Source organism: Vibrio sp. 1641 (assembly GCF_033339995.1).
GTDB lineage: Bacteria > Pseudomonadota > Gammaproteobacteria > Enterobacterales > Vibrionaceae > Vibrio > Vibrio alginolyticus.
The window spans coordinates 228,071-285,741 of sequence record NZ_JAWOVP010000001.1 but is presented as its reverse complement, the minus strand read 5'-3'; the positions used below and the strand labels follow the sequence as shown (position 1 = coordinate 285,741).

The following is a 57,671-nucleotide window of genomic DNA, read 5'->3' as shown; positions in this document are numbered from 1 at the left end:
CGTTCGAGCAATCAAAAACAGAGTACTTGGTCGCAAGAAGTCACCAGTAAACTGGCTGGCGAATCACGTCCGCACATCCTGCCTTACTTAAACAGAAAAGGGCTCACTAAAAGGTGATGACTACAATATACGATAGGATCAAAAAAGGCCTCTGAAGAGGCCTTTAGAATTTATCAGCAAAAACTTGCTTAGTTACCGCCTGTCGCGCCAGTGCCTGGACCCGGTGGATCTTCAGGTTCAATTGGCTCACCGACTTCCGCATCTGGAATTTGTGGTACGTCAGGTTCGATATCTTCTAATGGAATGTCGTTATCGATAGCCTCTTGTACATCAGCAACAACTTTCTGAGTATCTTCAGCTGGAATCGTTACGTAGATAACGTCACCTGAATCATTCTCAGGATAATTTGGGTTCGCCGCGATTACATCTTCTGTGATTGCTTTTGCAGCAACAGCTACAGCTTCAGGCGAAGCTGTTGGGTTCGCTTTGATGATATCTGATACAACGTTTGCTGTTGCAACTAGCTGAGTAGCAAGTGCGCTGTTACCACCCTCACTGCCAAGTCCTGCTACTACAGATTCTGTATCACGAAGGATTTCGTCAACTGTTTTACCACTTGCATTGATATCGATACCCAAATTCTCGAATACTTTTTCAGCGATATCAGAAGAGTATACTTCACCATCTTTTAAAGAGTTAGCAACCAAAGTCGTAAATGGAGAGCCTGTTACCAATGAATCCGCCTGGGCTAGGCCTTGAGGGATTTTGTAGTCAGATGTAATAGGTTTGCCATTTGACGCGTCTTTACTATCTTCTGTGTGCGTTAATACGAAAGCACAATCACCTGGCGCATTTACAACGTTGATATTTTCAAAACGCGCTTTACCAACCATACCTTCATAGTTTGTTGTATTTTCAATCGCGTCGTATGTCTCACCACCACATACTGCTTGAACTTTCATGCCGATAACAGCTGGGTCATAAGCCTGAACTGAGTATCTTTTTACCTCAGGGTCGCTGTCACTACCACAACCTGCTAGTAGGACTGCTGCCACACTTGCCGTTAAAAGTTTGATTTTCAAAATTAGCTCCAATATTTGTTGTTATATCCGACCGCAACAGGAAGCATAACGGCAGTTGCATATAGTGTAAATAGGATGCATACAACTTTGGCATGAGTTTTTTCACATTCTTGCCTGTTTGCTTGTGCAAAATCATGCATTCATCTCAATAACGTTAAATAGACACAATTTTGTCATGTATTCGTCAGTATTTTTTCAAGTAACTTGTTGCCTTTATTGCAACCAGATGGATAATAGTTGACTATTTTTTGTGGGTCGGATTTTCACACCTTCATTAATGAAACTAAGAGCTCTAAGTCGCTAGCAGCCATTTGGAGTGTTTATTACACAAATAATTCTGAATGGACTCGCTTTCTAAAGGCTTAAAACTGCAGTAAATCATCAATATTGATGAAATGCAGTTCAATTAGAATGAATCAATTTCAGTCGGCAAACTTTCTTTCGGTAGTTATAAACCAATGAACACATTTAATAAATTTTTGGGGATATCAGTACTTCCTATCCTTCTTACAGGGTGTACTTTGCCTGGTAGCCACCTTTCGGTCAGTGACAAAACAGTCATGAGCACTGAATCGAGTGATATAGAGTCTCAGGTTACCGTTTATCCCTTAACTTTGGAGCGCGTAACGTCTTTAAATTCAGTGGACCCTTTTTCAAAACCAAACCCAGAGTTAGATATTGAAATCGCAAAATATGAATACGAAGTAGGACCTGGCGATATCCTAAATATCACTATTTGGGATCACCCAGAGCTAACGATCCCAGCGGGCTCATACCGAAGCTCAGCCGAAGCGGGTAACTGGGTGCATTCGGATGGCACGATCTTCTACCCTTACATAGGTGTCGTACATGTTGAAGGCAAAAACGTACGTCAGATTCGTGCAGACATTGCAAGCCGCCTTGCAAAATACATTGAGAGCCCACAGGTCGATGTAAGCGTTGCGGCATTTCGCTCTAAAAAGACTTATGTAACTGGCGAAGTTAACAAGCCAGGACAACAACCAATTACAAACATCCCCCTTACACTTCTAGATGCTGTGAATAGAGCTGGCGGACTGGCTGCCGAGGCTGACTGGCGTAATGCGACACTGACACGCAATGGCGTTGTTGAAAACGTCTCTTTGTATGCTCTGATGCAACAAGGCGATTTAACTCAAAACCGCCTTCTAAAGCCTGGCGATATTGTTCATATTCCTCGAAACGATGCGCAAAAAGTATTTGTTATGGGCGAGGTTAACGATCCGAAATTACTCAAAATTGATCGTAGCGGCATGAGCCTTACTGAGGCTCTTAGCAGCGTTGGTGGTATCAGTGAAATCTCCGCAGATGCTACCGGTGTGTTTGTCATCAGACGTTCAAAAGAAGAAGCTAAAATGGCGGACATTTATCAGCTAGATGTTTCTGACGCTTCTGCTTTGGTGATTGGTACTGAGTTTGATCTCAACCCTTACGACATAGTCTATGTGACGGCTGCACCTGTTAGTCGTTGGAATCGTGTGATTGCTCAGCTCGTTCCAACCATTTCCGGCTTTAATGAACTAACCGAAGGTGTACTACGAGTACGCACTTGGCCGTAAAACAACGTGCCGCAAGAAAATTATCTCTTGCGGCACGTAATCGATAGCTACTCAGCTCAATTGCGCAATATAAAGAAGCCAGCAATTCAGTTGAGATCATAAGCATACAACTTAAAGTAGGGTAAGCATTTGTTTTCTAATATTCTTGTCGTCTGTGTCGGTAATATTTGCCGCTCTCCAACAGGAGAGCGGCTTTTGCAGTCTTTACTACCAAACAAACATGTCGCATCAGCAGGAATCGCAGTAGATAAGAGCCATCTAACGGGAAAAGCTGCTGACGAGATGGCAACCACTATCGCGAACGAACATAGCGTAAGCTTAGATGGACACGAAGCACGACAATTAACACCTGAGCTTTGCGCTCAATACGATCTGATATTGGTTATGGAAAAAGGTCATTTAGAAGCCTTAACCAAAATCGCTCCTGAGGCACGAGGTAAAACGATGCTGTTTGGACAGTGGATAAATGAACAAAACATCCCTGATCCATACAGACAAAGTAGAGAAGCTTTCGAACATGCATATACGCTTATAGAAAAAGCAGCAAAAGCGTGGTCTCAAAAACTATAAGCCGCAAGGCTAAATAAACGCCAATGGCAAGGTATTTAAGAAGTTAAAGTAATGACAACACAAACTATTAAGCAATCACGTCAAGCCGACGATGAGATCGATTTGGGAAAGTTATTTGGGATCATTCTCGATGCCAAATGGCTCATTCTATGTACCGTAGTCCTATTTTCGATTATAGGCGTCGGCGTTGCCATTCTATCAACACCTATCTATAAAGCTGACGCTCTTATCCAAATCGAAAGTAAGAGTTCAGGTGGTATTTCAGCGATGGTTGGTGATATGGGAGAGCTGTTTTCAGCAGAATCATCAGCGACAACAGAAATAGAGATCATCAAATCTCGTATGATCTTGGGCGGTACTGTTGATAAGTTCAACTTAACGACTGTCGTTTCTCCAAACTACATGCCAATTATTGGTAAAGGCCTAGGTCGACTACAAGGTGAGCAAATCAGTCTGAGCGTTTCACGATTTAATGCTCCTTCTTACGCAGTTGGCGTTCCTTTAACTCTTGAAGTTATTGATTCTGAAAAACAGACGTTCAGGCTCTTAGAAGATGACAATAACGTCATTCTAGAAGGTAAAGTTGGTGAACTGCTTGAGAAGAATGGATACCAGTTTTTGGCGACTGAACTTGTGGCTCAAACTGGTGACTCATTCACGGTCAGCAAAATCAGTAAATTAGATGCAATTAATAAACTTCAAGAAAACTTATCGATTAGCGAACGTGGTAAGCAAACCGGGATTATATCTTTAAGCTTCTCTGGTGAAGACCGCGCTAAGATTCAAGATATCTTGAACGACATTAGCCAAAACTACTTCTTACAAAACGTTCAAAGAAATTCTGCAGAGGCAGAGCAAAGCCTCGAGTTCTTGAAAGGTCACCTCCCAGACATCAAAACAAAACTGACCGCTTCTGAAGACGTTTTAAATCGGTTCCGTCAAGAAAATGAATCTATCGACTTAGGCCTTGAAGCTCAGTCAACGCTGAAAGTAATGGTTGAGTTAGAAGCACAGCTAAATGAGCTTACATTCAAAGAAAGTGAGATCAGCCAACGCTTCACACAGGATCACCCAGCTTATAAGTCGCTACTTGATAAACGTGAAACACTATTAAAAGAGAAAGAACGTCTTAATAAACAAGTTCAAAAGTTACCGAAAACACAGCGTGAAGTTCTACGTATGACACGCGATGTAGAAGTAAACCAACAAATCTACATCCAACTATTGAACAAGGTTCAAGAGCTCAACATTATTAAAGCCGGAACAGTTGGCAACGTTCGAATCTTAGATAACGCTCAATCTTTCTCTAAGCCAATTAAGCCGAAAAAAGCGCTTATCGTTGTGCTAGCAACACTGCTTGGCGGTATGGCAGGCGTTGCTTTCGTATTAATTCGTGCAGCATTCCACCGTGGTGTGGAAACACCAGATCAAATTGAACAGATTGGCATGCCAGTTTACGCAAGCGTTCCAAAATCTATTCAACAACTGGAATTTGCAAACAAGCTTAAGCGCAACAAAGGCAGCAACAATGAGCTAGTCCTTCTAGCGGAAGCTAACCCAGCCGATCTTTCCATTGAGGCTCTACGTAGTCTTCGCACTAGCTTGCACTTTGCAATGATGGAAGCGAAGAATAACGTTCTTATGATTTCAGGTCCTGCACCATCTATCGGCAAAACATTTGTATCGACCAACTTTGCGGCCGTCGCTGCGAAAACCGGTCAGAAAGTGCTGCTTATTGATGCGGATATGCGTAAAGGTTATTTGCAGCAATGCTTCGGTCTACGTTGGGACAACGGTCTTTCTGATTACTTGAGCGGTAAGACATCCCTTAGCAACATCATTAAATCTACATCCATTGATAATTTAGATGTTGTGACTCGCGGCCAAGTACCACCAAATCCGTCAGAACTTCTTATGCACCCTCGCTTCAAGAGCTTTGTTGACGAGATGTCTGCACAATACGATCTAGTCATCATCGATACACCGCCTGTACTCGCAGTTACCGACCCAAGCATTGTTGGCGCGCTTGCAGGAACAACTCTGATGGTCGCTCGTTTTGATCAAACGACTTTGAAGGAGATTGAAGTCGCGCAAGGTCGCTTCGAGCAATCAGGCGTTGAAGTTAAAGGTGTGATTCTCAATGCAGTTGAGAAAAAGGCATCTAACTCATACGGCTATGGATACGGCTACTATAACTACGCGTACAAAAGCGAATCATAAGTTGAATTTAGATCGCTAATTAAACCAAATATGACAAAGCCCTGCTAGAAACAGCAGGGCTTTTTCTATTGCACTCTTAATTGCTTGTACGTAATCAAACTAAGCAAGACAAAGAATATTGGGTCACTCCAACCAAAACCGACAAATACTCCGATAATGCCGGCATAGGTAGTAATCACTGCCCCTAAGCCATTAGTAATCAATAATGCTTTAAACAGCTGTTTCGCAGTATGCCCTGATTCCACATTACGTAACATCAAACTCACCGCTGCGATTCCACCTAAAAAGATCGAAGTATGCTGCGATAAAAACAGCGCGTACTGGTCGTTAATTTGTACTCCATACATCGGCCACATTATGGTTGGTACAAAAAACAACGCAAAAGCGAATACCGTATATACGACACCATGAACGGTTAGAAAAGTGCGGTTGGTCATCATCTCCTTATCCTCTAATAGGCCCTTGATTGAGCGTCGTTAACGGCACATTGATATCGAAAATTTGACCTCGTACTTCGACTACGCCCATTTTTCGTAAGCGTGCGGCATGCATTTCGAGATAAGCTTGCGCCGTGGCTTCATCTTCAAAAAGATAGATACCACCACCGAGTTTGTCTTTTTCGCTTTCAGTCCAGATTTTCCAAATCATGCCCGGCTCTTGGTTAATCGACTTAGCTAAGTCGACCAGAGCATTCGACATCTCGTCACCAAACGGACCATGAAATTCAAAATCAACTTGCAATAATTTCGCCATCTTGAGTCTCCTCTTCTTATTGACTCGTTTTCGATGACAAGATTATTACCTTTATAAAACTGACAGAAAAGTTCATAATTTCGCCATTAACTGTCTAAAAAATTGACTCATGAGACTAAAAACGACCTTAGAACAATGGCAAACGCTACAAGCGATTAATCAAGAAGGCAGCATTCAATCCGCAGCTTTACTGCTCAACAAGAGCCATACCACATTGATCTACTCGGTGAGGAAGTTAGAAGACCAACTTGGTATTCAACTTATCGAAGTACGAGGGCGCAAAGCAGGTTTGACTGAGCACGGTAAAACCATACTGCGTCGTGCACAATCCATGCTTGAACAAGCGCGGGAACTGGAAGTCATCAGCGAGCAGTTAAAAAGTGGGGTGGAATCTCAAATCACGGTCGCAATAGATCATCTTTGTGACCCTTGTTGGCTTTATGCACCACTCAGTCAATTTTTGGAGGACAACAACACGACCTCCGTTCAAGTGGTTGAAACGTCACTGAGCAAAACAACCGAAATGGTCGTAAATGAGCTCGCTGACATCGCAATCATCAACTTACCGATAACCAACTACCCTGCCGAAGCATTTGGCGTAACAACCATGCTGCCTGTAATCGCAGCACACCATCCACTCGCTAAAAAGCCGCATGTTTCCATCGACGATTTTGCAACCACCAGCCAAATTGTCATCCGTGACTTAGGCAATTCAGACAAAACGAAAAGAGATGTGGGTTGGTTACGCGCACGTCAGCGTATTACCGTCGATAACTTCGACCACGCTTTTCACGCCGTAGAGCAAGGCGCTGGATTTTGTCGGCTACCAGCGCACTTAGTCGCAGCCCGCAAGAGCGATAAAATTAAAGTATTGGAGATCGAACACTCCCATCAATATCAAGTTGCGCTGCACCTCACTTTGCCCAAAGGAGCCAAAAGTGGTCCTGCGACTCAAGCGCTTTATCGTACTTTACTCAAAAGTGTAGAAACTCGAGCCTAGCGACAGTGGTATTGAGTTGAATCGCTAGTGTTATCGCCTATTGATTCTCCCTAAATATAGAGAAACGGCCATTTTGTGACGCTACACTCTCACAAAAGGTTGCACGAAGGATAGCGACCACCTACTATCACTCTGCTCATGCCTAAAGCACCCAACACTCGCGGAAAGAACTCGGTTCATGGCAATATCCTCACCTGCTTGGTTTAGCAGGCACAATCTGTTTTTACCTTCTTTTTTGCTTCTATATAGGCGAGTGTGGAAGAAATAAGAAAGGTGAAATATGAACTCTACAAATAGCTTCTCGATCAATATCAATCAGCAAAAATCCATTGCTAAAAAAAGGCTCAAAGCTATCCGCCTATACGATGACGCCATGTTGGAGTTAGTTAAGCGATTTCACTCCAAACCAGAATCTTTGGCTCCCAATACAATTCAATTGGCTGACGTTCAACATGCACTCGCAAGAGAACTGGGCTTTTCCAGTTGGAGTAAACTAAAAGCTCATGTCGAAGAGCTAGAAGCGCACAAACTAGCCATCAAACAACAAAAACCGCCCCTAGATGCGAAAGTAAAAACGCTACACGTTCGTTGCGGTCACGATATACAACAACAGCTTAAAACCAGTGGATTTGAAGGGACATTTTTAGCCCTGATCGATCCGCTTTGTATTGGCCCCATACCAGCAACACCGCAGAACTTCTTTGCCATTCGTGCCCAATATGTCGTAGAGACTCTGCTGCCTGTGATGAAGCGTGAAGACTCGGTTCAAGATATAGTCACATTGGAACAATCAAACCTCGATCTGTTGCAAAGTGATGTATTTGAACGAATCGTCTTTTGGGTCGAACATGACAGTTATGATCAATTGATGCTAATTCGTGCTCTAACACAGTTAGAGAATGTAGAGAATAAAGTGATAGAGATCATTGAGTTGAACCAGTTCCCGGGCACTGAACGATTCATCGGCTTTGGGCAGTTGCCTGAAGAAGCTATTCGTTCTTGTTGGCGATACCGTAAACCTGTGACAGCAAAATTATTCAGTCAGGCTAAACGGTGTTGGCACGCTATTACATCACCGACACCTATTTCCATAGTTAATTTGATTCAGCAGCATAACCTGGATTGCTTGCCCAATATATTCAACGTGCTTAAACGCCATTTGCAAGAGTTACCTAATTCACAAACTGGATTGAGCTTGACACAACACCTCGCACTAAAGGTCTTGAGCTCACAAAATCGTTCAATTCCCATCAAAGATTGGTTTGAGCAATATCAACAACTAGAACCTCTTCCTTACCTAGGAGACGTGATGTTTTACGCGTTACTCCTCCCTCTAGCACAGTGTCAAACACCGTTGATCACGATTGAATCACGTGAAAGGCACTGGTGGGAACAAAGCGTCCGTATCACTGAGGCTGGCAAGCAGTGTTTGGAAGGCTTAATACGAGCGAAACAATGCTATTGGGTTGGAGGGATTAAGAATACCCGTCAAAGTTATTGGAGCTGGGATCACCTCCAACTAACTACACTTGCCAACCATCATTGAGTTGACAAATATGAAAGCATAAAGGGTTCGTTGGCTCTGATGAACACTCAATACTAGAGTATCGCTAAAGAAGCGACCGCTAGCCTGAATATAACTTAAATAGTTATGCAGAAATGCATCCACTCAAAGAGAGTATGCACTCTATCTCTTATTAGAATTTATTGTAAATCCTCTTTGTTATCGGTTGTATATTCGATAAAAGTGTTAAAATACAAACTTTTTATCCAGGCAATTCGTTAATATTTGGTTAAAATCCCATTTTTATTAGTGATAAAGTTCACATCTATTAACCATTTAGAGGATTATTCTTTCGTATTTTCTCACTCCGCTGCTAATCTGCTCGCCGCTTTGAAGTGAACTCAAGGTGCATAACTATAAGGAGTGTTCTCATGAATACCAAGAAACCGATGTCGCTTACCAGCCGCGTAATTTTAGGTATGGTTGCGGGTATCTTGACAGGATTTGCAATTCGCACACTTTTTGCCGACAACGGATTTGTCGACGCATACATTGTTAATGGATTATTCGAAGTTGGTGGACAGATCTTCGTTGCCAGCTTAAAAATGCTTGTTGTACCGCTAGTATTTGTTTCGTTAGTTTGTGGTACTAGCTCTCTCAAAGACCTCTCTACACTGGGTCGCATGGGCGGTAAAACCCTCGCTTTCTACGTTACGACAACGGCTATCGCGATTACGCTTGCTCTAACTATGGGTACTCTATTCCAGCCAGGAGCAGGGGCAGATCTAACGGCAGCAAGTTCATTCAAATCAGCCGAAGCGCCATCTTTAGGTCAAGTGATCATCGATATGTTCCCGACCAACCCAATCAGCGCAATGGCAGAAGGTAAAACTCTGCAAGTTATCGTGTTCGCCGTGCTATTCGGTATCGCGATCAGTGCAGCGGGTAAACCAGGCGAACGCATCGCAGCATTCTTCTCTGATCTGAATGAAGTGATCATGAAACTGGTCGCGATTTTGATGAACTTGGCGCCTTATGGGGTGTTCTTCTTAATGGCGAAGCTATTTACTGGTCTTGGTCTGGGCGCGATCGTCAATCTGGCAGAGTACTTCTTAGTACTGGCTGGTACGCTTGTCCTACACGGTCTAGTTACTTACAGCTTAATGTTAAAAGGTTTCACAGGTCTAAACCCAATTACGTTCCTACGTAAGATGGAAGACGCGATCATGTTTGCTTTTTCTACAGCATCATCGAACGCGACGATTCCAGTTACAATGGAAACAGCAAAGCACCGCATGGGTGTTGAGAACCGTGTATCATCGTTCACAGTACCACTTGGTGCAACCGTGAACATGGACGGTACGGCGATCATGCAAGGCGTAGCAACTGCGTTTATTGCTCAAGCTTTCAATATTGATTTAACTATGGGCGATTACCTAATGGTTATCATGACGGCAACTCTGGCGTCTATCGGCACCGCAGGTGTTCCTGGTGTGGGTCTTGTAATGCTTGCTATGGTATTGAACCAAGTTGGTCTGCCGCTTGAAGGTATCGCGCTCATCATGGGTGTTGACCGTCTTCTTGATATGATTCGTACCGCGGTAAATATCACTGGTGACAGTGCTGTAACCGTCATCGTTGCAAAATCAGAGGGTGCATTGGATGAAGCTCGCTTCAACGACCCAATGGCAGGCGTAGCCGAAGAAGAAGTGCATCTTAAACGCGCTGACGCCTAAATCGTTCTACGATTACCATCCTGAAATTATATAGTCCTGTCTAAAAGAAAGCCCCGATGGAAATATCGGGGCTTTTGTTTTCTCCGCGTCTAGAAATGCTCTTTCTAATCCACCATCGAACTCAGCTTTTCTCTCGCTCGTTCTTCATGCTCGTCGGTGATGGCATTGCCGACCGAGTTCGCCGCTAGCGTCAGTGCTGCCATATCATCGGTAAAACCGACGCCAGCTAGTAAGTCTGGCACCATATCGGTTGGTAATACGAAGTAAGCCAATGCTCCACCTAAAATCGCCTTATGGCGAACAGAGGTGTTAGAATCTGTCATCGCGAGCCATGATTTTATGCCCATTACGGCAATTTCTTCACCCGCTTTCTTAACCGACCCTTTCATTTTTCGCCAGAATGTTTTCTCATCTGGCGCTTGCATCGTTTGATCTTTGGCGTCTTTCGGCGCCGATTTTACAGACATTGTTGTGGTCATCGTTGCCTCCGAAATTTATGACTATGTCCAACATATTAATAAATCGAACCTGAACGCAAGATTAATAACAAGAAATGATAGTAAAGTGAAACACAGATAGAAAAATCCCCAAACCGAAGTCCGGGGATTATTGCCTTGGAAACAAAAAGTCTTGCAAACCAAAAGGTTGAAGCCAAAAGCTTTGGGAACCAAGCTTTAAAAGCAGAATGCCCTATTGAGCAATCTTCTCCAATACACGCATCAGCATTTTGATACGTGGTTCGATAGACTCAAGCAACAAGTACTCTTGGTCACTGTGGAAACCTGCACCGATAGGTCCTAGACCATCCAAAGTTGGAACGCCAAGAATTGCCGTATTGTTTGCATCAGAGCCGCCACCCACTTCTTTCCAGTTGATGTCAATAGACAGTTCACTTGCTGCTTCTTCAACTAATGCCATCAAGCTTTCAGTTTGCGTGCTTGGCACCATAGAGGGTTTGTAAGCTTCACGAACCAACTCGATGCTAACGCCATCAACGAACGGTGTTTCCAGCATGCCGTTTAGCTTGCTATCGACATCATCGTATTCTTCATTACTCCAGAAACGCACATCCACGATCGCTTCAGCGTGCTCAGGGACGATGTTTGCGCCGTTACCGCCAGACACAATACCCACGTTTAATGTGGTGCCAGATTCGAAGTTCGTCATGGCATTGATTGCGAGAATCCAGTTCGCCATCTCGGTAATTGCACTGCGGCCATTTTCTGGCTCGTTGCCAGCGTGGGCTGCAATGCCATTAAACGTGATTTTGTAACGCGCCATGCCTTTGCGCGCTTTGACTAAACCTCCGTCTGCGCGTGCTGCTTCTGCCACCAATACGTTTTTCGCGTTTTTTGCAACAGATTGAATCCAGTCGACCGAATCTAACGATCCAGTTTCTTCGTCTGGGTTCATGCAGATACAAATCGACAGTTTATCCAACACCGCTTGGTCGAGGTTACGCATCGCGTACACAATATTCAGCAAGCCAGATTTCATATCCGAGACACCCGGACCGTACGCTTTGTCAGCGTCTTGAGACATAGGACGTAATCCAGCGGTGCCGACAGGGAACACCGTATCCATATGACCAATTAGCATCACGTCGATTTGCTCAGCTTCCGGCTTGTTTCGAACTTCAAGACCAACACCCGCTCTGCCACAGTCGATGCGTTTTACGCTCCAACCTGACATCGCTTGGTACTTATCTTCAAATTGAGAAGCGATGAACTCGATACCATCAGTCGTGTAAGTGCCACAATCCACATTGATTAGCGGACGTAGCTCTTCTAGATATTCATTTAGAGAGAATTGCATGACTCACTCCTAGACAAACAGATTCATCACCAGCATTGCGCCAAACGCGTTCAATACTGAGATTGCAATCATAACTGGGATGTAACGACCTTCAGTACCAATTGGGCCCATGATACGACCCATGTACTGAACTTGAGAGCCCATAAGGTAGATGGCAGGCGCTAGAATCGCAATGTGCGTGCCGTTAAGGATACCTTGGTCAAACAGCGTGATAACCACACCCACTGCGCCACCCATCGACATCCAAGCACCGATCAATACCGCTGCAGCTTCACCCGGAAGACCAAACACCGCCATGATTGGAGAAAACACAGTGCCCATCAGATCCAACGCGCCAGTGATTTGCAGCGCTTTGATGATTACGAACGCCATCAATACGTTAGGCACCGTAGAGGTAGTCGCAATCACCCAACCTTTCTTAGCACCTTCGACGAAGATATCCGTCACCATTGGTTTTTTCGCTTTAACGTCACCCATTATGCCGTCTCCTCTTTTAAGTTCTCTGATTTGTTTTGGTCTTGCTTGTCTTCTTTACCTTCCGTCATGTTCAGGTAGATACGGAACAGGTTCGCGCCGATGATCTTAAATGCGAACATCACCACAACTGCTAAACCAATAGAAGACGTTACTGCTAGAGAGCCGTCAGCCATCGTCAGTGTGAACAGCACAGCACCCGATGAGAAGAAGTTCACGATGGTTGCACCTGCAGTGAACTGGAACATGGTAAATACGTCCGTTTCACGCTTAGTTAGGTGACCTTCATCTTTTAGCTGACGCGTCATTGCCGCACCTGCATCGGTACTTTGTAGAGAAGCAATTAAAGCCAGACCAGAGTTACCAGGGATGCCCATTAGAGGACGTAGAAGAGGAGTAAGAAGCTTACGAGCTGCTTCAAGTGCACCGTAGTGCTCAAGTACGTTGATCATACCTAAGGCGAACATAACAGTTGGAATCAAAGTAAGTGCGAAAATGAAACCGTCGCGAGCACCGCTACCACCAGTACCGCGAAGCGACGTTGTTGCAACTTGCACACCGTCAGCCGTTTCGGTGACACCATACGCCACCTTGCCGAAAGAGCCATTGAGCGTTGTAAAATCGAATACACCGTACCATTCGCTAGATTGCATCAGGCCAGAAAAGAACACAACCGCAAACGCCAGAGCAACGTAGCACCCCAGTGTAACTTTACGCTCAGTTTGAACAGGAATTTTCATAACATTACCTACACATGTGGAACTTAACACATATGTTCACCTGAATAATGTGCTAGAGAGATGATCAAAATCAATCCGCCTGCCGAACATTATCGCGACTCAGTTATGAAGTTTTGTTTTATGATTCCAATCACAATTGAAAGATAATAAAAATTTGTGCTAACAATTAGGTATATTAATCTATGTCGATAGCTCACGACTTCTTCATCAACTCAACAAATGATTCTGACGAATATTGCTTTCTACAACATTCATGACGTACTTCATACTTTGGCATTGAGGCAATATCGATTAACTCGAAAGTAACATTCAGCCACGAAATTTAGGTTAGGATGGCCCGGTCATATGTAAACGGTATAAACCAGAATTAACAGGACTATACGACCCATTGTTACGCTCACAATATAAAATAGCCAAATGGACACTCGCCCTCGTGCTTTGGGTGGTGATGATATGCTTAAGCCAAAATTCTGGTTTCTCGAAAAGCTGCCCGAAGGCTCACCAAATACAGAGTCAGCAAGATGAGAGTGTGAATTTATCACCATCTTGCGACCTTTCAGAAAAGCTGGTTCAAGCGTACCAACATCAGTTTGATCATATTCTTATTCCATTTTTTCTGTTTGCTTTGATTGTGGCGCTGCCGATGACAACCACAGCAATTCGTTATCTGGAATACACAGAACCGATACCGGAAAAGTATCGGGTTCACCTAAAACTTTGCGTGTTTAGAGAATAAAGCCAGCAAGGCGAGAGACCTTTCTGCCTGACTTTTGTACATATTTTATTCACTTCACATAACAAACAACGAAATTTAAAAGTTTTAGGAAATATTATGACATTCACTCGTACACTTTTGGCGTTAACGATGGCTATCGTATCTGCCGTATCTTTCGCATCAGAAAAGACCGCAGAACAAAAGCTAGAGGAAGTTAATCAGATACTAAAAGATAACCCTCAAATTCTTGATTCATTGCACCAAAACCTTCAAGAGTACATTGCGTATCAACAGTCATTTGGCGACACCTTGAAGGAGGTTCGTCAATATCTAAGTGATGGCAAACATTCCTCTTTTGGTGCTGAAAACCCTGAGTTAACCATTATTAACGTAACAGACTACAGCTGCCCTTTTTGTAAACGTTTAGAAGGAGAGCTGGTCAAAGTTGGTAAGGAATATCCGCAGGTAAAAGTGCTTAACCTCAATGTCTCTTTTAAAGAACAATACGAGAAAAACGGCTACAACTCGGCAAGTTACGCATTAAATGTTTGGCAAAACCAGCGAGATAAGTACGAACAAGTGCATGAGTTATTGGTGAAAAAACCGGGCGCACATGACGCACGTTCCTTAAATCAAATCGCGAAAAAAACGGGGACAGAAGCACAGCTTGTCGACGACAAAGAGACCAAGGCGTTGCTTGATAAAAACTATCAGTATTTCACGCAACTTGGTTTACGCGGCACGCCCGCGTTGATCATTAATGATCAAGTCATTCCTGGCTATGTGCCGTTTGACGAGCTAGAAAAAGTCATCGACCAAGAACTGGCGAACTAATACAACAAAGCCCTTCCCTGATAACTCAAGGAAGGGCTTTTTCTATCTAGGCTTAAAACGAAGTTCTAACTACTTGTCGCGACCCACAAACGCCACAACGACTTTGTCATTGCCAAGCGAGCGAGAGAACACGTACGCGCCTTCTTGTTCAATTACTTGATGCTGACCCGCACCAATCGCTGGGTGCGCTTTACGGAACTGACCAAGAGTTTGCCAGTGTTTGAGCAGCGCTTGCTTCTCATCAGATAGCTTCCATACCATGTCAGAACGAGTGCCTTGGTGGAAATCGTCCGCGTAAGGACCAATGTTACGACCAACTTCATCACCATAATAAACCTGAACAGCACCAGGACTCAGAAGCAGTGCATTCGCGGCGTTACGCTGCATGCCGTAATCTTTAAAACGTGAGAAGAACAACTCCGTATCGTGAGAAGACATGTAACTGACTGGGTTGAAGTCTTTCTCGTTCGCGATAGTGTCCGCATAGCTTTGGTAAGTGTCTGCCATTTGGCTAAAGCAAGCCGCGCCTTTGTCTAGCTTCTTCTGCATATCGAAGTTGATCAACGCGTCAAAACCATCATCGAAATAAGGGCTGCGATACGCGGTGTGTCCCCAGACTTCGCCCATCATCCAGAACGGCTGGCCTGATTTGCCATTTTCTTTACGCCACTGTTCTAGGCTGTTCGATGCTTCCTCTTTTAGACGCTGCCAAACTTCACCTTCGACGTGCTTAACCGTGTCGACGCGATAACCATCAATGCCAAAGCGTTTCACCCAATCAGTTTGCCACTCAATTAGGTAGTCCGATACGGTGTAATTGTCACGCGCCTCAACGCGAGTACCAGGGTTATTCAACAACCATTGCGGCGGCGTGACGGTTTTATTGGATTCAGTGATGAAATCTGGCAAGCCAGCAAGAGTCATCGTAATGTCGCTACTGCCAGGAGCTGGGTAACCCGGCAAACCGGTTCTTACCCAATCGCCGCCCCACCACTTCGCCCAGTTCGGACTCTGATAATCAATATTCTGGTGGTAGCTATGCCAATTTTCGCCTGCTTTTGGTTGCCAGTCGCCCCATTTCTTGGGCAGTTCGGCATTAGGCTTTAACACATCGATACCGTCGAACTGTAGATCTGCCAATGTTGAGTAACCAGAATGGTTGATAACCGCATCCATCAAGACTTTGAGGCCACGCTTGTGCGCCTCTTCCACCAGCGTTTTTAAATCTTCTTCGTTACCGAAGTTCTCATCAATCTTGGTGAAATCGCGCGTCCAGTAGCCGTGGTAAGCATAAAACGGGAATGAGCCACTATCGCCACCACCGACAAAGCCGTGCACTTGTTCAACGATTGGCGACAACCAAATCGCGTCTGTACCTAGGCTCTTGATGTAATCCAATTTCTCAATTACGCCTTTAAGGTCACCGCCGTGGAACGTGCCAACTTCATCTTTGCCGTCTTTTTTGCGACCATAACTGTTGTCGTTACTTGCGTCTGCGTTGTTGAAACGGTCAACCATCACGAAGTAAATGTTTGCATTTCGGTAATCAAATGGCACCGCTTCTTTGGTTTTCTGCACAGGCTCTAGCAGCACTAGGCCGCCAGAGTCTTTACTTGGCGTCAGTGATACTTTCTGCTCTTTCACTTCAACCATTTGACCTGAATAAGCATCGCGTAGCTTGGTGCCTTCAGGAAAGCTATCCCCCAGAGCGATCGTCACTTCACCGCCTTGGTAGACTTCACATTGCACTTGCGGGATCGGGCGTTTAAATTCGGTTTTTGCTGCTTTTTTCGGCTCTCGCTTAAACAGCAACGTCTTAGCCGCGTCGTCATAAGCGAAGGAATAGTCGCCAGTAAAGCGAACTTTGAGTGGCAGTTCGGTCGGCTTGCCACAATTTAGCGCGATAGGTTTATTGAACTTCACTTTCTGACCATCGGGTGCAACGCAGTCGCCTTCAACGCCCGTGATTTTAAGCGTGTATCCGTCTTTGGTTAGAGGCACAACCAAAGGCTGCTCTGCACTTAGCGGGAAGCCACGGCTGTTGGTCGTGGTCGAAATGGTGATGTTTGGCTCGGCGATGGCACTTGCCGATGCAAGCAATAAGGTAGTCGTAATCAGATTCAGTTTCATCGTTCAGTCCATTGGTTGCGCATAGGCGCAATATTCGTGTTGTATTTTTATTCACACTAATAGTAAATGGATGAAAAACTGAGCACATCATTCTGAAAGGCTACGCCCTAAAGCTTGTGACGCTTCACATTTTATTGATATAGGGGCGTAGTTCTATTTAAGTGCAATAGATTGAGGGAGTTAAAGTTGCACGCTGCCAAGATTGCTCATTTGATTCATCGCCCATCTTGTGCGGCGAGCAGTGTACTCACTTTGTGGGTAGACTTTGATTCGATATGGGTTTGGCAACACAACGGCTAAACGCGCTGCTTGCCACTTCGAGAGTTGCTTTGCACTGACACCAAAATAATTCTGCGCCGCCGCTTCAGCGCCGTAAATACCGGGACCAAATTCAACCACATTTAGATACACTTCGAGAATGCGCTCTTTACTCCACATCAGCTCCATCAGCAAGGCAAAGTAAAGCTCATAAGCCTTGCGAACGTAGGAGTGAGAAGGAAACAAAAACACATTTTTCGCGGCTTGTTGGGTAATAGTGCTCGCGCCTCTCGACGGACCATTATCACCAGCCTCGGAAATCACGTCGAATAGCGACTCGAAATCGACACCATAATGATGAGGGAATTTTTGGTCTTCGGTCGCAATCACCGCTAACTGCATATTTTTTGAGATACGCGACAAGGATACCCATTCGTGTTGGCTGCTGTCTGGATAGTTCTTTGGTGGCGCAACAATGCGGCTTAACTTCCATCCCCATATTGGTGGATCGACATATTTCACCACACCAACCAAAAGAACTGGGGCGATCAGTAATATCAACACCATTTTAAACAGAAATGACTTAAGCCTTTTCAACATGTGTGGTTCCCCAATGCATTAGCGATTGATGATAAACAAACCAGCGAGCTTGCCTGATTCAATCAGGAACAACAAGTTTTCGAGGTAAAAAATAGGTCAAAAAAAGCCCGATTTACATTGTAAAACGGGCTTAGAATTTGATTAGACTGAATTATTTATTCAGCTTGTAGAACACGGTTGAAAGTGGTGGTAAACGAAGCTCAAGTGATTGAGGCAGTGATTCACTTTCGACTTTTTCCGTTTTCACACTGGTTAGCACTTTAAAATCGCTGCCGCCGTATTTGCTGTCGTCCGTGTTCAGCAGTAGTTCGTATTGACCTGCATTTGGAACGCCTAAACGGAAACGCTCGTGTGGTACGGGCGTAAAGTTGGTGATGATGAGAATACGCTCACTTTCTTTACTGATACGCTCGTGCGCTAGGATACTCGCATCCGCTTCGTCTTGTAGACGCCACTCAAAACCAGCAGGAACACAATCTTGATCGTGCATCGCCGCTTCATTTCGGTACAAGTGGTTCAAATCTCGCATCAGCTTTTGGACACCTTGATGACGCTCATATTCCAGTAAGAACCATTGCAACTGATCATCGTGGTTCCACTCCGCCGTTTGGCCAATTTCCGCGCCCATAAAGTTCAGCTTTTTGCCCGGTTGACCATACATATAACCGTAGTATGCTCGTAGGTTTGCGGTTTGCTGCCATTCATCACCTGGCATCTTGTTATGGATAGAGCCTTTTCCGTACACCACCTCATCGTGAGAGAGAGACAAGACGTAGTTTTCGCTGTGCGCATAAACCAGCGGGAAGGTGATGGTATTGTGGTGGTATTTGCGGTGAACAGGATCTTCTTTGATGTATGAAAGACTGTCGTGCATCCACCCCATATTCCACTTGAAGCCAAAACCTAAACCACCCATAAAGGTTGGCGCAGACACCCCCGGAAACGCCGTTGACTCTTCCGCAATCGTCATCGCATTCGGGAAGTGCTTGTACACTTCTTCGTTCATCCATTTTAAGGTTGCGATTGCGTCGTAGTTTTCGTTGCCACCATCAACGTTCGGGACCCACTGATCGTGGCTACGTGAATAATCGAGATAGAGCATCGACGCGACGGCGTCCACGCGAATGCCATCAATATGGAATTGTTCAAACCAGTACAGCGCATTCGAGACAAGGAAGCGACGTACATGTTCACGGCCTAAATCGTAAATGTAGGAGTTCCAATCTTGGTGCCAACCGCGACGAGGATCTGGATCATGGAACAGAGGCGTACCATCAAAGTTCGCTAAACCATGATCATCCGATGGGAAGTGCGCAGGAACCCAATCCAGCACTACACCGATACCAGCTTGGTGACACGTATCCACGAAGAATTTGAAATCATCAGGTGAGCCAAAACGGCTAGTTGGTGCAAACAAGCCAACAGGTTGATAGCCCCATGAACCATAGAATGGATGCTCAGACACAGGCATCAGCTCAACGTGGGTGTAGCCCATATCCACAAGGTATGGCACCAACTGCTCCGCGAGTTCACGGTAGTTCAGGAAATCACCTTTCTCGTCGCGCTTCCATGATCCAGCATGCAGCTCGTAAAACGATAACGCTTCATCACGCTTTTGTGTCACTGCGCGATTTTGCCATTTCGCATCTTGCCATTGGTAACGCTTGTGATCGTAAGTAATGGATGCGAACGATGGGTATTGCTCAGAGTAGAAACCCCAAGGGTCTTGTTTGTGTGGCAGCCCTTCCCCATTTGGCCCTTTGAGCTCAAATTTGTACTGAACGCCTTCTTCTAAGCCAGGAATGAATAGGCCCCAGATACCGTAGTCTAGGCGTTGCATTGGATGACGACGGCCATCCCATTGGTTGAAGCAACCCACAAGGCTAACAGCAGATGCATGTGGTGCATAAACAAGGAAACGCACACCAGAGATGTTTTCACCGCCACGTTCTAGCGTGACAAAGTGCGCGCCCATGTAGTGATACATATCTTTTGGCGTATGCAGATGCTCGTATTCTTGGTAAATATTGTGGTACTGATACGGATCATCAATAATTTGTTCAACACCATTCCAATCAACTGCCAAACGGTAGTGAGTCAGGTGTAAATCGCGTTGCTCTTTTAAGATGAAACCGCTGTCGCCATCACGCTCAAGCGCCACGCGAGGTTCACCATTAACAAGCAGTTCAACCTTGTTTGCGCCCGGCATCCAAACTCTCAGCGAAGCTTCGTCGTCAATGAAAGGACCCAGCGCCGCAAATGGATCTGAGTAAGCCGCCTCAGCAAGCAGTTCGTATGCGCGTTCGTGTTGTTTCTTTATTTTCTTGGTTTTGGTGGTTTTCAAATCTTTCTCCCTAGAGCCAACATCCTTTTCAAGACCAGAGATCTGAATCAAACATCGGTTTCTCCACAGCCAACGTTGTGAACTCACAAAAAGACTCCGCTTCTCACATTCGTTGCGTAAACGGCGTCAAAATACAAAAATGCCCGCTATTGTCGCGGGCATAATAACGGTACTTCATCCTAACGGATTGTGTTTTAGGAATGAGTGACCTAGACGGAACTTTCGTACCTCTGAGCTAACAAAATTGGTAATCAGCTCGTCCATCTACGCCACTCTAGGCATCTTACTTACTCGCCTGTGCACGAACTTCAGTAAGGCGTTTAGAAATACGATTCACATCTTCACGGCTGAAGATTTCATCTAGGTTCATCGACAATTTACGACGCCAGTTTGGATACTCATCCACCGTACCAGGAATATTGACCGGTTGATCCATTTCTAGCCAGTCTTCAAGCTGAACGCTAAGCAGTGCAGAGTCACCCGCGGCTACGTGCAGTTGCAGCGCTTCGCTTAGGTATGAATCCATTGGCACGTACTGAGCATCATGACCAATGCCTTCTGGCAAATAGCCATGCCAGCGAACGCTGTCTAGAATGCCTTGTTTGCACTTCAAGCGGTCAGCGAATAGGCCTTCCAATTGCTGTTCATCAGGGTACAGACCAATCTCACGCCCCATCTTCAAGTCATCACAGTGCCAGAAACCGCGTAGTGTTGGCATATCGTGCGTACACAGCGCAGCCATAGATTGCTCAGCGTAGTGCTTCGGAGAAATAAAGCCACCATCGTCTTTTGATGTTTCGAAGAAGAATACTTTGTACGAGTGAACACCGGCGTCACGAAGGATATCAACGATTTCATCAGGTACAGTACCCAAGTCTTCACCGATTACAGAACACTGATGGCGGTGAGATTCCAACGCTAGGATTGCTAGCATGTCTTCAACTGGGTAGTACAGGTATGCGCCTTCTGTCGCTTTCTCGCCTTTTGGAATCCACCAAAGGCGAAGCAGGCCAAGTACGTGGTCGATACGCAATGCACCACAATGCTTCATGTTAGCACGTAGCAATTTGATGTAAGCGTCGTAGCCAGTCGCTTCTAAAACCTGAGGGTTAAGCGGAGGCAGACCCCAGTTTTGGCCTAGTGGACCAAGTACATCTGGTGGCGCACCGATGCTTGCATCCAATACTAGCGCGCCTTCGTCAGCCCATGTTTCGCTGCCTGAATCTGCAACACCAACCGCAAGGTCACGGTACAAACCCACAGCCATGCCTTTTTCTTCGGCTAGCGCTTGCGCTTCTTTGATTTGATCGTCTGCGATCCATTGCAGGTACATGTACAAGTGAACACGATCTTGGTTGTCCTTAATGTACTTCTGAGTACCAGCTGCGTCGAATGTGCGGTATTTCTCAGGGAATACTGGCCAGCCCCACATGTTTGCATCTTCTGCATGTAAATCAGCATGAAGTGCATCGAATGCAGCTTGGTGTAGCAAGCTGTCGCCGCCTTTTTCAACAAAGTCCAAGAAGGCACGAGCGCGATCGGTGTTCTTGTCTAAATGGCGAGCTTTAAACTCACTGAATAGCAGCGGAAGAACGCTCATTTTTAGTTGCGAAACTTCGGTGTAATTCACCCAATGAGAGTCTCGCGCTTTTTGTAGACGTTGTTGGAACTCTGCACTACCCACTCGCTGTTGTGCTTCTGCACTTAGCGCGAATTCAGGTACAGAGCTTACGTCGATGTACATGATGTTCAACCAACGACGAGAAGACGGGCTGTATGGGCTTGCCCCTTCTGGATTCGCAGGGAACAGCGAGTGAATAGGGTTCAAGCCAATGAAGTCACCGCCACGAGAGGCAATATCACTCACCAGTTGTTTTAGGTCGCCAAAATCACCGATGCCCCAGTTATGCTGAGTACGCAGTGTGTAAAGCTGGATACTAGGACCCCATAGCTTTTTGTGTTGGTTTAGATCGTCTTGTTTGAAACACGCTTTCGGCGTAATGATCAATGACATCTCGTAAGGTGTTTTACGACGCTTACGACTGATGATCAGTTTGTGATAACCCCAAGCCAAGTTCTTTGGCAATGCAAACACTAGAGGGCCACCCTCAGCACGCTCATCACGAACAATTTGGGACTGAAGATAGCCTTCAAGTACCTCTCCTTGTTCTGTTTCTAAACGCCAGCTGAATTCACTCTCACGAGCACTCGTACCTAGGTTTAGTTCCACTTCGACTGGTTCGCCGTCGCGTAAAACAAGAACAGGGGCTAGTACGTCTTTTTTATGTTTCTTTTCAGCAGAAGCCAGTAGTTTTTCATCACTGCTAGTATCGTAGCCAAGCGAAGCGAGCAAGCGGCGTAGCGTCTCCTCAGACACTTTAGCCTCATCTCCCCAAGCACTGACATAGCTATCAGCCAATCTCGCCATTTCCGCGACTTTCTTTAATGCTGTTTGTTCTTTCATCGCTTTCTCCGAAGGTAATACCAACACCTTCCATGTAGGGTTTTATTGTTATCAATAACTTCTTTTGGAAAATGACCAAAGGTAGCGCTTGGCTACCTTGGTCTTAACTAGGTTCTATTAGCGTTTCACCGCTTCAAGTTTCCAGATATTGTTCACGTAGTCGCGGATTGAGCGGTCTGACGTGAACTTGCCAACAAGGGCGGTATTAAGAATGGCCTTCTTCGCCCAGCCAGCTTGATCTTTATATTGTTCGCTCATGTCTTCGTGCGCTTTCACGTAAGATGCAAAGTCCGCAAGACATAAGTACGGGTCACCGCCGTCTAGTAGGCTGTCATACGTTGCACGCAGTAAGCCTGGTTGACCTGGTGTGAACTCTTCACCCAATAGCAAGTCCATTGACGCTTTGAGTAAGTGATCCGCATTGTAGTAATCAAATGGGTTGTAACCTTGAGCTTTCAGCGCTTTCACACCTTCAACATCTAGACCGAAGATATAGATGTTCTCATCGCCTACTTCCTCACGAATCTCAACGTTTGCACCATCCATTGTACCGATAGTTAGCGCACCGTTTAGCGCCATCTTCATGTTACCTGTACCTGATGCTTCTTTACCCGCTAGCGAGATTTGTTGAGAAACGTCAGCCGCAGGGATAATGATTTCAGCCATGCTCACGCGGTAGTCAGGGATGAATACCACTTTCAGCTTGTTACCGATGCGAGGATCGTTGTTCACCTTGTCTGCAATCTTGTTGATTGCGAAGATGATTTCTTTCGCTAGGTGGTAACCCGGTGCTGCTTTTGCTGCGAAGAACACAACGCGTGGCGTACACTCAAAACCTGGTTCATTAAGAATACGGTGGTACAGAGACAGTACGTGTAGCAAGTCTAGATGCTGACGTTTGTACTCGTGCAGACGCTTGATTTGAACATCGAAGATTGCATTAGTATCGAGCTCGATACCCATGTTCTCTTTCACCCAAGTTGCTAGGCGTTCTTTGTTCTCTTTCTTCACTGCCATGAATTCTTTTTGGAATGTCGCGTCAGTAGCGTACTTCGCAATACCTTCAAGTTGCTCTAGTTTCGCTGGCCATTCTGGGCCGACTTTCTCAGTGATAAGCTGAGACAGACCTGGGTTACAGAACTTCAACCAGCGACGTGGCGTAATACCGTTCGTTACGTTGTGTAGACGTGTCGGGTACATTTCGTGGAACTCTGGGAATAGGTCTTTCTTAACCAATTCAGAGTGAAGTGCTGCTACACCGTTTACTGCGTAAGAGCCGATTACACATAGGTTTGCCATGCGAACCATGCGGTGGAAACCTTCTTCGATGATAGAAAGCTTCTGTTGCTTCGCGACATCACCCGGCCACATTGCACGTACGTCTTGTAGAAAGCGGTGGTTGATCTCGTAAATGATCTCCATATGACGTGGTAGCAGGTGCTGGATTAGCGACTCTGGCCATGTCTCTAGTGCTTCTGGAAGTAGCGTGTGGTTGGTGTACGCAAATGTCTTAGAGCTGATTTCCCAAGCCGCTTCCCAAGCTAAACCTTTTTCATCCATCAGGATGCGCATTAGTTCAGGAATCGCAATCGTTGGGTGCGTATCGTTAAGCTGGATAGTCTCTTGCTTAGGTAGATCCGCTAGCGAGTAGCCCGCAGCTTCGTGGCGACGTAGGATGTCACGTACAGACGCAGCTGAGTGGAAGTACTGCTGCATTAGACGCAGTGTTTTACCTTTCTCGTGGTTGTCGTTCGGGTAAAGCACTTTAGTGATGTTACCTGCGTCGATCAGTGCGTGCTGAGCTTCGAAGTAATCACCATTGTTAAAGCTTGCTAGTGAGAATGGTGCAATCGCCTGACATTCCCAAAGACGTAGCGGGTAAACCGTGTCTGATTCGTAACCCACAATTGGAAGATCCCAAGGCATTGCTCTTACTGTCATGCCTGGTACCCATTTGCGAACTTCTTTACCGTTCTCGTTAATCACTTCAACGTGACCGTAGAAACCGATCTCTTGCGCAAGTTCTGGACGCGCAATTTCCCAAGGGTAGCCTTCTACACCGCGCCAAGCGTCAGGTGCTTCTTGCTGGCGACCATCTTTGAATGACTGTTTAAATAGACCGTATTCGTAATGTAAACCATAGCCGACAGTTGGGAATTCTTGTGCCGCACATGAATCCATGAAACACGCAGCCAGACGACCAAGGCCACCATTACCCAATGATGGGTCGCGCTCTTCTTCTAGCAGATCAGTTAGGTTGTAACCCAGTTCAGCCATTGCTTCTGTTACTTGTTCATACAGACCCATGCTGATTAGGTTGTTACCAGTCAAACGACCGATAAGGAATTCTAGCGAAAGGTAGTTAACGCTCTTCGCACTTTTAATGCGTGGATCTTCTTCTGTCGCAAGCAAATCTAGAGTAGTAAATTCAGCCAGAGCATGCCCCATTGCTAGGTACCATGCGCGGCTGTCTGCGTTTTCAATCGTATGAGCGTAAGTTACAGATAGGTGTTTCTTTACGCTTTCTTGGAACGACTTCTTGTCAAATTGTTTTTGTTGAGTAGGTTTCATTACGAAATTCTCACGTCTTTTGGTAATTCATCTGCCATACATCGTGCATTTACCTCTGTGAATAAACATCCTCCTAATTCTCATCCTTTGAAGGAGGAGGGCTGAGGGCGTAGAGGGGGTACCATTGCTAGGTTAGTGATCCAAATCTCAACAAAGTGAACTTTGCACCAGTTCTTAGTGATTTTGATCACAATGGAATGTGAGAAAGGTTAAAACCCGTTCATGACGCTTTTTATAGTCCACTCATCTGATGATGTGAAAATTGTAATATCGGTCACATTAACTCGGTCAGCGTAGAAGAACTTTTCGTAATCTATGTGCAACGCGATCTTAACGCTAACGAAACAAATGATATTTAAGTGACGACAATCACAAATAAAGGGCGTAGTTGATGGTAAATCCATCAACCCTTGAGAATTAGGAAGTGGATCAAAGTAACGAACATTTCTGATGTCGTAACATCCCACTCAGCTCACAGGATTGTACGCTTTTTATACAAACTAGAATTAGGCGATGTGAGTTATTTCTAGTTTTCGCTAGCTTTTATATCTAAGTGACCGTATGGAATGGTTTTTCAGACGGACGCAAGCCCCAACAGTAGCGACATTATCCGGCATTCAAACAGTGTTTTTGATGCTGATGACATCATTCAGTAAGACGGCTTTCAAGGGGGCTTTACTAGAATGATCACGTTGCAGTCATTTGGGTATACATAAATAAGGACATAACTACTAATGTGGATTCCATCTAAGCTTACTCGACCAGGACGCCTGCACAATGCCATCGTGCGCCCACGAGTGTTGGACTTACTACAGCAAGCGCCTTACTACAAATTGGTTTTATTCCGATCCCCAGCAGGTTACGGAAAAACGACAATGGCAGCGCAGTGGCTATCCGATAAGCCAAACGTCGGTTGGTACAGCATTGATGACAGCGATAACGACGGCTTTCGCTTTGTAAACTATCTGCTTCAAGCATTAAACAAAGCCACCAACGTCAGTTGCGCTAACGCACAAAAACTGGCGGAAAAACGTCAGATCTCGTCTTTACGCTCCCTATTTAGCGAAGTATTCGCTGAAATGGCTGACTTTCATCAAGAGTGCTACGTGGTACTTGATGACTACCATTTAATCACGAATGATGAAATCCATGAATCCATGCGTTTCTTCTTAAAGCACATGCCAGACAACCTCACCGTTGTGGTAACCAGTCGTGCAGCGCCGCCTCTGGGCACTGCAAACTTACGTGTTCGTGATTTAATGATCGAAATCGGCAACGAGATGTTGGCGTTTGATACCGAAGAAACCACTCGCTTCTTTAACCAGCGTATCGCCGATGGTATTGATGAAGACATGGCGAACAGCCTAAGAACCTATGTTGAAGGTTGGCCATCGGCGATGCAGTTGATCGCATTACAAGCCCAACATCAAAACCGCACATTGGCACAAACTGTAGAGTCGGTATCGCAGTTCAATCACGCGCACTTGTGGGATTACTTGGTCGAAGAAGTGTTTGACTTACTCGATCACGAAACTCGTCACTTTTTAATGCAAGTATCCGTGCTTGACCACTTCAATGATGAGTTAGTGTTTGCCCTTACCCAACGCGAAGATGCACTGGGAATGATTGAATCGCTTAACCGTTACGGCTTATTCATTTACCCGCTCGAAGGGGAACAGAACTGGTTCCGGTTCCATAACTTATTTGGCGAGTTTTTATCTCATGAGCGCCAAGCTCGCATTCCTCAGCAAGAAAAAGATCTCCACCGCAATGCTGCTATCGCTTGGTTACAACAAAAAGCACCACACCAAGCGATTCATCATGCACAAAAATCGAATGATAAGGACTTAGTGGTAGAGATCCTAAACGAATTCGGCTGGAAGATGTTTAACCAAGGCGAACTCAGCACACTGGAAAGCTCAATTAACAAGTTGGACGATGATCTGTTGTTCAGCCACCCAAAACTTACGATGCTCCGAGCATGGTTGGCTCAAAGTCAGCATCGTTATAACCAAGTGGGCCACCTGCTTGAAGAAGCGGAAGAGGAACACAAAAAGCGTAACATTGCGTTAGATATTCATTATCAAGGTCAAGCAAACGCGTTGCTTGCTCAAGTGGCTATCAACAGTAACCAACCAGAAAAAGCTCTCGAATTAGCGGAGTTAGCGCTTAGCCAACTTGATAACACAATTTACCGTAGCCGAATTGTGGCGACTTCGGTTGTTGGTGAAGTTAACCACGTGCTAGGTAAACTAGACCGTGCTTTGCCGATGATGCAACAAACTGAAAAGCTAGCTCGTCAGTATCAGGTATATCACCAAGCGTTATGGGCAATATTGCAGCAAAGCGAGATTTTAATTGCACAAGGTTACGTGCAAGCTGCCTTTGAACTACAAGATTCCGCATTCCGTCTGATTGAAGATCAGCAGCTTCAGCATGTTCCTCTTCATGAATTTTTGCTGCGTATTCGCGCGCAAGTACTTTGGTGCTGGAACCGACTTGATGAAGCGGAAGAATGCGCGTACAAAGGTCTGCAAATTCTCGAAAACCATTCACCAAGCAAGCATTTACATAGCTATTCGATGTTGGCGCGTATTGCGATTGGACGCGGTGAATTAGACAAAGCAGGTAAATTCATTGAGCATATACAGCACTTGATGAAACAGTCGACTTATCACGTAGATTGGACTGCAAACGCTTCACTATCGTTGATTCTATTTTGGCAAGCGCGCGGGAATACCGATGCAATGCAAGAATGGCTCAACACTGCGGTTCGTCCTGAATCGGCATGCAACCACTTTTCTCAATTGCAATGGCGTAACATTGCTCGCGCCCACATTAACTTAGGCCAATATACCGACGCTCGTACTGCGTTAGATTTTCTCCAAGGTGAAGCTCGTCGCACTAACCTAATCACAGATACTAATCGCAACTTAGTGGTTGAAGCGGTCCTTTCTGCTCGCCAAAAAGATGAGGAGCAAGCCAAGGCTCTGTTAAAAGAAGCATTAGTAATGACGAACCAAACTGGCATGGTCGGAAACTTCCTGATTGATGGTGCAACCATTGGCGGTCTGCTGGAGAAGTTGAGCCTCCGCCATGAACTGGGCGATCTTGAGCGTCACCGTGCTCAACAGTTAATGAAGGACATTTCATCGAATCAACGTAGCCGGTCGATTCACTTTGATGAAGACTTTATTGAAAAGTTGGTGAATCACCCTAATGTGCCAGAGCTAGTACGTACTAGCCCATTAACACAACGCGAATGGCAGGTTCTGGGGCTGATTTATTCAGGCTTTAGTAACGAGCAAATCGCACAAGAGCTGGATGTGGCAGGTACGACAATTAAAACCCACATTCGCAACCTGTACCAAAAGCTTAATATTGCTAATCGTAAAGAAGCCATTGTGACAGCTGAAAATTTGCTACAGTTAATGGGATACTGAACTGCTAGATAAACGGGTTAAAACGTAAAGTAAAACACAAGGGTTGACGTAACACGTCAGCCCTTTTTTATGACTGACAGAAAGAGAAGTGCAATTTGCAAAGCACGTAAGTAACGTTGTTCATATAAAAAAATAGCCAACCGCAATAATCGCGATTGGCTTATATTTAGTGTGAACAAATTGTATTCACTAACAACGTCAGTTGGCTAGGTGACCCTCGGCTTAAGAAGGGTCGAGCAGTATTATGCATTAATCATGCCAAAATGCAAAGACTTATTTTTGGGCACAAGATCTCATATAAGCTGGATTTATTCATGCGCAAATTATCAAAATGCAATTTTATAATGCAAATTGCAATTGCATAATGCAACCAAGATTGATAATTGATAGTAGAGTTAATCATCTCAAAAATGTAAACCAAGCATTAAAAGCTCGTTACGGCGGCATTGTCTCTTGGCGGGTAATAAAGATAGGCAATAGATTGGATATAAAACCAAGTAGTTACAGCACTATTTCATACTTTTTTCATCGCAATGTTTGTATACTCTCTGCCATCGAAACGACTTAGCATTAGAGCAATGAACTACTTAATTACTTTCTTCAAGGGAATCGCCATGGGTGCAGCAGATGTTGTACCTGGTGTATCTGGCGGCACCATCGCGTTTATCACTGGTATTTACGATACGCTGCTTGAAAGCATTCGACGCATTAACCCCTCACTTTTCTCTATCTGGCGAAAAGAAGGGTTTAAAGCCGCGTTTAATCACATCAACGGATTCTTCCTAATCGCTCTGTTTGCCGGCATTTTCACCAGTATTGCAACGCTAGCAAAGTTGATTACTTGGCTTCTTGACACACACCCGATCCCACTTTGGTCATTTTTCTTTGGTCTAATTTTGGTCTCTGTGTATCACATTATTCGTCAGGTTGAGCAACGCGATCTTGTCCGCTTTGTCATTCTGCTCGTTGGTGTCGGGTTTGCTTATAGTATTACTGTGCTCAAACCTTTACACATGGAACCAACGGCCATTAACACCTTATTCGCTGGAGCTATCGCGATTTGTGCGATGATCTTGCCGGGTATCTCTGGCAGTTTTATTTTGCTGCTGATTGGCATGTATGCTCCTGTATTAGCCGCAGTGAAAGGTTTTCAAGTCGATACATTAGCGCTATTTTTGTCTGGCTGCGTGATCGGTTTACTGTCCTTCTCTCACTTATTGTCGTGGTTACTACGCAAGTTCCGTGATTTCACCCTGATGTTTTTGACTGGATTAATGATTGGTACGTTGCCAAAGATTTGGCCATGGAAAGAAACCATCACTTGGCGCACCAATTCGAAGGGCGAACAAGTGCCATTGCTACAGCACAACCTATCACCATTTGAATTTGAACACGTGACATCACAACCTTCTCAGTTAGTACTTGCTGTCGTAATGATGCTTGCAGCCATTGCTCTGGTTTTGGGTCTAGAGAAATTCGCAGATTCAGATAAATAACTTTGGTATCAAACACATACTGAACCAAATAAAAACGGAGCCAATTGGCTCCGTTTTTATCTATTGGCTAAGGGCAAAAACATCTCAATTGAAAACTCTGCTGTATTTGATGCAATAAAGTCCGTCGCATTACTAAGAAGCTGGTCACCGAGGTATAACGCACAATTTACCGAGGTCACGAGTTGGCGAGCGGCGCATCTGTGCTACGATGCTCGTAATGTTAAGTGATAAATGCTGAACCTTAATGAAACTGTTACAAATCGCCGCTGTTTCAGCCGCATTAGTTGCGGGATTTTATGCCCCGACTCTAATAAAAAGCTTTTCTTCTTCCACTCAAAGCAAGTCAATAGATGAATACTGCTTTCTCTCTACAACCTCTTGCGTCCAAGAAAATGTTACGATGACGCTAAACTCAGAAACTGCTCAACCCTTGGTTCCTACCACTCTAAATGTTGAGTGGCATACAAGCGATGCTAAGCAACTCATCCTAAGTCTTTCAGGAAGAGAAATGGAGATGGGTGAGCCTAAGTTTTTGCTGAAGCAAATCGCTCCTGGCCAATATCAAGGTGACATCATTCTCCCGGTTTGCACGGAGGATGCAATGACTTGGGTTGGTGAACTCAGTGATGGAGAGAATACCGTTTACCCTGCTATAAAAATGCAAAGATAAGGAATCGTTATGAGCCGCAATTGGTCCCTATTTCTCGTAGCTGCTTTCGCACTCGGGTTTGGCGTAAAGAGCTATTTAGATAATCAGAACACGAAGCCAGAGCTAGTGGACAGTTCCACCTCTCAACAAACGGTATTGTTTGGGGAAAATAGCCAAGCCGTCAATATCTTCGATGTGAATGACCCTCGCATCCGAGTCGTCTATTTTGGCTTTACTCGCTGCCCAGACGTTTGCCCAACTTCTCTTGCAATGTTGGCAGGAGCACTGAATCAAATTGATGACGCGCAAAAAGCACAACTACGCCCGATGTTCATTTCTTTAGACCCAGAGCGTGATGAGGCCGATGCATCAGCAAAATATGCCCATTACTTCCATCCAATGATTGAAGGCCTATCGGCACCACTTGATGTAACGACACCTTTGGCACACAACTATGGTGTCATTTTCCGCAAGACAGAATTGGAAGGCTCGGAACTAAAGTACACGCTGGATCATAGCTCTTACTTTTACTTCTTGAAGCCGGATGGCACGTTAATCACTAAAGTACCGCATACGCTCTCGCCGGCACCGATTGTTGAAGCCATTTCAAAACTAACGACCGAAGGCTCTTCAAATGACGGTTAAGTCAGTGCTGAAGCAATTTTTCAATTTCCTAACTCATACCAACCCCAATGTCGAACAAGACGTCGATACGATCATTGACGCCATTGGGGGCATAGAGAACCTGCTAGAAACTGGTGCATGTGCGACTCGGCTGCGTCTTACCCTCAGAGCGACGTCCGTCATCGATAAGAACGCACTCAAAAATCATGGCGCGCATGGCGTCGTGATATTGGATGATCGTCATGTCCAAATCATATACGGCTTAAAAGCCAACACGTATTCGCAGATTATGGAAGAGCGCATCACAAAACAAAGTTAATATTTTTGCAGTATAGCTACCCTCTTTAAAAAAGGGCAGCTATACTCTTTTGGCTTAATTAACTCACTTATTTATTAACCAACGAAGAGGACACAAGATGATTGTATTGAATAACACTAACTGGGCATCGCAAGGGTAATCCTAACAGCACCAACTCTGTGGCATAACCACAACTCCCCTTCTCTGCCCGGTCTTCACCGGGGTCAACTCTATCCGAATTAGACCCTAATGCGATTTGTATTAAGGCGCTTTGTTGCGTCTGGGATAATTCAATAATGAATCAAACACATACTTTTTGTGACACATTAGTTTCAACTTCAAACCCTCTAAAACAATTGGGTTGGAAACCATTTTTTCAGCAACAACTGACATTAGACGATTACGACAACACTATCTTTGCTCGTGTAATTGCGCATCACCGAAGTGGTTATTTATTGGCAACAGAAACTGGGCAAGTTCATCTTAATGCCCACCATTCTTTACCCAACATGACCGTCGGAGACTGGGTAATCTTAAATGAAGATCAGCAATTTGTTCGCTTACTGGATCGCTTGAGCCTCTTTAGCCGCAAAGCCGCTGGCAGCAAAGTGGCAGAGCAACTCATCGCAGCCAATGTGGATACAGTGTTTATCGTCTGTTCCCTTAACGACGACTTCAATTTAAGTCGTATTGAACGCTATCTTGCCTTGGCTCATGAAGCCGAAGTCGAACCCGTCATCGTGCTTTCCAAAGCCGATTTGTGTGACAATACTGATGAACTAAAAAGCCAAGTACAGAAGCTCGACCCTCTATTAGCTATAGAGACAGTCAACGGCTTAGAAATAGAGAGTGCTTCTAAACTCATGACCTGGTGCAAAGAAGGACAAACCCTCGCTTTTATCGGTTCTTCAGGCGTTGGCAAATCAACTCTTGTTAATGCATTACTCGGGCAACAAGAACAGGCAACTGGGCATATTCGTGAAGACGATAGCAAAGGTCGACATACAACTACATCGCGCTCTATCCATCTATTACCTGATGGCGGCATCTTGATTGATACTCCGGGAATGCGCGAGCTTCAACTAGCAGATTGTGAATCGGGGGTCAGCGAGGCGTTTTCTGACATTGAGGCTCTCGCTCAGCGTTGTCGCTTTGGTGATTGCCAACATCAAACTGAGCCGGGTTGCGCAATTCAAACTGCGATTGAAAATGGCAAACTGGAAGTTCGTCGTTTCAATAACTATCAAAAACTAACGCGAGAACAAGCCTTTAACGGTGCGACTTTGGCAGAGCAACGAGCTCAAAGTCGACAGTTCGGGAAACTCACTCGAAATGCCATGAGTGATAAGCGCAGGCGCCAACAAAGTTATTAATTTGTTGCGTTTGAGTTGTCAATAAAATCAAAGGAGACGAAAGTCTCCTTTTTAACAACTTTATTAAAAACCATTACTCATAACTAATGATAATTTTCAACATAAAAATCTTATTTAAATAACATTGAGCAAACATTTAATCCAAAAACAAACTAAAACTAGACACAAAATATTACCAAGCTAAGATATGTGATATTCAGCAAGAAAATGGCTGAATTTATAAAAACAGGATAATTGATAATCATGTGTCTTAGTGACCAGAAGCAATGCCCACCCCTTGCAATACAAGGGCATTATCGCCGTGTAATGATGGACTATTGCCCTGCCACTCTGGCATAAAATTGCAGGAATGATGTATGCAACACAACAGCCTCGTTGCCCGATATGCTCGTGGTAACCTCGTCGTCCAGATCCTTGTCGGTATCGTCTTTGGTATTTTGCTCGCGACAATTTCTCCAAGCCATGCCGAAAGCGCGGGATTAATTGGTAGCCTTTTTGTCGGTGCGCTTAAAGCGATCGCGCCAATTCTTGTGTTTATTTTGGTTGCCGCTTCAATTGCAAACCAAAAGAAAAACCAACACACTTACATGCGCCCAATCGTTGTACTGTACCTGATGGGTACATTCTTCGCGGCGCTATCAGCAGTGGTTCTAAGCTTCCTTTTCCCGACCAATTTAACGCTTGTCACCGGCGCTGAAGGTGCAACGCCTCCTCAAGGTATTGCTGAAATTCTACGCACATTGTTGTTTAAACTGGTCGACAACCCAGTAAATGCACTAGTAGAAGCAAACTACATCGGCATTCTTGCTTGGGGTGTGGGTCTGGGTCTTGCACTACACCACGCATCGGCAACAACGAAGGCCGTATTTGAAGATCTAAGCCACAGCGTGTCTCACATTGTGCGCTTTATCATTCGTCTTGCACCATTTGGTATCTTTGGCTTGGTTGCTTCAACGTTTGCGACAACGGGCTTTAGCGCACTAGCAAGCTACGCACACCTTCTGGCGGTTCTTCTTGGCGCAATGATGATCATCGCACTCGTTGTAAACCCGGCGATCGTGTTCGTTAAAACCAAACAAAACCCTTACCCACTTGTATTCCGTTGTCTACGTGAAAGTGGTGTAACTGCGTTCTTCACTCGTTCAAGTGCGGCGAATATTCCAGTAAACATGGCACTATGTGAGAAGCTAAAACTGGACGAGGATACATACTCAGTATCTATCCCTCTAGGTGCGACCATCAACATGGCTGGTGCTGCAATCACTATCACAACGCTAACGCTTGCAGCTGTGCACACTATGGGTATCGAAGTTGATCTACTGACTGCGCTACTGCTCAGTATTGTAGCTGCGGTTTCTGCATGCGGCGCATCAGGTGTTGCAGGTGGCTCTCTACTACTTATCCCACTTGCGTGTGGCCTGTTTGGTATCTCAAACGACGTAGCAATGCAGGTTGTAGCGGTTGGCTTCATTATCGGTGTGATTCAAGACTCTGCAGAAACTGCGCTAAACAGCTCAACAGACGTTGTCTTTACGGCAGCAGTTTGTAAATCAGAGCAGCAAAAAGCTCAGTAAGACTGACAGAACAAATAGAAAGGGGAGCCGATGATGGCTCCCCTTTTTTGTTTAATTGCGCTCGATTACGCGGTGACCAAAGCCACCTCTTCAATTGAGAAATGCTTACTTGGCTCAACAAACTCTTGCTGCGCAGCAATAGTTTGCAGCTCCCATTCGCCTGCATGGTACGTTGCACTTAACACCCCGTAGCATGCGTCATGACAATGTTGGAAAGCTTGCTTGGGAGACCAGCCTTTTAAGAGTCCCGCGGTAAAGATAGCTGAAATAAGATCGCCCACGCCAACAGGTTGTTTAGCAAACTCAAATTGAGGACGCTTCGCAAGGTAAATGCCTTCTTGCGTAGCCAATAGCATGTTGAAGCTGCCATTTTCTAGGCAGTAAAGGTGCTTAACTAGCACCACTTTTGGACCTTTTTCTAGCGCACGTTGGCATGCGGTGATCGCATCGTCTAGTGAGTGGATTTCCATCTCAGCAAATTGACTTAGCTCGAATTGGTTCGGAACGATCACGTCCGCCATTGGCATCAAACGCGTTAGAAGATTTTCAGCAATGCCCGGAGCCACAATGCAGCCTTTGTCTGGCGCGCCCATCACAGGGTCGCAAACATAAAGTGCGTTCGGGTTCGCTTGCTTCACTTTCGTCACGGTATCTTCAACAGCAAGGCACTGCTCTGCGCTACCTTGGTAGCCGGTCAACACCGCTTGGCATTTTTCCAATGCACCGATGTTACCAAGGCCACGAACTAACTCGCTGATGTCTTCAGCCGCAAACGCTCGCCCAGTCCAGCCTTCTTGATACTGCGTGTGGTTAGAAAATTGAACGGTATGAATCGGCCATACTTCGAAACCCATGCGTTGCATTGGGAAAACGGCACTGCTGTTACCAGCATGACCAAAAGAAACATGAGATTGTATAGAGAGGATACCTTGCATAGTACCTTACCTCTTATTGTAGTTATCGATAGTTCAAAGACAGCGGCAAGCGCCAGTTTTGCGAAACCAGTAGTGTATCCGACAAACCAAGATTCTCTAACTCAATTCTCCTCAATATCTTCAGAGTAAGTTGGAGCGTTGGTTTTCAACACCATCTTCTTAATTTCCATTTTGTCTTTATTCAGTGCGATTTCTAGGGTATCTCCTTCCCTTATCCCGAGCTGAGCCAGGATTACGCTTGGAATGACTACGGCGGTGTCGTCACCGATTTTAACAGGTTGACTTATCATCTTTCGTCCTCCAAATGTCGAAAATGAGTTTTCACGTCATTGGATGTCTAGCCTCAAATACATCGAGCTGACTTGGATTTGGCGTAAATGCCTAAAAACAAAGAGCCTTCCACACCGCGTTTGGGAAGGCTCTTTCTGTATTATTTTTTAATTTGCTAAAGGCTCATGCTTCGCAGCAATCAGACCGTAAGCACTCCAGCCTAGGAAGGTTACGATAGAGCCCCACATCATCGCTTCGTAGCCGGAGCCGTAAAGCGCATAGAAGCTGTACAGAGAGCCAATCAGAGCGATAACGTTGGTGGTTTTCATCTCGCGCTCTGGCACGTGCGCCACTTGCTGCATAATAAAGATTGCGCCCATACATAAGATGTAAGGAATAACGTTTGTTACTACCGCTAGGTTAACCAGTGCTTCGAACTGCTCGTTCAGCGTTGGAGAAATCGTCATTAGAGACAATACTGATTGGATGATAGTAATCGCGATCATACCTTTGATCGGTGTGCCGCGTTTGTCCACTTGAGAGAACAATTTAGGGAAGAAGCCCGCATCAGCAGACGATTTGAACACTGACGCGATAGTGAATTGCCAACCCAATAGAGAGCCCGCACAAGCCAATACCGCCATACCCGCAACCACTTTACCAGCGGCAGAACCTAGCATCACTGTCCATACGGTTGAGAATGGCGCTGTAGAAGCGGCAAGCTCAGAGTTTGCAACGATACCAGAACAGATGTTTGTCGATACAATGTAAACCACAGCCGCGATTAGCGTACCACCTAGCACTGCGATTGGTACGTTCTTCTCTGGGTTTTCTACCGCTTCAGAGTTCGCACAAGCTGATTCAAGACCAAGGAATGCCCATAGAGTCATCGCAATAGAAGCACTCACCGCTTCACCAAATGGCAAGCTGTGTGGGTTCCAAGCTTCAATGTACATGGTTGGGTTAAACCAGAACCAACCAACAATACCCAATGAACACACTGGTAGGATTACGCCCCACACGGTGAATGTACCAATTTGACCTGTGATTTTCGCACCACCGAAGTTAGCGAAAGTACAAATCCAAAGAATGGCGATGGTGTATAAACAGGTTTCGACCGGAGATAGGGTCACTTCAAAGAATGCGGAGCCGTAACCCACACAAGTAATCGCGATCGCAATATTCGCAATAAGGAGCGACAAACCGTAAGTCCAGCCCGCCATAAATGCACCCGATTTACCGAATGCATAAGACGCGTAACCGTTCATACCACCGTCACGTTTACTAAAGCGACCACATTTTGCGAACACGTAAGCCAACGCCAAAGAGCCCGCCGCCGTGATCAGCCAAGACAACACAGAAATGGTGCCCACTTGCGCCAGTTTACTTGGCAGCATGATGATACCGGAGCCAGCCATGTTGATGAATGTCAGAATGGTTAACTGCACCACCGACATTTTTTTAGTTTCAGTACTCATAAATTATTCTCCACGAATAAGCGGTTCGCACCGACGCCGGAGCGTGGTGCGAACGGGTAGATTAATCTTTTAGGACATAACAATGTGCGGTAGTGCGACCGTTAACATCTTCAAGGTACACACCTTGAATTTCTGGCGCGAAGCCTGGGAAGCGGTTAATGCCTTCTTCTAGAGATAGGAAGTAATCCACCACCTGTTGAGTCCAGACTTCACCAGTGATCACACAGATAATACCTGGAGGGTAAGGAAGTGCACCTTCAGCGGCTACGCAGCCCACGGCCTCTTTAAGTGGTAGGTAATTGCATTCACCACGGAAGTATTTGCGTGTTGCTACGTCAGGTTTGTGAACCATTTGTGGGAAGTACTCGCTGCGGAACATCGCTTTTTGTAACTGTTTCACGTTCAGCTCTTTGTACATGTCATGCATTTCCTGACATAGCTGACGGATGGTGTAGCCACGGTAGCGTTCTTTATTCGCTTCGTAGACGCTTGGAAGTACGATACTTAAAGGGGCATCATCACGGATGAATTTTTCGAATCGGTTAATTTGAGCCACAAGGTGACGGATCTTACCCATATCTTCCGCAGGAGTGAGTAGGAACAAGATAGAGTTCAAGTCGCACTTTTCAGGGATGATGCCATTTTCACGAAGGAAGTTCGCTAAAAGCGTTGCAGGAATACCGAAATCTGCGTAGCTGCCATCTTCAGCAATACCTGCTGTGGTTAGTAGCAATTTACATGGGTCAACGAAGTATTGACCTTCACCGTACCCCTCGAATTTGTGCCAGCTTGCGTTTGGCTCAAACATGAAGAATTTCTTGTTCGTTGCGATCACGTCAGTGTCGTAGCTGCCCCAAGGTTGGCCTTCGACTTCATCTGGAATGAACGGACGAATCAATTCACAACTCTTAAGGATTTCTTTACGCGCTTCGATACCTGTCTTAACCGCATCGCGCCATAAACGCAGACCTGCTTCGCCGTCGTGGATCTTCGCGTTCACATCAAGCGCAGAGAACAGTGCGTAGAATGGTGAAGTCGATGCGTGCATCATAAACGCGTTGTTAAAGCGTTTGTGGTTACAGTAACGAGCTTGACCTTTGATATGGCGGTCTTTTTTGTGGATTTGCGATGTTTGAGAGAAGCCAGCTTGTTGTTTGTGAACAGACTGAGTCACGATCACACCTGCGTCTTCTGGTTTCAAATCCAGCAGCAGTGGTGAACAGTCTTTCATCATCGGGATGAACTGCTCATAACCAACCCATGCAGAGTCAAACAGGATGTAGTCACAAAGGTGACCTATCTTATCCATTACGTAGCGAGCGTTGTAGATAGTACCGTCATAAGTACCAAGTTGGATAATAGCAAGACGGAAAGGACGTTCATCGCGTGCACGTTCTGGGTCCACTTTCGCGATTTGAGCACGAATGTATTCTTCATCGAAACAGTGTTCATCCATGCCACCGATAAAGCCCCAAGGGTTACGCGCCGTTTCTAAGTAAACTGGCATACCACCCGCTTGGATTAACGCACCGTGGTGGTTCGATTTGTGGTTGTTACGGTCGAACAGTACCAAATCACCTTCAGTTACCAGCGCGTTACACACTACTTTGTTTGAAGCAGAAGTGCCGTTAAGTACGAAGTAAGTTTTGTCCGCGTTAAATACTTTTGCAGCGTGCGCTTGCGCTTGGTGTGCAGAACCTTCGTGGATCAGCAAGTCACCTAAATCCACGTCCGCATTACACAAGTCACTACGGAACAGGTTTTCGCCGAAGAAATCGTAGAATTGTTTACCCGCTGGGTGTTTTTTGAAGAACTGACCACCTTGGTGTCCCGGACAGTCAAACGCTGAGTTACCCATCTCAACATAGTGCGTTAATTGCTTGAAGAAAGGAGGAAGCAGACGACATTCGTACTTGGTTACCGCTTCGTTGATTTGACGACAGTAGTACTCAATAGATTGTCTTTCTAAATCGATAACGCCAGTTAGCCAAACGTAATCTTCTGCCGAAACTGGGTTTTCATCCGTTACTAAGAAAACTGGAATACCGTAACCCGTTTCAGAAATCATTTTATGCAGACCTGCTTTAATGTCTGCTGAAGTAATAATAGCCGCACCAACGTCGGTTAATTCAACTTGCTCTAAAGGTTGTAAATGACGATTAAATTGTTCATCTAAAGATTCAGCTAATAAACTGAAGTCTTCTGGCATGTAATTACTAACACCTATAATTAAACGTTTCATTTGGAATATCTCTTTTTTGTTCTTTAAAATTGACAGGTACAGATATTACAAACGAAAACGATATTTAAAATTCAAAAAACAAATTTCGTGATTAAATTTTCATATTTAAAAGTCTTATTTTCTCGAATTAAAATTTCGCGATCTTCATCACTTTCCAATTGATAGCCCAATGATATTGAAACCAGGCTTAAAAGGAAAAATAATTAAAAATTGTGTGACCACAGCCATTGTTGTTAGAAATAAAATATCAAGAAAATAATTTTTTGAGATTTCCATCACTATATAATTATTAGGACTATATTATTAGGAATGATAAATATTTTAATTTTAACTAAATTTAAACACATAATAAAAAAGCCATCAACACATGTATTGATGGCTTTTTACTTTAGGTGCAAAGGAAACACAATTCAATTAAATAAATGACTATCTAGTTTGACTCCATCATTCGACCATTGCTGATAACGTTTTACAGACATGCCTGACGAGTACATAGTGTGTTTACAATCCATGCACTCGACAAAATACAAGCCACTCATGCCAGCCATAACGTGCAGTCTACGGCTATCGCAACGCTTACAGGACAAGCGTTTTACTTTGGTATTGACGTCAATACGACGAGCAAAGTTTAACGTTTCATGAGAGCATAAAGCATCAACAGCACTATCTTTAAATGGATGTTCACTCAACAAGTAATTAATGGCGTAATCATACACCGGGGGGATTGAAGATTTTCCACTTTCAATATTACTTATTTTAGCGACGGAAACACCTAATAAAGAAGCGAACTCAGCCTTACTGTACTCTAAGATAAACCTTGAAGAGATAAATTTATCTGCACTAATGATTCTCAACATACACAAATCTCTAATATAAATAAAAACAGAGATAAAAAATTATCTCTATTTATTATGAAACATGTAATGAAAAAGTTACTTCCTAGTGTAATTCTGCATATTAACTATGCTATTTTATTTTTACGTTATCTTGCGCCTAATTAATCATAAAATCAATAATCAACACCTAAATATAAAAGAACAATTTAAGATTTATAATACATTTTTTAATTTACATTATTAGATAAAGTAATGAGTACTATTCATCTATAAATCGGGGCATCAAGCAATTGCTCTTCAATCATTATTACTATCAATTGAAAAGGCTTGATCTAAGCCCAATAGCGGAAGTAAATAAAGAGGGAAAAACCTCTTTTTTAAGGTACACAGATCCCATCTTAGTTAAGTACTAAAAATATGTTGAAAAATCGCATAAATAGTATGCACATCAGTAAAATGACTGCTTAAGTAAGTTTACATTCTGTTGTCGTGACTGATAGAGATACTGGCAAAAGAGCAAAAGAAAAGCCTCAATCTTGAGGCTTCTGGATAAGATAGGTTATGGTTGAAGGAAGTTTTGAGTGAAATCGAGCGCCTCTTTAGAAAGTTTTTTTTCGTTGGGCGATGTGCTTGCCTGACCTTCTGCTGTTACCGTTGTCATGTTAGGCTGAAAATCTAGTGTTGATGCCTCCTCCCAAGCCTCGGAGGCTTCTTTACTCTCGTCATTCAACACCGCATTGAGCTCCTCTTCCGCAGGAAAATACGCTTCGCGTTTGTACACTTTGTTAAGGGCTCGAATAATAGAGTGCTTTCTCACCATTCCTGAGGCCAGCTTTCTTTGCAACGGCTTCGCTATGGACTGCAATCCAACGACAACATCAACACCAATATTGGTTGCCACTTCATCACGCAACGTACGTGCAGGTTGGTAGCCCATATTGGCAGCAAGAAACAGCCAAACATAAGCAATTGCATTACCCGTTTTACCTTTATCCTTCCACGCTTCGCCAGCATGATACATCGCTTTAGCACTGCCACCTTCCGCGGCCCGTTCCAGCCAGTAGCAACCTTTAACCATGCTTTTTTCTGTACCAATGCCATTTAGGTAACATAAGCCGACTTGGATCTTGCCTTCTGCACTGTCTTTTTCCGCCGCTTTCATAAACCAGTAAAGCGCATCTGCACTGCGTCCTGCACTATTGTCTGGTGAAAGCTGCCATTCCCCCATATAAATCATGGCATCAATGCAGCCTTCTTCGGCGGCAGTTTCAATCAGTTGGTTACCTTTTGGGATATTTTTTTCAGTTCCTCGACCAAAGACCAAGGCCTTGCCCGTCGAAAATTTCGCTTCGGTATCCCCTTCCATTCCCGCAATTGCGGTACGCCAGAAGTTTGCCTGCTCTTTTAAAATCACATCTTCGCGCATGCGTTCACTTAAGCGAACAATGCCGTACATCCCCGTCACATTGTCCAGTTTAGCGGCTTTATCATACCAATACAGCGCTTGACGAATGTTGTCCTTTTCGGCTTCTTTCGCTAGAAATAAAATGGTGGGGATATGCCCAGTTTCGGCTTTGAACTCTCGCTCTTTACGCTCTTGCTCTCGCGCTTTATGCATCGCCTTTCGATAAGCGGCTTCGCGAGCTTTCCTCTCTGCCTCGAGTCTCTGTTTCCGCATCGACAACGAGATCATCCACACAAATATCAGGACGAGTGAAAGGCCAGTTGCCGCAATGGCAATGCCCATACTACTCATAAATAGCCTCTTTTGGTTTCAGGGCCCAATTCAACTCCCTTTCAGGGAAATCTTATGATTACGCGCCGACGTAACGCCGACTACCTTCATTATATAACGACCACTTAGCGAAAATCTGAAGCTTGCGAAGACTTAATGGCGGTATTTTATTCAACATCACTGCAACTTATTTTTAAAAGAAAAATATAGCCCTCATTTTTATAGAACTTAATCACGGTTTTGGGGCTGAGACATTCTCATCCCCTATCATCCCCCCTTACTCATCCCATAAAAATTTACATTTTAATGATGTGCAGAATCTCTCACTATGCGCCTGTTTTATTATTTAATTTGTGAACAAAATCGACTGTGACAGAAAATTTGCACCTGTAAAAAACTTAACAGCCTGCTCTCACATTTTGCTGATGATTCAGTGTATTAGCATCTAATTGAACATTTCCTTTTTTGGCATCTGCCTTTCTAGCGTGTGCAAAACCTTCTTGATGATTGAGTCAGCGAAGGCAGCGCGCAGCTCAATATCAATTCAATAACAATGGATTTGTAAACGTGGACAATAAGACATTTAAATTATCAACAATTGCCAAAACCGTACTGCCTTTGATTTCCGTCGCGGTAATCAGCGGTTGTGGTAGTGATAGCACGAACGAAGATACGACGAACCCTGGCTCAGGCTTGTACCCTGCGGGAGAGAACGAAGTCGTCATTTATTACAAACGTGACGTAGCATCAGCTTCAACAGCAAGCGACTACGAAGGTTGGGGCTTGCACCTATGGAACGGTGAGGGCTGTACCAGCACAGATTTAGACGCAATGGGCATTCCGGGAACAGGAACGGATTGGTCTGCGCCACACCCATTCGATGGCATCAACGACACCTACGGTGCTTACTACGTACTGAAAATAAACCCTGACGCCTCTGACCCACACGAATGCATGAACTTCATTCTGCACAAAGGTGATGAGAAAGCGTTCGGCAGCGCAAACTCAAAAGTAGAGTTGACGAAAATCGGCGAATCGAAAGGTTTGTTTGGCTTCCACGGCAGCAGTGAACTTTACTACGAGCCAATAGAAGAGCGCCCTGTTGATATTGATGGTCAAAAAGCCCATTGGTTAGACGCCAACACCATTGCATGGGAAGCGGCGACCAGTGCGGATTCCATGAAGCTGTTCTACAGCATTAGCAATGACATCAAAATGGATGAAGATAAGCAAATCTCTGGCGGTACAGCAGTTGAGCTGACAAAAGCTGGTGAGTTGTCTGATGGTCTGAAATCACGCTTCCGTCACCTTGCTAGCCTTCAAGCTGCGGGTATCGATGTCGATGACGCGACCTTGCGTACGATCCTGAAGTCACAAATCGTTATGGTGGCTTACAACGCAAATAGTGACGTCATTTCTGCAACTGAAGTGCAAAAACCGGGCGTTTTGGATGCAGTGTTTGCCGATTCCAAGGCAGGTAACGCGATCGGTCAAGAACTCGGTGCGATTGTGGAAGGCGGTGCCGCAACCTTCAAACTATGGGCACCAACTGCCCAAGATGTTGATCTGATAATCTACGATGAAAACTTAGCAGAAGAAGCGACCGTTGCCATGACGGAAGACCCAGCAACAGGTATCTGGGTTTCTGAGGCACAAAGCAACGTTGTCAACAAATATTATCGCTACCAAGTTAAGGTATACCACCCAACAACTGGCGTCGTTGAAACGCGTTTGGTAACAGACCCATATTCAATGAGCTTGTCTAAGAACTCACGATACTCGCAAGTGGTTGATTTAGATGATCCAAGCTTAATGCCTCAAGATTGGAAAAACTACGCACGCCCAACGGTTAAAAAAGACGAAGACCACGTCCTTTACGAGTCACACATTCGTGATTTCAGCTTTAACGACAGCAAAGGCACACCAAGTCTTGATGGCAAATATCTGGCGCTTACAGAACCTGAGCGTGAGTCTGTATCTCACTTACAAGCTTTAAAAGATGCTGGCCTAACAACGCTACATATCTTGCCAGCATTTGATATTGCAACCGTGGATGAAGACGCTGACAAGCGAGTCGATATCACCGACACCGTGGGTAAACTTTGTGGCATCAAGCCAGAAGCCTCCATTTGTGAGACCGAAGATGACGGCAAAGTAATTGAAGAGGTATTAAATAGCTACGACCCAACAACGGGCAAAGCACAAGCGTTGATGAACGATCTTCGCATGCTAGACAGCTTCAACTGGGGTTACGACCCTTACCACTACACCGTGCCGGAAGGCAGTTATGCGACCGATCCTAACGGGTCTAAGCGTATTCTTGAGTTCCGCGAAATGGTTCAAGCGACGCATAAAATGGATCTGAAACTGGTCATGGACGTCGTGTACAACCACACAAATGCATCTGGTGTGAACGAAAAATCAGTACTGGATAAGATTGTCCCTGGGTACTACCACCGCCTAAACGTCAACACTGGCGGCGTCGAAAACTCAACCTGTTGTGATAACACCGCAACCGAGAACTTGATGATGGGTAAACTAATGGTTGACTCATTGATGGTATGGGCGGATGACTATAAAGTCGATGGTTTCCGTTTTGACCTTATGGGCCACCAGCCGAAAGATGTGATGGTTTACGCACTTGAAAAAGTCCGTGAAATTGACCCGAATACCTTGTTCTACGGCGAAGGTTGGGACTTTGGTGAAGTCGCGCAAAACGCTCGCTTCGATCAGGCGACACAAGTCAACATGGCAGGGACAGAAATCGGTACTTTCTCTGATCGTCTGCGTGACGCAGTTCGTGGCGGAAGCCCGTTTGATGGCGGTGTAGATTCTGAAGGTAAGCACCCACTTCGCTTTAACCAAGGCTTTGGTAATGCTGCTTACCCTAACGAAGAAACCAAAACTGACGCAGAATCGGTGAATGGTCGTTTACACAACCAAGATCTGGTTCGTCTAGGTATGGCTGGTAACTTGGCTGACTACATCCTTCTTGATTACAAAGGCGAAACCAAACTGGGTAAGAACGTTGATTACAATGGTGCGCCTGCAGGCTACACAAAAGTGCCATCAGAGAACATCTCTTACGTGTCTAAGCACGACAACCAAACATTGTGGGATAACAACGCCTACAAGATTGCGACAGGCACTTCATCTGCCGAGCGTGCACGTATGCAGGCTGTGTCCCTATCAACGGTGATGCTTGGTCAAGGCATTCCATTCATCCACATGGGTTCTGAGCTATTGCGCTCTAAATCCATGCAGCGCGACTCGTACGATTCTGGTGACTGGTTCAACCGTGTATTCTTCGACGGAAGCGACAATAACTGGAACGTTGGTCTACCACGTGAAGACAAAGACGGTGCAAACTGGGAGCTGATAAAAACCATCGTTGGTGACAGCACGGCGAAACCAGATTCAACCGACATCGAGCTGACTAAGCAACAATTCCTAGAGCTACTAAAAATCCGTAGCACAAGCGAACTGTTCCGCCTAGATACCGCGCAAGAAGTGATGAACCGTGTGGACTTCCACAACGTAGGGAAAGACCAAGTGGAAGGCTTGATTGTGATGTCTATCGACGATGGTACATCAGCAGGTGCCGATTTAGATTCGAACTACGATGCTGTCGTGGCCGTTGTGAACTCAACATCAACTGAGAAGTCTTTCAAAGTTGCTGGCGCAACTGGTTTCGAGTTACATGAAGTTCAACAAAACTCTGCGGATGACATCGTGAAAGGTGCAAGCTTCGCCAATGAAACGTTCACAGTACCAGCACTGACAACAGCGGTATTCGTACAGCCACAAGACGGCGCGCAAGGTGCAGGCCTACCAGTAAACACGGACAATAAAGACGTATCGAGCATTCCTCCTTACGGCGAAACTGTGGTTTACGTCAAAGGCACCATGAACGAGTGGTCAGATAGCAGTGACTGGGCGATGACCTTTATTGGCAACGGCATGTACTCTGTAACTGGCGTTCTTGAAGCAGGTGAACACGAGTTCAAATTTGCGGACTCAGGATGGGCAAATCCAAACATCGGTTGTGATGCTGCGGATTTGGCTTCTGGCTCACTAGACTTAGGCTCTGCGGGGAACTGTACGTTGTCTGTCGCTGAAACTGGTAAGTACAACTTCACTCTGAACGCGTTACATGCTCAAGATGAAAGCGTAGAAAAACCTGTCGTTTCAGTGACGAAGTCAGCAGATGCACCGACGTTCGGTGAAACAGCACTTTACCTACGTGGCACTATCACCACATGGGACACTCCAGCGCAAGACTCAACTGCGAAGTTCAGCTATGTAGCAAATGACGTTTACTCGCTAGACATTGACCTAGCGGCGGGCAACTACGAGATGAAAGTTGCGAGCGCAGACTGGGCAGCAGACACCAACTTCGGTGGCGAAGGCAGTGTTGAGCTTGGTAAAGCGCTAACGATGGAAGTCGGTGGCGGTAGTGCAAACCTGAAAATTGCGATTGCAGAAGCAGGAAATTACAACTTCCACTTCAACGCGGCTGACAAGTCGGCGCCAATCGTGACGGTAACGAAAAACTAGTTTCATTTAAAAACATCCGTAATAAAAAAGGGGAAGCATCACGCTTCCCCTTTGTTTTGTTGGCGTCACTAAATGGTGGATACCAAAATCAAGAAGGTATTAGTTTCCCCAAATCTGTTCAACAAACTCAGGATGATCAATGAATGGATTACGATTGCCCTGAAAATCAAACACTTGTTGATTGCGGTTTTGTTCTTTTTCACTAACAGGATCATTTTTGTGCCAACGTTTCAGCATGTTTAACATCCAAGGTTCAAAAACCGTTGAACTTGAACCATCAAGGACAGCATCCGCATTGCTTGAATTGCCTTCCCAGTTACCTACAACATTTTCATAGCGGGTTGCCATGTAGAAATAAGCACGAGCAAAGTCGCCTTTAAACTCATCGATCGGCTCAAACACCGTACCGGAATAACCTAGGCCTGTGCTTGCTTGACCAAGTTTAGAACCATTACTAGACACGTACGTCGCGGTGCCCACTTCACCAAATGGCCAGTTACTGCGCTTCGCATTCACATAGCCATCGGTCGCAAACAAATGGTGACCATCTGAGTTCATCGGTTCAACTTTACCGCCAAACCAGCTTTTCGGGAACGAGTGTTCACGGTTGTAGCAATCCCCTTCTTGGCTATATTGACCACATTGGTCTGTCACTTTCGTGAAGCTGATAGCATCACTGCCCGCAGGTTTCTCTGAATACATATCGAGAATAGAGCCATCATTTTCGTAATAGCGATCAATATCAGCATCTTTTACCAAGGTCCACACCGCAGAATAACCTCGGCTAGTGTGGTTGTTGATGATGTTAAACAGCGCCGTTTTTAGAGCGTAGCCCGTCTTGCCAGACGCCGCTTGGTAGTAACCATCAACCACTGGTGGGGTCGTGGTTGAGCCACCTAACGTAAAGTCGGTGGCTTCGCTTTTCGCAAATTCAGCGCCAGAGGCAAGCGTATTATCCCCCACCTTCAACGCGTAAGACCCCGAACCATTGCTACAGCAAATGCCGTCGCCATAGCTGTCTTGAATCGTAAATTGGTAGTTACCATCGGCCAAACACATGGTCTTTTCAACAGTGGTTGACGACTCATACCCCTGACCAGAGAAAAGCACTTGCGCTTGGCTATTTTTCAACTCCCAGCTAGTTTCTGAGCCATAGTTGTCCGTCGTGAGTGTAAGAAGCACTTCATGATCACTACAGCTTTCTACAGGAGGTTGTGTACTTGTCTCGGTCGGTTGAAAATTATCGACGTAGACAACTTCTGAGCCATCAAACCCGGCCTCGTCATAAAAACGCAACCCGACATTGATGGTCTTGTTCGAACTCGCAGTATAGTTATGCGCCAGCTCTTGCCACTGGTTTACCTGCTGCGGATCTGAGTAATTGTGATAACCATCAACCACCAGACGTGCTTTTACATTTCCTTCGGTGTGATAAACCGAGACAGAAAACGGATAGGTTTTCCCTTGCTCCACATTAATGGTTTGCAAAAGGTCAGTGTTGCTTTGGGTACCTGTATTCACGACGACTTGAGCAGCCAGGCCGCCCGATTTGATTTGTTCGCTGCTTGGCGACACCGCGATGCCAGCGTCAATCACTGACCACTGCGTAGGTACATTGCCATTCCACTGTTCAAAGTCACCGTTGATAATTTGGCTATATGCAAACGGAGAGCTAACAGCAGCAAGGAGACAGAGGGAGTTCGTTATGGATTTCATTATACTTTTCCATTAGTTATATAAATCCCAGACACGATAAACATATTAGTGGGGCATAAATAATCCTTCAGTCACATTTTTACGTTGCACAAGTGTTAATTTACTTTTTAATGTGCAGCTTATCTCACAAATATCCATCTGTTGAAAACAAACGCCAATACAAAAAGCGAAGCAACTTGTTGGCTACATCGTCGTAAAACCATTAAGGGAAAAGTAAAACAGACAGAAAAAAGCCAAGTGTGCGCCTATGGGGGTCAGCAACAACACTTGGCTTGTTTATAAGAAAGCTTGTGGTCAGCTCAACTGGTGAGCATCAATTCAGGATAATTCCTTAAGGTTTTACCGCAAAGAATCGTCCTTGTAGTGGCGACATCAGAATCTGATATTGACCATTACTCGGAGTAATTTTTTCATTCGTGAGCAAATCCACCAACTCACCAGTACCAACACTCTCCTGAGTAAGAGTGACGCTTCTAGCGCTCTCTAAGGTATTTAGCGCAAACAAGACTTTGTCCGAACCAGATTGTTTCAAGTCCACATAACTGCCGTTACTCGCAACTAAATTCGTGCGTGACCCCTGATAAAGTGCAGGATGCGCATCGCGCATTGTCATCAACGATGTCACATAAGCTTTGAGATCGGCTTGGTTTGCATCAAGCGTCGCCGTCACGCCTTCAATTTTCGCACTGCTGCGCGCAACGTGATCATCGCACAAACCTTGAATGGCACAGGTGCTGTTGTCTTCTTTTGCGGCAAAACCATCCACTTGATCCCCGATTTCATCACCGTAGTACAACGTGATTGGCCCGGTGTACGCCGCTTGGAAAGCAAACGCGGCTTTATGGCGTAACCAATATTCTGCATCATTCACATCCGCCAAGTTTCCACGCTGTAACAAGTCACCAAAGCGCACTAAATCATGGTTGCCGATCATCAAATTCGGCTGCGCATGTGTTGGATATTGGTTGTGTGTGCTGTAACCGTTGTCTAGCCAATCCACACCGCGACCACCCACGCCACTCTCATTCACGGCCAAAGTTTCAACGATGCGATAGCGCATAGGAAAATCAAATGCAGAGCACAGTGCTGGATCGCTGTTCGATCCATACGCCTCATTCGCGATCTCAGACTCCCCTTTCCAAATCTCTGCCACCATATAGCCCAACGGATTCACTTGTTCGCCTTTGCTATTGGTGTACGTCACACTTTGTGAGGCTTCATCGACGGCTTTACGAAGTTGTGTCCAAGCGTCTGTCGGAACTTGATAGGCTTGATCTAAACGCCAGCCGTCAATCTTCAGTTCTTTGATCCAATACGTTGCCACTTCTTTGTAGAAATCGAGACTGGCCGGGTAATCAACGGGATTGCTCGATCCCGATGGCAACAAACCGGAGGGAGATGGTTTGATCAAACCATCTTTGTGATGACCAAATACACCATCAAAAAACACGTATAAGCCGCGTTTGTGTGCTTCCTCGACCAAGGTTCTCGCCGTTTCTAAATCACCAAAACGTGGATCAATGGTGAAGTAATCCGTTGCAAAGTAGCCCGTGGCATCCAGACGATCGGCCCAGTGTTCTTGGCCCGCTATCGCTTCCGATTCAAAAACTGGCGTCAACCAAATCGCGTTCATCCCTAAATCTTGGATGTAATCGAGTGAATCAATCACTCCTTGCAAATCGCCGTTATGATGGCTGGTGCCATAACCTGTACCGTGACCAATGCTCGCATCACCATCCACAAAACTCTCTACCATGATTTGATAAGTACGAAGTTGGTTACTTTGCGCCATGACATTGGCTTGGCAAGCATAACTGGTATCCGGTAGCGGAGTGCTGCTATTAGTGTCGCCACCACCAGAAGAATTACACGCAGATAAAGCACCAATCACACTTAACGCAAGCAACGATCGAGACAGGCGATGGTTACGTAGGATATTACGCATTTTATTCTCCCTAACTTACTCAAATAAACTACGGAAATTTGAGTAATAAAATTAACCCCGACATGTGTTTCATGCAGGGGTTAATAAATAAAAATAGATTTTAAATAATTTAATTGAATATTATTGGCACTTATTTACCATGACATGAACAGGTTTGCCTTTTCCTTCAAACTGAAGACTCCATACATATTTACCATCTTCTTTAATATCAACCGAAGTATCCGTACCGTAACCACCAAATGTTAATGGTGTTAATTCACCAACGTTCATTCTATTACCTTTTGCGGTAAATTGTGGGAACCACAACTCGGTCGCGTACTGCATTTTGTAGGAGCCTACTTTTTCTTGAACCACGGCTTGGTAGAAATTATTCCCTTTGTAGGTGTATTGACGCTGAGGCACGTGTTTCCAATCGGAATCCGCAAACGTACCCACCACAAATAGTGGTTTAGAAATAGGTCCTTTCGCTGTGCTATCTGGGTTGTCACACGCTTTCATGAAAGCAACCACTTCGTCTTGAGACATATTAACAACTGGCTCTGTGGCCGCTTCAGGTTCTGCCGTCGATTGACAACCTACTAAGGCAACAAGTAGGGCAGCAGCAAGAGAGGTCTTCATCATGTTCATTTCACGTAATTCCTTTTTAGTATATCCAAAGCAAAATAAACTCAACGGTTAAAAGAAATATTAATCGTTATTAAAATGGAGATATCAAACGCCAAATAAATATCGTCAGATTGCGAATTTAAATCACTTCGAGAAGTTTGTTTATTTCCTAAGTACAAAAAATAAGTTAGGAACTGCCATTAATTATTGATCCAACCTATATAAAAAACAAAGTAATAAAAATAATTATGTGAATAAGGTAACTCTATGTAGGGGTATTTTTATTGGTTTATTTTCTATGAAAAAGGTCAGCATTTCGCTGACCTTTTTTATCTGATTATTTTCTATTTACGGCTTTCACAAACACTTGTTGTGCACCTTCGATACCCAGCTCTTTTGCTTCATCAAGCAAAGTGAGCGCTTTCGGAATATCATTCGCTGCGACTGCCGCTTCAATGGAGCTGTAGTAGTAGCTAGTAAGGTCCGTACCTTGGGGAATGTTGTCGTTTTTCGCAACAATCTTAGTATTCACAATATCATTCGCGGATACCGAAAAGCGGAACTGACCAAGTGGGCTATGTTTCGCTAGAGGGTCTGCAATATCTGGCGGCTGAGTGTGGCGCGCCATGGCGAAGGCTTTTGCAGGGTGTAAAACTTGTGTACTTCCTTTTAGATCGGCGGAAGTCGTGTAAACCAACACATGCAGATCGTTACCTGTCATGTCTGGAATCACATTGAGATCAAGTACGAATTTATCATTGTCCAACAGTTTTGCTGGTTCGTACTTAAACTTTGAAAAATCTGCTTGGTAAATGGTTTCTCCTGCCGAGTTCATCACTGCGACATTAGGAGCATAAAATTGAAGTTCTTTACTTACGAATGTCTCTAATTTGATATCGAGACTGCCACGGTTACCTGGAAGAGCAAACGCTGCAATAGCGCCAGCACTGTTACCATCCAACAACATTTGGCTTTTATCAGTCAAAGCGAATTCAGTAACCACAGGCACGTTAAGCGGTACCCATTGAATATCACCCGATTGCGTGATCACTTGTTGCTGACCTTTTGGACTCATCTCTACTTGTTCTACAGACGCACAACCAGTAGCCAACATGCCCAGCAGTACGGGAGCAAGCCATTTTTTCATTACTGTCTACCTCGACTCTTTATTGTTTTTTAAATAAATACAGCCAGATAAGTTCTGGCTGTATCATTCTAGGACAATTTAGGACTTAGTGGTTAGATGATTACCACCAAGCTTCAGCTTGTACACCGAATTGGAACGTATCGTCTGAACGACCGTTGTCAAATGTGTTTGAGTTGTCTTCTTTGTCAGCCGTTAGGTAAGAAGCGTAAACACGGATTTCAGGACGAGCCCAGAAGCTAGAACCAGCAGACCATGCTTGTGCAACAGTTAGCTTACCGTATTTGTTTTCTTCGCCGTCGTTATCGTCGATAGCGTAACCAGCTTCGAAGATAGTTTTGTGGTTGTCATCCCATTTGTACATTGGACGAACAACAACAGACATTGTTTCCCACTTGTCTTGGCCAGCCCACATGTCTTCACCAACACCGTACACTAACTGGTGACCCATTTCCCAGCTGTCGCCCATGCCGATTACACCCCAGTTGATTAGGCGGTAACCAGATGCACCGTTGTCAGCTTCTGCGCCGTACCAGCTACCGTCGCCGTAGAATGCCATTGTTTTTGAGTAACCTTCAGTACCGTACTGAAGCACTGTTTTGTTGAAACCAGCGTCTAGACCTTGAGTCAATTCTGCTGTGAACATTACACCGTTTTTCGCATCTTTAGTGCCGTTTGGCGCAGCGTCAGTTTCGTTAAGAATTGCGTAGTTCAAGCCCATTTCTAGAGAACCGTTGTCCCATAGAGGAAGACCTGCGTAACGTACGTCTAGAGTGTTTACGTTTGTTGCGCCACCATCGTTGCCTGGGTCTGCGATATCGCCGCGGTCGTTACGAACCCAAGCGAAAGAAACTTTACCAGGACCTGCTTCGATACCTTCAACACCAGCGCCCGCGCCAGAGATGTTCCAGTAGTAGAAGTCAGAGATATGAATGTCGTGACGTTGGTAGTAGCGTTTACCTGCCCAAAGCGTTGCTTCAGGAGCAAAGTTTAGTAGGCCTTTAGCTTGAACGTTGAACTGACGTAGTGCGAATTGTGCATCGTCTACACATTTCACTTCGCCGTTATCCAAACCACAGTTAGCAGAAGTGCTTTCCCAGTCGTTTGAACCGTTAGAAGTCATTGCAACCATAGAGTCTACGTAGAACGTTTTGCCGTTGTTGTTGTAAACTTCTTTACCTAGTTGAATCTCGCCGTAGATATCGCTTTCATTACCTAGACGACCGATCTTGTTCTTTTCGAATGTTAATTGTTGACCACCGTCAGCGTTCACGCCAACGCCAGCACGCATGTAACCGTGGAAATCCACTGCGAATGCAGAACCAGCAGCTAAAGTTGCAGCTACAGCAGCAGCAATTGCACTTACTTTTTTCATTCTTAACTCCATTAAGGGTATTTATAATTCTGTCTTCCCTGCTCACTCTTTTAGGTGAATATAGGCAGTAAAAACACACCTAAAGAAAGAGAGGTAAGATGGGAACGAATCCCCGTTTGTTTCAACAGTTGTGAGATTACCCGAGGCGTACAAGGATGACTTCCTCCGCCCTAAACTAATTTAAGGGGGATGAGAAGGGAGTAGAAAATTTACCGAATGGTGTTTTTTCGAGTCAGATCACCAATCTAGGGAGGAATTAGTAAGTTTGTTCGGTTTTGAGCCGCTACAAAGTGATAGCCATTTCATATTTTTGACTCTAAGCCGTCACATAAAGTAATTAAATTACACGAATATTTTTATATTTAGGGTGGTTGACCTTAGTAAGACAAAGTTTTTAACTTATAGTTTCCTAAAGGTAGCAATAAATATTAAATAAAGTATCTCCGATGACACGACTTCTCTCTCGCCCCTACCCCCTGGGCGCAACATTGAATAAAGAAGGCTGTAACTTCTCTATTCATGCTCCGGGCGTAAAAGACATTCAACTGGCATTGTTTGCAGACGATGGCAGCTACGAGCTTCACGGTTTACCGAATGAATACGCTGGCATACGTCATACTTTTATTCCAGATATTAAGCCGGGGCAAAAATACGGTTACCTTGTCTCCCACAAGGACGAGCCACTGTTAATTTCTGATCCGTACGCAAAATCAATAGATAAAGCCCTCCACTATCATCCTCCCTACTCTCCAGCCAAAAGTTTCGATATGCCGAAGTGCGTCGTTATCGAAGATGATTTTGACTGGCAAAACACGGATCACCCGCGTATACCCAGAGAAGAGATGGTGTTGTTTGAGACGCACGTCAAAGGGCTTACCCAACGCCACCCAGAGGTTGAGGACAAGCTGAAGGGGCGCTATTTAGGTCTTGCATCACCTGAAATGCTGGCCTTTTACAAACAGCAAAACATCAACACGCTGCAATTGCTACCTGTCGCAGCATGCATGCATGAGCCTCACCTACTAGAGATGGAAAAGGTCAATTATTGGGGATACAACCCTTATCTCTTTATGGTGCCCGATCCGCGCTACGCAGAACAAGACGCCGTTACGGAATTAAAAACAACGATTCGCGAATTGCATAAAAACGGCATCGAAGTGATTCTCGACGTGGTTTACAACCACACTGCTGAAGGTGGTGAAGGCCCTACAATCTTCAACCTGAAGGCCCTCGATTCCTGTTTTTACATCAAACATGGCAACCACTTCGCCAATTACACTGGCTGCGGAAATACAGTGGATCTCACCTACCAACCAGCCTTAAACCTTGTGATGGATACATTGCGCTACTGGGTTAGCGAATTTAAAGTCGATGGCTTCCGTTTTGACTTGGCTGCAACGTTAGGTCGACAGGGCGATGATTACAACCCAGAAGCAGCTTTCTTTAAAGCCGTTGCGCAAGACCCAATTTTGCGTGAAACCAAATTGATTGCCGAACCTTGGGATATTGGTCCAAATGGCTACCAAGTGGGTAACTTTCCATTTGGTTGGAACGAATGTAATGACAAACTGCGTGATATTTCCCGCAGTTTTTGGCGCGGTGATCAAGGCTATTTAAAAGAGTTTGCCACTAGATTAATGGGCTCTCGTGACATTTACAGTGCAGCGAACTGGCCATACAAACTCACCGTAAATTACATCACGTATCACGATGGCTTCACACTGCAAGATTTAGTGTCTTACAAGCACAAACATAACGAAGCCAATGGCGAAGAAAATCGCGACGGTCACGGTGACAATCGTTCAGAAAACTACGGTGTTGAAGGCGAGACCGAAAATCTGATGATCATCGCCACGCGTGAGAAGCAAAAACGCAACCTTATTGCTAGCTTGCTGTTTGCCTTCGGTATCCCACACATTCTCACTGCTGATGTTCTGTCTCACACCCAAGGCGGTAACAATAATGCCTATTGCCAAGATAACGAAACCAGTTGGCTGAACTGGGAAGAGACAGAACGCAAGCAACATTTCAAAGCATGGATGTCACAAATGGTCGCCAACCGAAATCAATACATGGTGCCATTTATCCGAGCTTTCAGTGGCGAAAACCGCAATAACAACCGTATTTTCTGGCGCCGTACAGACGGTCGCTTAATGGAGCACGATGATTGGAACCGTTTAAGCTCTGTCGCACTTCACCTTGGTATCGGTAAAGAAGGGCAAGAGCTGGTCTACCTCATCAACCAAACTAACGCCACAGCGCGCTTTAAGCTCCCCAATGAGCGAAAGCAAGAATGGGTGACGATCTGTGATACAAACGTACGTAATCTCAACCCAGGACATGCTGAAGGCGAAGTCTTGCTGTCACCCACCTCGATGGTGATTTTGCACTATCAACCAAACCAAAGCACACCAAAAGGTGAGCAAACGCATAGCTAAGTTATAAACGCTCCGAAAAAACAAAGCCGATGCTTCTCAGTGCATCGGCTTTTTTGTTGGTTAGACTTGCTTAACTCATTATTCGCAAGGCGGCGCTAGGTGAATCAAAGCCAATCCCCCCAGTGACGTCTCGCGGTATTTCTTGTTCATGTCTTTGCCCGTTTGATACATGGTTTCAATCACCTTATCCAATGAGATCAAACATTTACTATTACGCTTTAATGCCATGCGAGAAGCATTGATCGCTTTCATTGCGCCCATTGCATTACGCTCAATACACGGTACTTGCACTAAGCCACCGATTGGGTCACAAGTCATGCCTAGTGAGTGCTCCATGGCAATCTCGGCCGCAATACAAATCTGCTCATTGCTGCCACCACGTAGCGCGGTCAGGCCAGCTGCCGCCATAGAGGAAGACACGCCAACTTCGCCCTGACAGCCTACTTCAGCACCCGAGATAGACGCATTGGTTTTGTACAAAATGCCAATCGCACCGGATACAGCAAGGAAGTCTTTAAGTTGTTTGGTATCCAGCTCTTTGATGAAGCGATGGTAGTACATCAATACCGCCGGAATCACACCTGCTGCACCATTAGTTGGAGACGTTACGACTTGTCCACCAGCGGCGTTTTCTTCACTTACAGCAAAAGCAAACAGGTTAATCCAATCCATGATTTCCATTGGATCGTTTTCGATTGCTGCATTTGCTTCAAGCTTCTTCAGCAAGTTAGGCGCACGGCGGGTCACATTCAAGCCGCCATCCAAGATGCCTTCTGTTTCGAAACCACGCTCCATGCAACGCGTCATCACACGCCAGATCTGTTCTACACGTTGATTGATGGCTTCCATATCCTGAAGCGCTTGTTCGTTTTTCAGAATCATGCCGCCAAGGCTCATGCCATTCTTCTCTGCCTGTGCCAACATTTCGTCTGCACTGGAGAATGGGAACTCAACTTCTACGGGAGCAGTCGCACTGCCATTTTGCAGTTCATCCGCCGTTGCGATGAAACCACCACCGATAGAGTAGTAAGTTTCAAACCCAACCTGATTGCCGTGCGCATCTAACGCAGTAATCGTCATTCCATTCTCATGCAGAGGAAGGTTCTCTTCATGGAACAACATGTCCGTTTTGTAGTTGAATTCGATTTCATGACGGCCATCGACAGACATCATGCCCTCTTCAATCGCCTTGCGCATCGCTTTGTTCGCAGAAGCGATTTTGATGGTATCTGGTTTGTTACCCAACAGACCCAAAATGGTTGCACGGTCAGTATGGTGACCAATCCCCGTTAACGAGAGTGAGCCGTATAAATCGACTTGAATACGAACTACTTTTGCCAAGTTAGATTCAATCAAACGAGTAAAGTGGTAACCCGCGATCATGGGACCATTGGTGTGAGAGCTAGAAGGGCCCACACCAATCTTGTAAATATCAAAGATGGACAGCATAAACTTACCTATTACGACAATGCAGCATAAAGCCAATCAGGGAGAACCATACAAGCGGCGATGGTCGCCACAGCGAACACCAATAGCCCGTAATGGCTTGC

43 protein-coding genes (2 of these 43 running past the window's edge) are annotated in these 57,671 nt (G+C 45.1%); 18 read left to right on the top strand and 25 right to left on the bottom strand.

Going from position 1 to position 57,671, the window contains the following annotated elements; translation table 11 throughout:
• Nucleotides 1–117: the final stretch of an oxygen-insensitive NADPH nitroreductase gene (gene nfsA / locus R7Z47_RS01260; protein ID WP_005384597.1), read on the top strand. Its footprint begins 606 nt before the window's first position; only the last 117 of its 723 coding nucleotides appear in the window; its start codon lies beyond the left edge, outside the window; the stop codon is at nucleotides 115–117.
• A 71-nt stretch (nucleotides 118–188) separates the two neighbouring features.
• On the opposite strand, the gene R7Z47_RS01255 is transcribed toward nfsA, so the two are convergent.
• Nucleotides 189–1,082: a hypothetical protein gene (locus tag R7Z47_RS01255; RefSeq protein ID WP_031780904.1), complete on the bottom strand. Its 894-nt coding sequence runs from the start codon at nucleotides 1,080–1,082 to the stop codon at nucleotides 189–191.
• A gap of 458 nt (nucleotides 1,083–1,540) precedes the next feature.
• Here R7Z47_RS01255 and R7Z47_RS01250 point away from each other — a divergent pair, with 458 nt between their 5' ends.
• The 3 genes from R7Z47_RS01250 (at nucleotide 1,541) to R7Z47_RS01240 (ending at nucleotide 5,449) form a co-directional block, all read left to right on the top strand.
• A complete protein-coding gene (locus R7Z47_RS01250; RefSeq protein ID WP_017820139.1) occupies nucleotides 1,541–2,659 on the top strand; it encodes a polysaccharide export protein in 1,119 nt (372 codons plus the stop codon).
• A 129-nt stretch (nucleotides 2,660–2,788) separates the two neighbouring features.
• Nucleotides 2,789–3,229, top strand: a complete 441-nt coding sequence (locus tag R7Z47_RS01245; protein WP_031780905.1) for a phosphotyrosine protein phosphatase — start codon at nucleotides 2,789–2,791, stop codon at nucleotides 3,227–3,229.
• A 51-nt stretch (nucleotides 3,230–3,280) separates the two neighbouring features.
• Entirely contained in the window at nucleotides 3,281–5,449 is a 2,169-nt protein-coding gene (locus tag R7Z47_RS01240; protein ID WP_005384609.1) for a polysaccharide biosynthesis tyrosine autokinase, read from the top strand.
• Nucleotides 5,450–5,514: 65 nt separating this feature from the next.
• On the opposite strand, the gene R7Z47_RS01235 is transcribed toward R7Z47_RS01240, so the two are convergent.
• Nucleotides 5,515–5,886, bottom strand: a complete 372-nt coding sequence (locus R7Z47_RS01235; RefSeq protein WP_017634450.1) for a hypothetical protein — start codon at nucleotides 5,884–5,886, stop codon at nucleotides 5,515–5,517.
• A gap of 7 nt (nucleotides 5,887–5,893) precedes the next feature.
• Nucleotides 5,894–6,202, bottom strand: a complete 309-nt coding sequence (locus tag R7Z47_RS01230) for a monooxygenase (protein ID WP_005374871.1) — start codon at nucleotides 6,200–6,202, stop codon at nucleotides 5,894–5,896.
• 109 nt (nucleotides 6,203–6,311) lie between these two features.
• On the opposite strand from R7Z47_RS01230, the gene R7Z47_RS01225 reads away from it, so the two are divergent.
• The 3 genes from R7Z47_RS01225 to R7Z47_RS01215 all read left to right on the top strand — a co-directional run bounded on the left by R7Z47_RS01225 (nucleotide 6,312) and on the right by R7Z47_RS01215 (nucleotide 10,442).
• Nucleotides 6,312–7,202, top strand: coding sequence for a LysR family transcriptional regulator (locus tag R7Z47_RS01225; protein ID WP_140132167.1), 891 nt, complete (start codon nucleotides 6,312–6,314; stop codon nucleotides 7,200–7,202).
• Between the two features lie 280 nt (nucleotides 7,203–7,482).
• Entirely contained in the window at nucleotides 7,483–8,748 is a 1,266-nt protein-coding gene (locus tag R7Z47_RS01220; protein ID WP_213886434.1) for a DUF1835 domain-containing protein, read from the top strand.
• Nucleotides 8,749–9,137: 389 nt separating this feature from the next.
• Entirely contained in the window at nucleotides 9,138–10,442 is a 1,305-nt protein-coding gene (locus tag R7Z47_RS01215; RefSeq protein WP_017820133.1) for a dicarboxylate/amino acid:cation symporter, read from the top strand.
• A 104-nt stretch (nucleotides 10,443–10,546) separates the two neighbouring features.
• Here R7Z47_RS01215 and R7Z47_RS01210 read toward each other — a convergent pair whose 3' ends face one another.
• The 4 genes from R7Z47_RS01210 to R7Z47_RS01195 all read right to left on the bottom strand — a co-directional run bounded on the left by R7Z47_RS01210 (nucleotide 10,547) and on the right by R7Z47_RS01195 (nucleotide 13,471).
• Nucleotides 10,547–10,921, bottom strand: a complete 375-nt coding sequence (locus tag R7Z47_RS01210) for a YkvA family protein (protein ID WP_213912045.1) — start codon at nucleotides 10,919–10,921, stop codon at nucleotides 10,547–10,549.
• A 211-nt stretch (nucleotides 10,922–11,132) separates the two neighbouring features.
• Nucleotides 11,133–12,257, bottom strand: coding sequence for a M20 family metallopeptidase (locus tag R7Z47_RS01205; protein WP_213886432.1), 1,125 nt, complete (start codon nucleotides 12,255–12,257; stop codon nucleotides 11,133–11,135).
• A 9-nt stretch (nucleotides 12,258–12,266) separates the two neighbouring features.
• The gene (locus tag R7Z47_RS01200) at nucleotides 12,267–12,734 is read right to left on the bottom strand and encodes a YjiG family protein (RefSeq protein ID WP_005374849.1); all 468 of its coding nucleotides are present in this window, start codon (nucleotides 12,732–12,734) and stop codon (nucleotides 12,267–12,269) included.
• Nucleotides 12,734–13,471, bottom strand: coding sequence for a nucleoside recognition domain-containing protein (locus R7Z47_RS01195; protein WP_005374846.1), 738 nt, complete (start codon nucleotides 13,469–13,471; stop codon nucleotides 12,734–12,736). Before R7Z47_RS01195 ends, R7Z47_RS01200 begins: the two co-directional genes overlap by 1 nt.
• Nucleotides 13,472–13,919: 448 nt before the next feature.
• Between R7Z47_RS01195 and R7Z47_RS01190 the strand changes: the two genes are divergently transcribed.
• Together R7Z47_RS01190 and R7Z47_RS01185 are read left to right on the top strand one after the other, a co-directional pair.
• Nucleotides 13,920–14,207 carry a hypothetical protein gene (locus R7Z47_RS01190; protein WP_049872671.1) on the top strand — a complete coding sequence of 96 codons (288 nt, stop codon included), beginning with the start codon at nucleotides 13,920–13,922 and terminating at the stop codon, nucleotides 14,205–14,207.
• A 96-nt stretch (nucleotides 14,208–14,303) separates the two neighbouring features.
• Entirely contained in the window at nucleotides 14,304–15,020 is a 717-nt protein-coding gene (locus R7Z47_RS01185; protein ID WP_005384623.1) for a DsbA family protein, read from the top strand.
• A gap of 69 nt (nucleotides 15,021–15,089) precedes the next feature.
• Here R7Z47_RS01185 and R7Z47_RS01180 read toward each other — a convergent pair whose 3' ends face one another.
• The 5 genes from R7Z47_RS01180 to R7Z47_RS01160 form a co-directional block, all read right to left on the bottom strand.
• Nucleotides 15,090–17,150 carry an alpha-amylase gene (locus R7Z47_RS01180; protein ID WP_213886430.1) on the bottom strand — a complete coding sequence of 687 codons (2,061 nt, stop codon included), beginning with the start codon at nucleotides 17,148–17,150 and terminating at the stop codon, nucleotides 15,090–15,092.
• A gap of 180 nt (nucleotides 17,151–17,330) precedes the next feature.
• Complete coding sequence (mtgA, locus tag R7Z47_RS01175) at nucleotides 17,331–18,008, bottom strand: monofunctional biosynthetic peptidoglycan transglycosylase (RefSeq protein ID WP_213886429.1); 678 nt, start codon at nucleotides 18,006–18,008, stop codon at nucleotides 17,331–17,333.
• A 151-nt stretch (nucleotides 18,009–18,159) separates the two neighbouring features.
• Nucleotides 18,160–20,352 (bottom strand): 1,4-alpha-glucan branching protein GlgB, encoded by a 2,193-nt coding sequence (gene glgB, locus R7Z47_RS01170; protein ID WP_262606634.1) that lies wholly within the window; start codon nucleotides 20,350–20,352, stop codon nucleotides 18,160–18,162.
• A 283-nt stretch (nucleotides 20,353–20,635) separates the two neighbouring features.
• Nucleotides 20,636–22,816, bottom strand: coding sequence for a 4-alpha-glucanotransferase (gene malQ / locus R7Z47_RS01165; protein ID WP_005374838.1), 2,181 nt, complete (start codon nucleotides 22,814–22,816; stop codon nucleotides 20,636–20,638).
• A 117-nt stretch (nucleotides 22,817–22,933) separates the two neighbouring features.
• A complete protein-coding gene (locus R7Z47_RS01160; RefSeq protein WP_005374836.1) occupies nucleotides 22,934–25,387 on the bottom strand; it encodes a glycogen/starch/alpha-glucan phosphorylase in 2,454 nt (817 codons plus the stop codon).
• Nucleotides 25,388–26,121: 734 nt separating this feature from the next.
• On the opposite strand from R7Z47_RS01160, the gene malT reads away from it, so the two are divergent.
• From malT to sstT, 7 genes are all read left to right on the top strand, one after another.
• Nucleotides 26,122–28,830 carry an HTH-type transcriptional regulator MalT gene (malT, locus tag R7Z47_RS01155; protein ID WP_170889944.1) on the top strand — a complete coding sequence of 903 codons (2,709 nt, stop codon included), beginning with the start codon at nucleotides 26,122–26,124 and terminating at the stop codon, nucleotides 28,828–28,830.
• Nucleotides 28,831–29,408: 578 nt separating this feature from the next.
• On the top strand, nucleotides 29,409–30,326 hold the full coding sequence (locus R7Z47_RS01150) for a DUF368 domain-containing protein (protein WP_017820124.1): 918 nt from the start codon (nucleotides 29,409–29,411) through the stop codon (nucleotides 30,324–30,326).
• A gap of 244 nt (nucleotides 30,327–30,570) precedes the next feature.
• Entirely contained in the window at nucleotides 30,571–30,996 is a 426-nt protein-coding gene (locus R7Z47_RS01145) for a hypothetical protein (RefSeq protein ID WP_025768641.1), read from the top strand.
• 9 nt (nucleotides 30,997–31,005) lie between these two features.
• Nucleotides 31,006–31,620: an SCO family protein gene (locus R7Z47_RS01140; protein ID WP_025768642.1), complete on the top strand. Its 615-nt coding sequence runs from the start codon at nucleotides 31,006–31,008 to the stop codon at nucleotides 31,618–31,620.
• Nucleotides 31,610–31,918: a PTS transporter subunit EIIB gene (locus tag R7Z47_RS01135; RefSeq protein WP_005384641.1), complete on the top strand. Its 309-nt coding sequence runs from the start codon at nucleotides 31,610–31,612 to the stop codon at nucleotides 31,916–31,918. The genes R7Z47_RS01140 and R7Z47_RS01135 overlap by 11 nt, the downstream gene beginning before the upstream one ends.
• A gap of 275 nt (nucleotides 31,919–32,193) precedes the next feature.
• Nucleotides 32,194–33,270 (top strand): ribosome small subunit-dependent GTPase A, encoded by a 1,077-nt coding sequence (gene rsgA, locus R7Z47_RS01130; RefSeq protein WP_025768643.1) that lies wholly within the window; start codon nucleotides 32,194–32,196, stop codon nucleotides 33,268–33,270.
• A gap of 356 nt (nucleotides 33,271–33,626) precedes the next feature.
• Nucleotides 33,627–34,844, top strand: coding sequence for a serine/threonine transporter SstT (gene sstT / locus R7Z47_RS01125; protein WP_005374821.1), 1,218 nt, complete (start codon nucleotides 33,627–33,629; stop codon nucleotides 34,842–34,844).
• A gap of 65 nt (nucleotides 34,845–34,909) precedes the next feature.
• Here the strand turns inward: sstT and pdxY are convergent, their stop codons facing one another.
• The 6 genes from pdxY to R7Z47_RS01095 form a co-directional block, all read right to left on the bottom strand.
• Complete coding sequence (pdxY, locus tag R7Z47_RS01120; RefSeq protein WP_213886428.1) at nucleotides 34,910–35,779, bottom strand: pyridoxal kinase PdxY; 870 nt, start codon at nucleotides 35,777–35,779, stop codon at nucleotides 34,910–34,912.
• 101 nt (nucleotides 35,780–35,880) lie between these two features.
• Nucleotides 35,881–36,069: an AbrB/MazE/SpoVT family DNA-binding domain-containing protein gene (locus R7Z47_RS01115; RefSeq protein ID WP_005374817.1), complete on the bottom strand. Its 189-nt coding sequence runs from the start codon at nucleotides 36,067–36,069 to the stop codon at nucleotides 35,881–35,883.
• 147 nt (nucleotides 36,070–36,216) lie between these two features.
• Nucleotides 36,217–37,527: a putrescine-ornithine antiporter gene (gene potE / locus R7Z47_RS01110; protein ID WP_206949167.1), complete on the bottom strand. Its 1,311-nt coding sequence runs from the start codon at nucleotides 37,525–37,527 to the stop codon at nucleotides 36,217–36,219.
• A 61-nt stretch (nucleotides 37,528–37,588) separates the two neighbouring features.
• On the bottom strand, nucleotides 37,589–39,769 hold the full coding sequence (gene speF / locus R7Z47_RS01105; protein ID WP_005374800.1) for an ornithine decarboxylase SpeF: 2,181 nt from the start codon (nucleotides 39,767–39,769) through the stop codon (nucleotides 37,589–37,591).
• Nucleotides 39,770–40,179: 410 nt separating this feature from the next.
• Nucleotides 40,180–40,626 carry a helix-turn-helix transcriptional regulator gene (locus R7Z47_RS01100; RefSeq protein WP_005374797.1) on the bottom strand — a complete coding sequence of 149 codons (447 nt, stop codon included), beginning with the start codon at nucleotides 40,624–40,626 and terminating at the stop codon, nucleotides 40,180–40,182.
• A gap of 538 nt (nucleotides 40,627–41,164) precedes the next feature.
• A complete protein-coding gene (locus R7Z47_RS01095) occupies nucleotides 41,165–42,361 on the bottom strand; it encodes a tetratricopeptide repeat protein (RefSeq protein ID WP_258618759.1) in 1,197 nt (398 codons plus the stop codon).
• A gap of 546 nt (nucleotides 42,362–42,907) precedes the next feature.
• Here R7Z47_RS01095 and pulA point away from each other — a divergent pair.
• A complete protein-coding gene (gene pulA, locus R7Z47_RS01090; RefSeq protein ID WP_262606635.1) occupies nucleotides 42,908–46,897 on the top strand; it encodes a pullulanase-type alpha-1,6-glucosidase in 3,990 nt (1,329 codons plus the stop codon).
• Nucleotides 46,898–46,996: 99 nt separating this feature from the next.
• Here pulA and R7Z47_RS01085 read toward each other — a convergent pair whose 3' ends face one another.
• The 5 genes from R7Z47_RS01085 to R7Z47_RS01065 all read right to left on the bottom strand — a co-directional run bounded on the left by R7Z47_RS01085 (nucleotide 46,997) and on the right by R7Z47_RS01065 (nucleotide 53,683).
• On the bottom strand, nucleotides 46,997–48,613 hold the full coding sequence (locus tag R7Z47_RS01085) for an endonuclease (protein WP_318129764.1): 1,617 nt from the start codon (nucleotides 48,611–48,613) through the stop codon (nucleotides 46,997–46,999).
• Between the two features lie 331 nt (nucleotides 48,614–48,944).
• Nucleotides 48,945–50,558 (bottom strand): alpha-amylase family glycosyl hydrolase, encoded by a 1,614-nt coding sequence (locus tag R7Z47_RS01080; RefSeq protein WP_213867917.1) that lies wholly within the window; start codon nucleotides 50,556–50,558, stop codon nucleotides 48,945–48,947.
• Nucleotides 50,559–50,678: 120 nt separating this feature from the next.
• Nucleotides 50,679–51,185 carry a hypothetical protein gene (locus tag R7Z47_RS01075; protein ID WP_017634473.1) on the bottom strand — a complete coding sequence of 169 codons (507 nt, stop codon included), beginning with the start codon at nucleotides 51,183–51,185 and terminating at the stop codon, nucleotides 50,679–50,681.
• Nucleotides 51,186–51,501: 316 nt separating this feature from the next.
• Complete coding sequence (locus tag R7Z47_RS01070) at nucleotides 51,502–52,311, bottom strand: MalM family protein (protein WP_005374786.1); 810 nt, start codon at nucleotides 52,309–52,311, stop codon at nucleotides 51,502–51,504.
• Nucleotides 52,312–52,411: 100 nt separating this feature from the next.
• Nucleotides 52,412–53,683 carry a maltoporin gene (locus tag R7Z47_RS01065; protein ID WP_005374784.1) on the bottom strand — a complete coding sequence of 424 codons (1,272 nt, stop codon included), beginning with the start codon at nucleotides 53,681–53,683 and terminating at the stop codon, nucleotides 52,412–52,414.
• A gap of 446 nt (nucleotides 53,684–54,129) precedes the next feature.
• Between R7Z47_RS01065 and glgX the strand changes: the two genes are divergently transcribed.
• The gene (gene glgX, locus R7Z47_RS01060; protein WP_033906651.1) at nucleotides 54,130–56,121 is read left to right on the top strand and encodes a glycogen debranching protein GlgX; all 1,992 of its coding nucleotides are present in this window, start codon (nucleotides 54,130–54,132) and stop codon (nucleotides 56,119–56,121) included.
• Nucleotides 56,122–56,199: 78 nt separating this feature from the next.
• On the opposite strand, the gene R7Z47_RS01055 is transcribed toward glgX, so the two are convergent.
• Both R7Z47_RS01055 and R7Z47_RS01050 read right to left on the bottom strand, forming a co-directional pair.
• Nucleotides 56,200–57,570, bottom strand: a complete 1,371-nt coding sequence (locus R7Z47_RS01055; protein ID WP_262606636.1) for an L-serine ammonia-lyase — start codon at nucleotides 57,568–57,570, stop codon at nucleotides 56,200–56,202.
• Nucleotides 57,571–57,581: 11 nt separating this feature from the next.
• Nucleotides 57,582–57,671 carry the 3' portion of a sodium:solute symporter gene (locus tag R7Z47_RS01050; protein WP_225473766.1) on the bottom strand. 1,452 nt of this gene lie beyond the right edge of the window, so only the last 90 of its 1,542 coding nucleotides appear in the window; its start codon lies beyond the right edge, outside the window; the stop codon is at nucleotides 57,582–57,584.

Bases quoted from the DNA above. Each gene is read 5' to 3' on its own strand.
- R7Z47_RS01115 (WP_005374817.1), bottom strand. From the start codon at position 36,069: ATGATAAGTCAACCTGTTAAAATCGGTGACGACACCGCCGTAGTCATT.
- R7Z47_RS01220 (WP_213886434.1), top strand. From the start codon at position 7,483: ATGAACTCTACAAATAGCTTCTCGATCAATATCAATCAGCAAAAATCC.
- R7Z47_RS01080 (WP_213867917.1), bottom strand. From the start codon at position 50,558: ATGCGTAATATCCTACGTAACCATCGCCTGTCTCGATCGTTGCTTGCG.
- speF (WP_005374800.1), bottom strand. From the start codon at position 39,769: ATGAAACGTTTAATTATAGGTGTTAGTAATTACATGCCAGAAGACTTC.
- R7Z47_RS01190 (WP_049872671.1), top strand. From the start codon at position 13,920: ATGATATGCTTAAGCCAAAATTCTGGTTTCTCGAAAAGCTGCCCGAAG.
- R7Z47_RS01240 (WP_005384609.1), top strand. From the start codon at position 3,281: ATGACAACACAAACTATTAAGCAATCACGTCAAGCCGACGATGAGATC.
- R7Z47_RS01065 (WP_005374784.1), bottom strand. From the start codon at position 53,683: ATGAAAAAAGTAAGTGCAATTGCTGCTGCTGTAGCTGCAACTTTAGCT.
- R7Z47_RS01185 (WP_005384623.1), top strand. From the start codon at position 14,304: ATGACATTCACTCGTACACTTTTGGCGTTAACGATGGCTATCGTATCT.
- R7Z47_RS01205 (WP_213886432.1), bottom strand. From the start codon at position 12,257: ATGCAATTCTCTCTAAATGAATATCTAGAAGAGCTACGTCCGCTAATC.
- rsgA (WP_025768643.1), top strand. From the start codon at position 32,194: ATGAATCAAACACATACTTTTTGTGACACATTAGTTTCAACTTCAAAC.
- R7Z47_RS01075 (WP_017634473.1), bottom strand. From the start codon at position 51,185: ATGAACATGATGAAGACCTCTCTTGCTGCTGCCCTACTTGTTGCCTTA.
- mtgA (WP_213886429.1), bottom strand. From the start codon at position 18,008: ATGTTGAAAAGGCTTAAGTCATTTCTGTTTAAAATGGTGTTGATATTA.
- sstT (WP_005374821.1), top strand. From the start codon at position 33,627: ATGCAACACAACAGCCTCGTTGCCCGATATGCTCGTGGTAACCTCGTC.
- R7Z47_RS01085 (WP_318129764.1), bottom strand. From the start codon at position 48,613: ATGAAATCCATAACGAACTCCCTCTGTCTCCTTGCTGCTGTTAGCTCT.
- R7Z47_RS01200 (WP_005374849.1), bottom strand. From the start codon at position 12,734: ATGGGTGACGTTAAAGCGAAAAAACCAATGGTGACGGATATCTTCGTC.
- R7Z47_RS01225 (WP_140132167.1), top strand. From the start codon at position 6,312: ATGAGACTAAAAACGACCTTAGAACAATGGCAAACGCTACAAGCGATT.
- R7Z47_RS01180 (WP_213886430.1), bottom strand. From the start codon at position 17,150: ATGAAACTGAATCTGATTACGACTACCTTATTGCTTGCATCGGCAAGT.
- R7Z47_RS01055 (WP_262606636.1), bottom strand. From the start codon at position 57,570: ATGCTGTCCATCTTTGATATTTACAAGATTGGTGTGGGCCCTTCTAGC.
- R7Z47_RS01140 (WP_025768642.1), top strand. From the start codon at position 31,006: ATGAGCCGCAATTGGTCCCTATTTCTCGTAGCTGCTTTCGCACTCGGG.
- R7Z47_RS01215 (WP_017820133.1), top strand. From the start codon at position 9,138: ATGAATACCAAGAAACCGATGTCGCTTACCAGCCGCGTAATTTTAGGT.
- R7Z47_RS01210 (WP_213912045.1), bottom strand. From the start codon at position 10,921: ATGACCACAACAATGTCTGTAAAATCGGCGCCGAAAGACGCCAAAGAT.
- malT (WP_170889944.1), top strand. From the start codon at position 26,122: ATGTGGATTCCATCTAAGCTTACTCGACCAGGACGCCTGCACAATGCC.
- R7Z47_RS01230 (WP_005374871.1), bottom strand. From the start codon at position 6,202: ATGGCGAAATTATTGCAAGTTGATTTTGAATTTCATGGTCCGTTTGGT.
- R7Z47_RS01095 (WP_258618759.1), bottom strand. From the start codon at position 42,361: ATGAGTAGTATGGGCATTGCCATTGCGGCAACTGGCCTTTCACTCGTC.
- pdxY (WP_213886428.1), bottom strand. From the start codon at position 35,779: ATGCAAGGTATCCTCTCTATACAATCTCATGTTTCTTTTGGTCATGCT.
- R7Z47_RS01235 (WP_017634450.1), bottom strand. From the start codon at position 5,886: ATGACCAACCGCACTTTTCTAACCGTTCATGGTGTCGTATATACGGTA.
- glgX (WP_033906651.1), top strand. From the start codon at position 54,130: ATGACACGACTTCTCTCTCGCCCCTACCCCCTGGGCGCAACATTGAAT.
- malQ (WP_005374838.1), bottom strand. From the start codon at position 22,816: ATGAAAGAACAAACAGCATTAAAGAAAGTCGCGGAAATGGCGAGATTG.
- R7Z47_RS01100 (WP_005374797.1), bottom strand. From the start codon at position 40,626: ATGTTGAGAATCATTAGTGCAGATAAATTTATCTCTTCAAGGTTTATC.
- R7Z47_RS01195 (WP_005374846.1), bottom strand. From the start codon at position 13,471: ATGAAAATTCCTGTTCAAACTGAGCGTAAAGTTACACTGGGGTGCTAC.
- R7Z47_RS01150 (WP_017820124.1), top strand. From the start codon at position 29,409: ATGAACTACTTAATTACTTTCTTCAAGGGAATCGCCATGGGTGCAGCA.
- R7Z47_RS01135 (WP_005384641.1), top strand. From the start codon at position 31,610: ATGACGGTTAAGTCAGTGCTGAAGCAATTTTTCAATTTCCTAACTCAT.
- potE (WP_206949167.1), bottom strand. From the start codon at position 37,527: ATGAGTACTGAAACTAAAAAAATGTCGGTGGTGCAGTTAACCATTCTG.
- R7Z47_RS01160 (WP_005374836.1), bottom strand. From the start codon at position 25,387: ATGAAACCTACTCAACAAAAACAATTTGACAAGAAGTCGTTCCAAGAA.
- R7Z47_RS01145 (WP_025768641.1), top strand. From the start codon at position 30,571: ATGAAACTGTTACAAATCGCCGCTGTTTCAGCCGCATTAGTTGCGGGA.
- R7Z47_RS01250 (WP_017820139.1), top strand. From the start codon at position 1,541: ATGAACACATTTAATAAATTTTTGGGGATATCAGTACTTCCTATCCTT.
- R7Z47_RS01070 (WP_005374786.1), bottom strand. From the start codon at position 52,311: ATGAAAAAATGGCTTGCTCCCGTACTGCTGGGCATGTTGGCTACTGGT.